Source organism: Klebsiella sp. K5-45, assembly GCF_030128605.1.
Classification (GTDB): domain Bacteria; phylum Pseudomonadota; class Gammaproteobacteria; order Enterobacterales; family Enterobacteriaceae; genus Klebsiella; species Klebsiella quasipneumoniae.
Genome location: NZ_JAKUZW010000015.1, coordinates 1 through 57,671, shown reverse-complemented (window position 1 = coordinate 57,671; position 57,671 = coordinate 1). Strand labels below are relative to the sequence as shown.

53 protein-coding genes and 6 tRNA genes are annotated in these 57,671 nt (G+C 57.5%); 16 read left to right on the top strand and 43 right to left on the bottom strand.

The genetic code is table 11. The features are described 5' to 3' along the window. Positions 1-45: 45 nt before the first annotated feature. Positions 46-666, top strand: a complete 621-nt coding sequence (rhtB, locus tag MKS11_RS24070) for a homoserine/homoserine lactone efflux protein (protein ID WP_002883411.1) — start codon at positions 46-48, stop codon at positions 664-666. A gap of 162 nt (positions 667-828) precedes the next feature. Continuing rightward, positions 829-1,761: an Rpn family recombination-promoting nuclease/putative transposase gene (locus MKS11_RS24065; protein WP_087771342.1), complete on the top strand. Its 933-nt coding sequence runs from the start codon at positions 829-831 to the stop codon at positions 1,759-1,761. Between the two features lie 44 nt (positions 1,762-1,805). Here MKS11_RS24065 and rhtC read toward each other — a convergent pair whose 3' ends face one another. The 3 genes from rhtC to pldA all read right to left on the bottom strand — a co-directional run bounded on the left by rhtC (position 1,806) and on the right by pldA (position 5,242). Continuing rightward, positions 1,806-2,426 (bottom strand): threonine export protein RhtC, encoded by a 621-nt coding sequence (rhtC, locus tag MKS11_RS24060; protein WP_004886772.1) that lies wholly within the window; start codon positions 2,424-2,426, stop codon positions 1,806-1,808. Positions 2,427-2,487: 61 nt separating this feature from the next. Then, positions 2,488-4,314, bottom strand: coding sequence for an ATP-dependent DNA helicase RecQ (recQ, locus tag MKS11_RS24055; protein ID WP_004886773.1), 1,827 nt, complete (start codon positions 4,312-4,314; stop codon positions 2,488-2,490). A 67-nt stretch (positions 4,315-4,381) separates the two neighbouring features. After that, the gene (gene pldA / locus MKS11_RS24050; protein ID WP_004886777.1) at positions 4,382-5,242 is read right to left on the bottom strand and encodes a phospholipase A; all 861 of its coding nucleotides are present in this window, start codon (positions 5,240-5,242) and stop codon (positions 4,382-4,384) included. 152 nt (positions 5,243-5,394) lie between these two features. On the opposite strand from pldA, the gene yigI reads away from it, so the two are divergent. After that, positions 5,395-5,859, top strand: coding sequence for an acyl-CoA thioesterase YigI (yigI, locus tag MKS11_RS24045; protein ID WP_002883404.1), 465 nt, complete (start codon positions 5,395-5,397; stop codon positions 5,857-5,859). A gap of 48 nt (positions 5,860-5,907) precedes the next feature. Next, positions 5,908-6,801 (top strand): EamA family transporter RarD, encoded by an 894-nt coding sequence (rarD, locus tag MKS11_RS24040; protein ID WP_017899396.1) that lies wholly within the window; start codon positions 5,908-5,910, stop codon positions 6,799-6,801. Positions 6,802-6,888: 87 nt separating this feature from the next. Here rarD and corA read toward each other — a convergent pair whose 3' ends face one another. The 8 genes from corA to lptM all read right to left on the bottom strand — a co-directional run bounded on the left by corA (position 6,889) and on the right by lptM (position 13,803). Then, on the bottom strand, positions 6,889-7,839 hold the full coding sequence (gene corA, locus MKS11_RS24035; RefSeq protein ID WP_002883400.1) for a magnesium/cobalt transporter CorA: 951 nt from the start codon (positions 7,837-7,839) through the stop codon (positions 6,889-6,891). Between the two features lie 150 nt (positions 7,840-7,989). Continuing rightward, positions 7,990-8,046, bottom strand: coding sequence for a YsgD/CorL family protein (gene ysgD / locus MKS11_RS27725; RefSeq protein ID WP_349815745.1), 57 nt, complete (start codon positions 8,044-8,046; stop codon positions 7,990-7,992). Positions 8,047-8,194: 148 nt separating this feature from the next. Beyond that, positions 8,195-10,357 (bottom strand): DNA helicase II, encoded by a 2,163-nt coding sequence (gene uvrD, locus MKS11_RS24030; RefSeq protein ID WP_004886784.1) that lies wholly within the window; start codon positions 10,355-10,357, stop codon positions 8,195-8,197. A 63-nt stretch (positions 10,358-10,420) separates the two neighbouring features. After that, positions 10,421-11,137: a 5-amino-6-(5-phospho-D-ribitylamino)uracil phosphatase YigB gene (yigB, locus tag MKS11_RS24025; RefSeq protein WP_004886786.1), complete on the bottom strand. Its 717-nt coding sequence runs from the start codon at positions 11,135-11,137 to the stop codon at positions 10,421-10,423. Further along, on the bottom strand, positions 11,137-12,039 hold the full coding sequence (gene xerC, locus MKS11_RS24020; RefSeq protein ID WP_087771341.1) for a tyrosine recombinase XerC: 903 nt from the start codon (positions 12,037-12,039) through the stop codon (positions 11,137-11,139). The genes yigB and xerC overlap by 1 nt, the downstream gene beginning before the upstream one ends. Beyond that, the gene (locus MKS11_RS24015; protein WP_004886790.1) at positions 12,036-12,743 is read right to left on the bottom strand and encodes a DUF484 domain-containing protein; all 708 of its coding nucleotides are present in this window, start codon (positions 12,741-12,743) and stop codon (positions 12,036-12,038) included. The genes xerC and MKS11_RS24015 overlap by 4 nt, the downstream gene beginning before the upstream one ends. After that, on the bottom strand, positions 12,740-13,564 hold the full coding sequence (dapF, locus tag MKS11_RS24010) for a diaminopimelate epimerase (RefSeq protein WP_002883394.1): 825 nt from the start codon (positions 13,562-13,564) through the stop codon (positions 12,740-12,742). Before dapF ends, MKS11_RS24015 begins: the two co-directional genes overlap by 4 nt. A gap of 35 nt (positions 13,565-13,599) precedes the next feature. Then, on the bottom strand, positions 13,600-13,803 hold the full coding sequence (gene lptM / locus MKS11_RS24005; protein ID WP_004886794.1) for an LPS translocon maturation chaperone LptM: 204 nt from the start codon (positions 13,801-13,803) through the stop codon (positions 13,600-13,602). A 146-nt stretch (positions 13,804-13,949) separates the two neighbouring features. On the opposite strand from lptM, the gene cyaY reads away from it, so the two are divergent. Then, the gene (gene cyaY, locus MKS11_RS24000; protein ID WP_004886799.1) at positions 13,950-14,270 is read left to right on the top strand and encodes an iron donor protein CyaY; all 321 of its coding nucleotides are present in this window, start codon (positions 13,950-13,952) and stop codon (positions 14,268-14,270) included. A 48-nt stretch (positions 14,271-14,318) separates the two neighbouring features. Here the strand turns inward: cyaY and cyaA are convergent, their stop codons facing one another. Then, the gene (gene cyaA, locus MKS11_RS23995; protein WP_025999157.1) at positions 14,319-16,871 is read right to left on the bottom strand and encodes a class I adenylate cyclase; all 2,553 of its coding nucleotides are present in this window, start codon (positions 16,869-16,871) and stop codon (positions 14,319-14,321) included. A 357-nt stretch (positions 16,872-17,228) separates the two neighbouring features. On the opposite strand from cyaA, the gene hemC reads away from it, so the two are divergent. The 4 genes from hemC to hemY are packed head-to-tail and all read left to right on the top strand — an operon-like array spanning position 17,229 to position 21,319. Further along, positions 17,229-18,170, top strand: a complete 942-nt coding sequence (hemC, locus tag MKS11_RS23990; RefSeq protein WP_004886804.1) for a hydroxymethylbilane synthase — start codon at positions 17,229-17,231, stop codon at positions 18,168-18,170. Continuing rightward, positions 18,167-18,907, top strand: a complete 741-nt coding sequence (gene hemD / locus MKS11_RS23985; RefSeq protein WP_004886806.1) for a uroporphyrinogen-III synthase — start codon at positions 18,167-18,169, stop codon at positions 18,905-18,907. Before hemC ends, hemD begins: the two co-directional genes overlap by 4 nt. A 21-nt stretch (positions 18,908-18,928) precedes the next feature. Beyond that, complete coding sequence (hemX, locus tag MKS11_RS23980) at positions 18,929-20,119, top strand: uroporphyrinogen-III C-methyltransferase (protein ID WP_087771340.1); 1,191 nt, start codon at positions 18,929-18,931, stop codon at positions 20,117-20,119. 3 nt (positions 20,120-20,122) lie between these two features. Further along, positions 20,123-21,319 (top strand): protoheme IX biogenesis protein HemY, encoded by a 1,197-nt coding sequence (gene hemY / locus MKS11_RS23975; RefSeq protein WP_004886811.1) that lies wholly within the window; start codon positions 20,123-20,125, stop codon positions 21,317-21,319. Positions 21,320-21,780: 461 nt separating this feature from the next. Here the strand turns inward: hemY and MKS11_RS23970 are convergent. The 19 genes from MKS11_RS23970 to trxA all read right to left on the bottom strand — a co-directional run bounded on the left by MKS11_RS23970 (position 21,781) and on the right by trxA (position 38,853). Continuing rightward, a tRNA-Pro gene (locus tag MKS11_RS23970) sits at positions 21,781-21,857 on the bottom strand. Between the two features lie 42 nt (positions 21,858-21,899). Next, a tRNA-Leu gene (locus MKS11_RS23965) sits at positions 21,900-21,986 on the bottom strand. A 23-nt stretch (positions 21,987-22,009) separates the two neighbouring features. After that, positions 22,010-22,085 (bottom strand) — tRNA-His (locus MKS11_RS23960). Between the two features lie 55 nt (positions 22,086-22,140). Beyond that, a tRNA-Arg gene (locus MKS11_RS23955) sits at positions 22,141-22,217 on the bottom strand. Between the two features lie 102 nt (positions 22,218-22,319). Further along, complete coding sequence (thrP, locus tag MKS11_RS23950; protein ID WP_004886813.1) at positions 22,320-23,705, bottom strand: bifunctional threonine/serine APC transporter ThrP; 1,386 nt, start codon at positions 23,703-23,705, stop codon at positions 22,320-22,322. 205 nt (positions 23,706-23,910) lie between these two features. Then, a complete protein-coding gene (gene wecG, locus MKS11_RS23945) occupies positions 23,911-24,651 on the bottom strand; it encodes a lipopolysaccharide N-acetylmannosaminouronosyltransferase (RefSeq protein ID WP_004886818.1) in 741 nt (246 codons plus the stop codon). Positions 24,652-24,662: 11 nt separating this feature from the next. Beyond that, entirely contained in the window at positions 24,663-26,009 is a 1,347-nt protein-coding gene (gene wzyE, locus MKS11_RS23940) for an ECA oligosaccharide polymerase (protein ID WP_017899404.1), read from the bottom strand. Then, entirely contained in the window at positions 26,006-27,082 is a 1,077-nt protein-coding gene (locus MKS11_RS23935; RefSeq protein WP_087771339.1) for a TDP-N-acetylfucosamine:lipid II N-acetylfucosaminyltransferase, read from the bottom strand. Before MKS11_RS23935 ends, wzyE begins: the two co-directional genes overlap by 4 nt. Further along, positions 27,079-28,329, bottom strand: coding sequence for a lipid III flippase WzxE (gene wzxE / locus MKS11_RS23930; RefSeq protein ID WP_004886828.1), 1,251 nt, complete (start codon positions 28,327-28,329; stop codon positions 27,079-27,081). The genes MKS11_RS23935 and wzxE overlap by 4 nt, the downstream gene beginning before the upstream one ends. Position 28,330: 1 nt before the next feature. After that, on the bottom strand, positions 28,331-29,461 hold the full coding sequence (rffA, locus tag MKS11_RS23925; RefSeq protein ID WP_284109725.1) for a dTDP-4-amino-4,6-dideoxygalactose transaminase: 1,131 nt from the start codon (positions 29,459-29,461) through the stop codon (positions 28,331-28,333). A gap of 4 nt (positions 29,462-29,465) precedes the next feature. Beyond that, positions 29,466-30,140 (bottom strand): dTDP-4-amino-4,6-dideoxy-D-galactose acyltransferase, encoded by a 675-nt coding sequence (rffC, locus tag MKS11_RS23920; protein WP_043521019.1) that lies wholly within the window; start codon positions 30,138-30,140, stop codon positions 29,466-29,468. Continuing rightward, entirely contained in the window at positions 30,118-30,999 is an 882-nt protein-coding gene (gene rfbA, locus MKS11_RS23915; protein WP_004886836.1) for a glucose-1-phosphate thymidylyltransferase RfbA, read from the bottom strand. The genes rffC and rfbA overlap by 23 nt, the downstream gene beginning before the upstream one ends. Before the next feature lie 18 nt (positions 31,000-31,017). Beyond that, positions 31,018-32,085: a dTDP-glucose 4,6-dehydratase gene (gene rffG, locus MKS11_RS23910; protein WP_087771338.1), complete on the bottom strand. Its 1,068-nt coding sequence runs from the start codon at positions 32,083-32,085 to the stop codon at positions 31,018-31,020. Continuing rightward, complete coding sequence (wecC, locus tag MKS11_RS23905) at positions 32,082-33,344, bottom strand: UDP-N-acetyl-D-mannosamine dehydrogenase (protein ID WP_048293967.1); 1,263 nt, start codon at positions 33,342-33,344, stop codon at positions 32,082-32,084. The genes rffG and wecC overlap by 4 nt, the downstream gene beginning before the upstream one ends. After that, a complete protein-coding gene (gene wecB / locus MKS11_RS23900; protein WP_072061006.1) occupies positions 33,341-34,471 on the bottom strand; it encodes a non-hydrolyzing UDP-N-acetylglucosamine 2-epimerase in 1,131 nt (376 codons plus the stop codon). Before wecB ends, wecC begins: the two co-directional genes overlap by 4 nt. 56 nt (positions 34,472-34,527) lie before the next feature. Beyond that, positions 34,528-35,574, bottom strand: a complete 1,047-nt coding sequence (wzzE, locus tag MKS11_RS23895; protein ID WP_004886846.1) for an ECA polysaccharide chain length modulation protein — start codon at positions 35,572-35,574, stop codon at positions 34,528-34,530. Positions 35,575-35,587: 13 nt separating this feature from the next. Next, positions 35,588-36,691 carry a UDP-N-acetylglucosamine--undecaprenyl-phosphate N-acetylglucosaminephosphotransferase gene (wecA, locus tag MKS11_RS23890; RefSeq protein WP_004886849.1) on the bottom strand — a complete coding sequence of 368 codons (1,104 nt, stop codon included), beginning with the start codon at positions 36,689-36,691 and terminating at the stop codon, positions 35,588-35,590. 240 nt (positions 36,692-36,931) lie between these two features. Further along, a complete protein-coding gene (rho, locus tag MKS11_RS23885; protein WP_002883293.1) occupies positions 36,932-38,191 on the bottom strand; it encodes a transcription termination factor Rho in 1,260 nt (419 codons plus the stop codon). 332 nt (positions 38,192-38,523) lie between these two features. Next, positions 38,524-38,853, bottom strand: a complete 330-nt coding sequence (gene trxA / locus MKS11_RS23880) for a thioredoxin TrxA (protein ID WP_002883224.1) — start codon at positions 38,851-38,853, stop codon at positions 38,524-38,526. A 342-nt stretch (positions 38,854-39,195) separates the two neighbouring features. Here trxA and rhlB point away from each other — a divergent pair, with 342 nt between their 5' ends. Together rhlB and gppA are read left to right on the top strand one after the other, a co-directional pair. Continuing rightward, positions 39,196-40,461 (top strand): ATP-dependent RNA helicase RhlB, encoded by a 1,266-nt coding sequence (gene rhlB, locus MKS11_RS23875; RefSeq protein WP_002883222.1) that lies wholly within the window; start codon positions 39,196-39,198, stop codon positions 40,459-40,461. 117 nt (positions 40,462-40,578) lie between these two features. Further along, the gene (gppA, locus tag MKS11_RS23870; RefSeq protein ID WP_023319439.1) at positions 40,579-42,069 is read left to right on the top strand and encodes a guanosine-5'-triphosphate,3'-diphosphate diphosphatase; all 1,491 of its coding nucleotides are present in this window, start codon (positions 40,579-40,581) and stop codon (positions 42,067-42,069) included. Positions 42,070-42,120: 51 nt separating this feature from the next. Here the strand turns inward: gppA and rep are convergent, their stop codons facing one another. Then, entirely contained in the window at positions 42,121-44,145 is a 2,025-nt protein-coding gene (gene rep / locus MKS11_RS23865; RefSeq protein ID WP_004886858.1) for a DNA helicase Rep, read from the bottom strand. A 112-nt stretch (positions 44,146-44,257) separates the two neighbouring features. Between rep and ppiC (MKS11_RS23860) the strand changes: the two genes are divergently transcribed. Both ppiC (MKS11_RS23860) and ppiC (MKS11_RS23855) read left to right on the top strand, forming a co-directional pair. Continuing rightward, positions 44,258-44,539 (top strand): peptidylprolyl isomerase PpiC, encoded by a 282-nt coding sequence (gene ppiC, locus MKS11_RS23860; RefSeq protein ID WP_004886860.1) that lies wholly within the window; start codon positions 44,258-44,260, stop codon positions 44,537-44,539. A 50-nt stretch (positions 44,540-44,589) separates the two neighbouring features. Next, positions 44,590-44,871: a peptidylprolyl isomerase PpiC gene (gene ppiC, locus MKS11_RS23855; protein WP_004886861.1), complete on the top strand. Its 282-nt coding sequence runs from the start codon at positions 44,590-44,592 to the stop codon at positions 44,869-44,871. Between the two features lie 202 nt (positions 44,872-45,073). On the opposite strand, the gene ilvC is transcribed toward ppiC (MKS11_RS23855), so the two are convergent. Next, entirely contained in the window at positions 45,074-46,549 is a 1,476-nt protein-coding gene (gene ilvC / locus MKS11_RS23850; RefSeq protein WP_002883178.1) for a ketol-acid reductoisomerase, read from the bottom strand. A 152-nt stretch (positions 46,550-46,701) separates the two neighbouring features. Between ilvC and ilvY the strand changes: the two genes are divergently transcribed. Beyond that, positions 46,702-47,592: an HTH-type transcriptional activator IlvY gene (gene ilvY, locus MKS11_RS23845; RefSeq protein ID WP_002883176.1), complete on the top strand. Its 891-nt coding sequence runs from the start codon at positions 46,702-46,704 to the stop codon at positions 47,590-47,592. On the opposite strand, the gene ilvA is transcribed toward ilvY, so the two are convergent. The 7 genes from ilvA to ilvL all read right to left on the bottom strand — a co-directional run bounded on the left by ilvA (position 47,589) and on the right by ilvL (position 54,132). Further along, the gene (ilvA, locus tag MKS11_RS23840; RefSeq protein ID WP_017899412.1) at positions 47,589-49,133 is read right to left on the bottom strand and encodes a threonine ammonia-lyase, biosynthetic; all 1,545 of its coding nucleotides are present in this window, start codon (positions 49,131-49,133) and stop codon (positions 47,589-47,591) included. The genes ilvY and ilvA overlap by 4 nt on opposite strands. A gap of 2 nt (positions 49,134-49,135) precedes the next feature. Next, a complete protein-coding gene (gene ilvD / locus MKS11_RS23835; protein ID WP_002883173.1) occupies positions 49,136-50,986 on the bottom strand; it encodes a dihydroxy-acid dehydratase in 1,851 nt (616 codons plus the stop codon). A 60-nt stretch (positions 50,987-51,046) separates the two neighbouring features. Beyond that, a complete protein-coding gene (ilvE, locus tag MKS11_RS23830; RefSeq protein WP_002883171.1) occupies positions 51,047-51,976 on the bottom strand; it encodes a branched-chain-amino-acid transaminase in 930 nt (309 codons plus the stop codon). A 16-nt stretch (positions 51,977-51,992) separates the two neighbouring features. Further along, positions 51,993-52,250, bottom strand: coding sequence for an acetolactate synthase 2 small subunit (ilvM, locus tag MKS11_RS23825; RefSeq protein WP_004886870.1), 258 nt, complete (start codon positions 52,248-52,250; stop codon positions 51,993-51,995). Further along, positions 52,247-53,893 carry an acetolactate synthase 2 catalytic subunit gene (gene ilvG / locus MKS11_RS23820; protein WP_284109724.1) on the bottom strand — a complete coding sequence of 549 codons (1,647 nt, stop codon included), beginning with the start codon at positions 53,891-53,893 and terminating at the stop codon, positions 52,247-52,249. Before ilvG ends, ilvM begins: the two co-directional genes overlap by 4 nt. A 2-nt stretch (positions 53,894-53,895) precedes the next feature. Beyond that, positions 53,896-53,946: a peptide IlvX gene (ilvX, locus tag MKS11_RS27720; RefSeq protein WP_175426296.1), complete on the bottom strand. Its 51-nt coding sequence runs from the start codon at positions 53,944-53,946 to the stop codon at positions 53,896-53,898. 87 nt (positions 53,947-54,033) lie between these two features. Beyond that, entirely contained in the window at positions 54,034-54,132 is a 99-nt protein-coding gene (gene ilvL, locus MKS11_RS23815) for an ilv operon leader peptide (RefSeq protein ID WP_001311244.1), read from the bottom strand. Between the two features lie 354 nt (positions 54,133-54,486). On the opposite strand from ilvL, the gene MKS11_RS23810 reads away from it, so the two are divergent. Beyond that, entirely contained in the window at positions 54,487-56,007 is a 1,521-nt protein-coding gene (locus tag MKS11_RS23810; protein ID WP_017899414.1) for a YifB family Mg chelatase-like AAA ATPase, read from the top strand. Positions 56,008-56,031: 24 nt separating this feature from the next. Here MKS11_RS23810 and MKS11_RS23805 read toward each other — a convergent pair whose 3' ends face one another. After that, the gene (locus MKS11_RS23805; RefSeq protein WP_004886877.1) at positions 56,032-56,370 is read right to left on the bottom strand and encodes a DUF413 domain-containing protein; all 339 of its coding nucleotides are present in this window, start codon (positions 56,368-56,370) and stop codon (positions 56,032-56,034) included. Between the two features lie 118 nt (positions 56,371-56,488). Here MKS11_RS23805 and hdfR point away from each other — a divergent pair, with 118 nt between their 5' ends. Continuing rightward, positions 56,489-57,310 (top strand): HTH-type transcriptional regulator HdfR, encoded by an 822-nt coding sequence (gene hdfR / locus MKS11_RS23800; RefSeq protein WP_032454492.1) that lies wholly within the window; start codon positions 56,489-56,491, stop codon positions 57,308-57,310. A gap of 109 nt (positions 57,311-57,419) precedes the next feature. On the opposite strand, the gene MKS11_RS23795 is transcribed toward hdfR, so the two are convergent. Together MKS11_RS23795 and MKS11_RS23790 are read right to left on the bottom strand one after the other, a co-directional pair. Continuing rightward, positions 57,420-57,495: transfer RNA gene (locus tag MKS11_RS23795), tRNA-Trp, on the bottom strand. 53 nt (positions 57,496-57,548) lie between these two features. After that, positions 57,549-57,625: transfer RNA gene (locus MKS11_RS23790), tRNA-Asp, on the bottom strand. Positions 57,626-57,671 lie beyond the last annotated feature (46 nt).

Here is a 57,671-nt window from a genome sequence, read left to right as displayed (position 1 = left end):
CAATAGCGTATTGTGGCATAAAAACAGACAATCAGGGAGTTTCTCATGACCATTGAGTGGTGGTTCGCCTACCTGCTGACATCAATCATTCTCAGCCTGTCCCCGGGTTCCGGAGCGATTAATACCATGACCACCTCCATTAACCACGGATACCGCGGCGCGGCGGCGTCAATTGCCGGTTTGCAGACCGGGCTGGCCATTCATATCGTGCTGGTCGGCGTCGGTCTCGGCACCCTGTTCTCCCGCTCGGTGCTGGCCTTTGAGGTGCTGAAATGGGCCGGCGCAGCCTATCTTATCTGGCTGGGTATCCAGCAATGGCGCGCGGCAGGGGCCATCGACCTGAATACGCTGGCGAAGGCGCAGACGCGCGGCAAACTGTTCCAGCGTGCGGTGTTCGTGAATCTCACCAATCCCAAAAGCATTGTTTTTCTGGCCGCCCTGTTTCCGCAGTTTATCCTGCCCCACCAGCCCCAGGTGATGCAGTATCTCGTTCTGGGCGTCACCACCATCGTCGTCGATATCATTGTAATGATTGGCTATGCGACCCTGGCGCAGCGCATTTCAGCCTGGATTAAAGGGCCAAAGCAGATGAAGGCGCTGAATAAAGTCTTTGGTTCACTGTTTATGCTGGTTGGGGCGCTCCTCGCCTCCGCCCGTCACGCCTGAATGATGAAATCTCGCTCGCAAAGAGAGGTTCGCCTGGCGGGCGAAGCTATCTCTCTGCGCGAGCCGGCGCGCAAAGCGGGAAATTAATTTTTTTGCCCGCTGTCGACGCTGAGCCCACCGTGCCAGGATGCCGCCAGATAGGTGATTCACGGATGAACGGCGATGGCAGAAACGGCGACCCCTCATGATGCGGTATTTAAAACTTTTCTCTCACGGATAGAGACGGCGCGCGATTTCATCGAGATCCACCTGCCTCCGGCGTTAACAGCGATCTGCAAACTGAATACCCTACGTCTGGAATCCGGCAGCTTTCTTGAAGACGACCTCAGGCCCTACTACAGCGATATTCTCTACTCGCTGGAAACCACCCGCGGTAAGGGGTATGTCCATGTTCTGATCGAGCACCAGAGCGCCCCCGATAAACTGATGGCCTTTCGCTTAATGCGCTATGCCGTCGCCGCCATGCAGCGCCATCTGGAGAACGGCCATAAAACGCTGCCTCTGGTTATCCCGGTCCTCTTCTATCAGGGACGACGCAGCCCCTATCCCTGGTCTATGAGCTGGCTGGATAATTTCGCCGATCCCGAGACCGCCCGCCAGCTCTATAGCGGAGCGTTTCCGCTGGTCGATATCACGGTGATCCCCGACGACGACATTATGCAGCACCGCAGCATGGCGGCCCTGACGCTGGTGCAAAAACACATCCGTCAGCGCGATATGGCGCAATTGCTGGATAAGTTGACCCAACTCTTAATGCTGGAGCAGATGAGCGGACAACAAATCACCGTATTGGTAAACTATATGGCTCAGGCAGGGGATGCCGAGGATACTCGGACACTCTTATACGGGCTGGCACAGCGCGTGCCGCAGCATGGAGGATTACTGATGACGCTGGCGGAAACATGGCTCGCAGAAGGTATGGAAAAAGGCATCAGGAAAGGCGTACAGCAAGGTATAAAGGAAGGTATAAAGGAAGGCAAACATCAGGCCCTGCTGCAGGTTGCCGAAGCGATGCGCAAACGCGGTATTGATGACGAAGCGATTATGGAAATGACCGGTCTGTCTGAAGACGAGCTGCAGCGGCTTCGCCACTGACACTTTCTCCACCCGGATATAGCCGGGTGGAGCATCACGCCAGGTTAACGCGAGATAATCAGGTGGATGCCGAAGCCCGCAAACAGCGTGCCGGCGATACCGTCGATCCACTTCGCCATCCGCTGATAGCCGCGGCGCATCCCCGGCAGGGCGAACAGGCTGGCAACCACCATAAACCAGGCCAGCGTTTCCATGATAATCAGCAGAAAAATACCCCAGCGCGCGCCGGCGCCAACGCTGTCACCGACGAACAGCGAGAACACCGAGCCGAAATAGATAATCGCTTTCGGGTTCGCCAGATTGGTCAGCAATCCCTTCAAGAAGCTGCGTCCGCTGCGAGCCAGCTCAACCTGCGGCTCTGGCGGGGACACCGCCTCTTTTTTCAACGCGCCGCGCAGCATCTGGTAGCCCATCCAGCACAGGTACAAGCCCCCGCCGACCATAATGATGTTATGCAGCCACGCCATTCTGGCGAGGATCAGGTTCAGGCCGAGCAGCGCTACCCCCGCCCAGATCATTACGCCGCAGGTGATCCCCAGCACTCCCATCATCGCCTCTCTGCGCGAGCGGCTGATGGCCGTTTGTGAGACAAAGAAAAAATCCGGCCCCGGACTCATCAGCGCAATGATATGCACCAGCGCCACGGTAAGGAAAAGCATCAGCATAGTTAACTCGCAGGAAAATAATGAAGAGGATAACTATTCTGGCACTTTTATAGCCAGCTGACTACTCGTCGTCGCCATCGACATGCGACCGGATCAGCGCCATAAACGGCTTGCCGAAACGCTCGAGTTTACGTGTCCCCACGCCGTTGACGCTGAGCATTTCGCCGGCGGTTAGCGGCGACTGCTCCGCCATCTCAATAAGCGTCGCGTCGTTGAAGACCACGTACGGGGGAATGTTTTCTTCATCGGCAATCGCTTTACGTAATTTGCGCAGCTTGGCAAACAGCTTACGATCGTAATTACCGCCGAAGGATTTCTGCATCGCCTTCGGCTTCAGCGCCACGATACGCGGTACGGCAAGCTGCAGCGGGACGTCGCCGCGCAGCACCGGGCGTGCGGCTTCGGTCAGCTGCAGCGCGGAGTGCTGGGCGATATTCTGCGTCACCAGCCCAAGGTGAATCAGTTGGCGGATCACGCTCACCCAGTGCTCGTGACTCTGTTCCCGGCCGATGCCGTATACCGGGAGCTTATCGTGGCCCATCTCACGGATGCGCTGATTGTTAGCGCCACGCAGGACTTCCACCACGTAACCCATCCCGAAGCGCTGGTTGACCCGATAAATAGTGGAGAGCGCCTTACGGGCGTCCATTAAGCCATCGTACTGCTTCGGCGGATCAAGACAGATATCGCAGTTGCCGCACGGCTCCTGGCGTCCTTCGCCAAAGTAGTTCAGCAGCACCAGACGACGACAGGTCTGGGCTTCAGCAAACGCCCCCATCGCGTTCAGCTTATGCCGTTCGATATCCTGCAGCGGCCCGGCGGGCTTCTCTTCCAGACAGCGGCGCAGCCACGCCATGTCCGCCGGATCGTAAAACAGCATCGCTTCCGCCGGCAGGCCGTCACGCCCGGCGCGGCCGGTCTCCTGATAGTAGGATTCAATATTGCGCGGGATATCAAAATGCACCACAAAGCGGACGTTCGGCTTGTTGATGCCCATCCCAAAGGCCACTGTCGCCACCACAATCTGCAGATCGTCGCGCTGGAATTTCTCCTGCACGTCGGCGCGCACGTCGTTTTCCAGGCCGGCATGGTAAGCCGCCGCGCTGATGCCGCGGCTCTGCAGACGCGCGGCGGTATCTTCCACTTTCGAACGGCTGTTGCAGTAGATAATGCCCGATTTGCCGCGCTGATCCTGGACGTAGCGCATCAGCTGGTCGAGCGGCTTGAATTTCTCCATCAGCATATAGCGGATGTTCGGCCGGTCGAAGCTGCTGACCTGTATGAGCGGATCGTTAAGTCCCAGCAGACGGACGATATCGCGGCGGGTGGTGTCATCGGCGGTGGCGGTCAACGCCATAAACGGGATCTGCGGCATCCGCTGACGAAGCTGGCCCAGCGCGGCATATTCCGGGCGGAAGTCATGGCCCCACTGGGAGATGCAGTGCGCTTCGTCCACCGCCAGCATCGCCAGATTCCAGTTCGCCAGATGCTCAAGGAAGTTGTCGAGCATCAACCGTTCCGGAGCGATATACAGCAGACGAACCTGCCCGCTGCGGCAGCCGGCCATCACGTCCTGCTGCTGTTCGCGGCTCTGGGTCGAGTTCAGACAGGCCGCCGCCACGCCGTTGGCCAGCAGCTGATCGACCTGATCTTTCATCAGCGAGATCAGCGGCGAGACCACTACCGTCAGGCCGCCCATGACCAGCGCCGGTACCTGATAACACAGTGACTTGCCGCCACCGGTCGGCATGACCACCAGGCAGTCACGGCCCTCGAGCACCGTCTCGATAATCGTCTCCTGGCCAGGGCGGAACTGCTGGTAGCCGAAGGTCTCTTGTAAAACCTGCTTAGCCAGCGATTCCTGATTTAATACTTCCGCCTGTGCCACGTTGACCCCATTTGCCTGAAAAGAAAACAGGCGCTATTTTCAGCGCCTGCGAGCCAGAGTGCAACGATTAAAACAGATCGTTGAGCATTAGCCCGACGCCGACGCGCGTTTGATTAAAGTTATAGTCGATAAGCGATTCGCCGTAGCCGCTGTAGATCTGGGTGTAAGCGCGAACATGTTTGGTGATGGGATAGCTCACCCCCAACTCCGCCCCGCCGTAGCCAGTGTTCCAGTTATATTGCCCCTGCGCGCTGAGGATCGCCTCGCCAAGCTGGTAACCCACCTTCAGGCGGTAATAGCCCATATATTTGGTGATATCCGGGTTATCATCGGTGCTGCCCACCACATACCAGGGTTTCACTTCCACCAGCCAGTTGCCATTTTGCGCCATCAGGCGGGCATAGAGCCGGTTCCAGCTACGCGAGGTGGGATCGGAGCGGCCATTCGAGTCGTGGTTATATCCCATTTCGATATCGCGCAACGTCCAGCCGGCAAACTGATAGTCGGTGGCAAAGCCAAGAAACAGCTGGGGTTCGTAGTTGGTTTCGCGAAACGGCGCCGACTCTTTGCTGTTGGAGAGCTGCCACCAGGACTTCTGGGTATAGGACGCGCCGAGCAGCGAATTATCCCCCAGGATGCCGCGCCACAGCGGGAAGGCGAGGCTCAGTTGAAACTTCACTTCATCTTTACGGGCATTTTCGGCCCAGTCATAGCTGCGAATCGCCTCTTTATTGAGATCGCTGGTCCACGTGTAGAGCAGATAGTTGCTTTCATAAGGGTAGAGCAGAAAAGGATTATCATGATCCTGTAGCAGGTTGGCGATAATACTGCCGCGCACTGCTGGTTTGTCGTGTACCGACGCATCCTGCGCCATAACACCAGCCGGTAGCGCGCACAGCGCCGCCAGGCAGGCCAAAGAGATACGCATGCTGGTCTCCTGATAAATAGTTTTTATTTTTGTTTCACCTGAAGACATTCTACCTGTTTATTAATCCCCTGCCCCCAAATCCACTCCGAAAGTGGAAATCAATATTTTAGAAGCATAAAATCAACATTTTATTAACGAATGGAACCGGTGTTATGTCTGAACTTACTGCCGAAGCAGCTCTGAAACTGGTGGGGGAGATTTTCGTCTATCACATGCCGTTTAACCGCGCCCTCGGCCTCGAACTGGAGCGCTATGAAAAAGCGTTTGCCCAGCTCAGCTTTAATAATCAGCCGATGATGGTCGGCAACTGGGCGCAAAGCATTCTGCATGGCGGTGTAATCGCCTCCGCGCTGGACGTCGCCGCAGGTCTGGTCTGCGTTGGCAGCACCCTTACCCGCCATGACACCATCAATGAAGAAGAGCTGCGCCAGCGGCTTTCCCGCATGGGAACCATCGACCTGCGCGTGGACTACCTGCGTCCGGGTCGCGGCGAACGTTTTACCGCGACCAGCACCCTGCTGCGCGCCGGCAATAAAGTGGCGGTAGCCCGTGTGGAACTGCATAACGAAGCTCAGGTATATATTGCCAGCGCAACAGCGACCTATATGGTGGGTTGATTGCCCAAAATCGAGTAACATCACTCTCTTTGGCAATGGATTTTACCGATGGATGCGAAACAGACGCGGTTGGGGATTATTCTGGCCCTCGCCGCCTACTTTATCTGGGGTATCGCGCCGGCGTACTTCAAACTTATCTACTATGTTCCCGCCGATGAAATTCTGACCCATCGCGTGATCTGGTCTTTCTTCTTCATGGTGGCGCTCATCAGCGTTAGCCGTCAGTGGCCGCAGGTGAAAAAGCTGCTGAAGACGCCGCGCAAGATCTTCCTGCTGGCGCTCTCTGCGGTGCTGGTCGGCGGCAACTGGCTGCTGTTCATCTGGGCGGTGAATAACCACCATATGCTGGAAGCCAGCCTCGGCTACTTTATCAACCCGCTGGTGAATATTCTGTTAGGGATGATTTTCCTTGGCGAACGTTTCCGTCGCCTGCAGTGGCTGGCGATGATCCTCGCCTTTTGCGGCGTGCTGGTGCAGCTCTGGACCTTTGGTTCGCTACCGATAATCGGCCTTGGTTTGGCCTTCAGCTTTGCCTTTTATGGTCTGGTGCGGAAGAAAATCGCTGTTGATGCGCAGACCGGCATGCTGGTGGAAACGCTGTGGCTGTTGCCGGTGGCGGCGATTTGGCTGTTCGGCATCACCGACAGCCCCACCAGCCATATGGGGCAGAACCCCTGGTCGCTCAATCTGCTGCTGATGGCGGCGGGCGTGGTGACCACCATCCCTCTGCTGTGCTTCACCGGGGCGGCAACGCGTCTGCGGCTCTCCACGCTGGGCTTTTTCCAGTACATCGGCCCGACGCTAATGTTCCTGCTGGCGGTGACGTTCTACGGCGAAGTGCCGGGCAAGGATAAAATGGTCACCTTTGGCTTTATCTGGGTGGCGCTGGCGATATTCGTGATGGATGCGGTGTATACGCAAAGGCGGGGGCGTCGGAGCTAGGACATTGCCGGATGGCGGCTCCGCCCTATCCGGCTTACAAAAGTACAGCACTCAGGCCGGATAAGCGCAGCGCATCCGGCACAACAACTACAGCCAGTTTTTACGCTTGAAGTAGAGATACGGCGCCAGGCCAGCCAGCATCATAAAGACGATCGCCCCCGGGTAGCCGAAGCTCCAGTGCAGCTCAGGCATAAATTCAAAGTTCATCCCGTAGCTGGAGGCCACCAGAGTTGGCGGCAGGAACACCACCGACACCACCGAGAAGATCTTGATGATGCGGTTCTGCTCGATGTTGATAAAGCCCATCGCCGCCTGCATCAGGAAGTTCACCTTCTGGAACAGCGATTCGTTGTGCGGCAACAGGGATTCGATATCGCGCAGGATCTCCCGCGCCTGCTCCAGCTGGCCCGCCGGCAGGCGCGCTTTGCGCACGAGAAAGTTCAGCGCGCGCTGGGTATCCATCAAACACAGGCGGACCTTCCAGCCGATATCTTCCAGCTCCGCCAACGTCGACAGCGCTTCGTCGTACTCATCGCCCTGGTGGCCTTCCATAATCACGCGGCTCAGCTTTTCCAGGTCGCTGTAGATGTTTTCTATCTCATCCGCCAGCTGTTCGATTTTGGTCTCGAACAGATCTAACAGCAGCTCGTAGGCGTTGCCGTCCACCAGGGTCTGGTTACGCACGCGCATGCGGTAGAGGCGAAAAGCGGGCAGTTCACGCTCACGCAGCGTAAACAGGCGCCCTTCGCGGATGGTAAACGCCACGGTAGAGTTACCCGCGTGATCGTCGGCATCTTCGAAAAAGAAGAAGGAGTGGATATGTAACCCGTCTTCATCTTCAAAGAAACGCGCGGAGGCTTCGATATCTTCCAGCTCCGGGCGCGTCGCCAGGTTCTGACCCAGTTCCGTCTGCACGCGGCTTCGCTCATCGTCGTCAGGCTCGACCAGATCGACCCACACCGAGCTGGCGAGGTGCTTGATCTCATCGGCTTCCAGGCGCGTTAAACGATTGTTTTCCAGTTGAAATGCGCTCAGCATGACCGGGACTCCCAATGCAAAAAAATTATCGGACAGTTCGGTGGGCACACAGAAACAAATTGGGTTTCAGACCATTAAGCCTGACTCAGCGCGACGGGAATGGGGCAGGTCGCTGACAACCGCTAAGGCTATCAGCATAAGAGGATAGCCTTAGGAGTTGTTCCTGAATGACAGGAAGTTGAGCCAGCATCTACTGGGTGTGTCCAAGGCGAATGTCCTCTTAGCGTAATCGTGCGCGCATGTTACGCCAGCGCAAAATCGGCGTCAACACGCAACGGAACGCGAAAGCGCAAATCAGGCGCCTTAACGTATAAAGGTAGCAGAATATTACAAAATAATGATATTTTTCTTAAAGTTACACTTCCTCGAGCCGGGCGTAAGCCGCGACCAGCCATTTGATCCCCTGACCCTGAAAAGCCACCTGCAGCCGGCTGTGCTCGCCGCTGCCTTCGAGATTGACGATGGTGCCTTCGCCAAACTTCGGATGCCGTACGCGCTGGCCTAATTTGTAGCCGGTATCGCTCTCGGCAATCGGCGCGCCCAGTCGCTGATGGTTTACCGGGCGGCTCACCGTAGCCCGCAGACGCACTTCTTCTACGCACTCCTGCGGCAGTTCTCCAATAAAGCGCGACGGCCGATGGTAAACCTCTTTGCCGTACAGACGGCGGGTTTCCGCGTAGGTCAGCGTCAGCTTCTGCATGGCGCGCGTCACGCCAACGTAGGCCAGACGACGCTCTTCTTCCAGGCGGCCGCCTTCATCAAGGGCCATCTGGCTCGGGAACATCCCCTCCTCGACGCCGACGATGAACACCTGCGGGAACTCCAGCCCTTTCGCCGAGTGCAGGGTCATTAGCTGAACCGCGTCCTGCCAGGTATCCGCCTGTCCCTCGCCCGCTTCCAGCGCGGCGTGGGAGAGGAACGCCTGCAGCGGCATCAGATCTTCATCTTCTTCGTTGTAGCTAAACTGGCGCGTCGCCGTCACCAGCTCCTCTAAGTTTTCAATACGGGTCTGACCCTTCTCGCCTTTCTCCTGCTCGTACATCGCGCGCAGCCCGGAGTCTTTAATCACCCGATCGGTCTGGACGTGCAGCGGCATATCGGTGGTCTCCTGCGCCAGCGCGTCAATCAGCTCCATAAAGCGCTGCAGGGCGCTGGCGGCGCGACCGGCCAGCGCTTTATCTTTCAGCAGCTCACGGCTGGCCTGCCACAGCGTCAGCTGACGATCGCGTGACGTCTGGCGCACCACGTCCAGCGTGCGGTCGCCGATGCCGCGGGTCGGCGTATTGACTACGCGCTCAAACGCCGCATCGTCGTTACGGTTGGCGATCAGACGCAGGTACGAGAGCGCGTCTTTGATTTCCTGGCGTTCGAAGAAGCGCATGCCGCCATAGATGCGGTACGGCATACTGGCCTGCAGAAGCGCCTCTTCCAGCACGCGCGACTGGGCGTTGCTGCGATAGAGGATGGCGCACTGCTCCAGCGCCCCGCCGTTCTCCTGCCAGGTTTTTATCCGGTTCACTACGAAGCGTGCTTCGTCGAGATCGTTGAAAGCGCAGTACAGCGAGATCGGCTCGCCGTCGGCGCCGTCGGTCCATAGCTTCTTGCCCAGGCGACCGTTGTTGTTTTCAATCAGGGCGTTGGCGGCGCTGAGGATGTTGCTGGTCGAGCGATAGTTCTGCTCAAGGCGGATGGTTTCCGCACCGGGAAAATCGTTAAGGAAACGCTGAATGTTCTCGACCTGCGCGCCGCGCCAGCCGTAAATCGACTGATCGTCATCGCCGACGATCATCACCTTGCCGGTATCGCCCGCCAACAGGCGGATCCACGCGTACTGAATGTTGTTGGTATCCTGGAATTCGTCGACGAGGATATTGGTGAACCGCTCACGGTAGTGCTGGAGGATATGCGGCTTATTCAGCCACAGCTCGTGGGCGCGCAGCAGCAGTTCGGCGAAGTCCACCAGCCCGGCACGATCGCAGGCTTCCTGATAGGCCTGATAGACCTTCTGCCAGGTCTGCTCGACCGGGTTGCCGTAGCTCTGAATATGATGCGGGCGCAGCCCTTCATCTTTCTGGCTGTTGATGTACCACATCGCCTGACGCGGCGGCCACTGCTTCTCATCGAGGTTCATCGCCTTAATCAGACGCTTCAGCAGGCGCAGCTGGTCTTCGCTATCGAGGATTTGGAAATCCTGCGGCAGGTTGGCGTCCAGATGGTGCGCGCGCAGCAGGCGGTGGGCCAGGCCGTGGAAGGTGCCCACCCACATGCCGCCCTGGGTGGTGCCCATCAGCTGGCCGATACGGTGGCGCATCTCTGCCGCCGCTTTGTTGGTAAAGGTCACCGCCATAATAGAATACGGCGAGCAGTTCTCCACGCTCAGCAGCCAGGCGATACGGTGCACCAGAACGCGCGTCTTACCACTGCCCGCCCCTGCCAGAACCAGCATGTTGGTGCGCGAGGCCGCTACTGCTTCACGCTGTTTGTCATTAAGGCTGTCGAGCAGGTAAGAAACGTCCATTGGCACCGCCGGAAGAGAAGGGGTTCCACGAACCCCTGTTAATATATACAGAGTAACTGGTGATTATATCAGCGAGGTCAGAGATGCCAACCGTGAAATTTCAATATGCGGCAGCAGGCGGCTGTCCGCGGTGTGCATCAGGTCCGCGCCTTGCGGTTTGATCCAGCAGGCCTGCATGCCACAGCGCAGCGATCCGGCGACGTCAGTGGTCAGGTCATCGCCGACGTGCAGAATATGCCCGAGCGGTAAGTTCAGGCGCTCCGCCGCCAGATGGTACATGTCGGCAAACGGCTTGGAGCGGCCATCCGGCCCGGCGCGCAGCACAAAGCGGAAATAGTCGCTCAGGCCGAACAACTCTGGTCGGGCGTTGCCGTTGGTAATCGCCACCAGCGGCCACTTCTCCGCCAGCTTCGCCAGCGTATCGTGGGTCTCCTGCGGGACATCGACGCGGCTGCGCCACTGGGCGAAGTGTTCCATCGCCGCATCGGCCCCCGCTTTCGCCTCGTCGGCGGAGAGTCCGGCGTTACGCATGCCTAACTCCAGCGCACGGTGGCGCCAGACGGTCACGTCGTGATAGATCTCAGGCTCGGATGCCAACAGCGTCTGGCGCAGCTGATTAAGCTCATGGGCGTCGAACTGGCTGAGCGACGGATGGTAGCTGCGTACAAAAGCCAGCGACTCGTGCATCGTCCGGTCAATGACCGGGCGGTTATCATAAAGGGTATCGTCCAGGTCAAACGTCAGCGCGGAAATCTGGCCCAGAGGTCGGTAAAAACGCATTATTTCCCCCGTTTTGCGCGCGGATGCGCGGCATCGTACACCGAGGCAAGGTGTTGAAAGTCGAGATGGGTATAGATTTGGGTGGTGGAGAGGTTAGCATGACCCAACAGCTCCTGCACACCGCGCAGATCGCCGCTGGACTCCAGCATATGGGTGGCAAAGGAGTGGCGAAGCTTGTGCGGATGCACATGGCTGTTCAGTCCCTGCTTAATGCCCCACTCGGCGAACCGCTTCTGTACGTTGCGCGCCGAAATTCGCTTGCCCAGTTTCGACAAAAACAGCGCGTCGTCGTCAGTACCGAACAGGCCGCGTAAATCCAGCCAGTGCTCAATCCACATCACGGCGTTGCGACCGATCGGCAAGCGGCGCTCTTTGCTGCCTTTGCCCATCACCCAGACCTCGCCGCTTTCGAGATCGAGATGTTTGATATCAAGGTTGACCAGCTCGGACAAACGCAGCCCCGCGCCGTACATCACCTCCAGCATCGCCCGGTCGCGCACCGCCAGCGGATCGTTGAGATCAATATCCAGCAGCCGATTGATGTCATCGACATCGATATTTTTTGGCAGGTGACGGGGAATTTTCGGCGCGGCAATCCCTTTCGCCGGATTGGCGCTGAGCTCGCCCTGGCCGACCAGCCAGTCGAAGAAACTGCGCAGCGCCGACAGGCGAAGCGCCAGGCTTGCCGGGCCTAATCCCGCGCGGCGACTGCGCACCGCAAAACTTCGCACCTGAGCGGCATCGCACTGCGACCAGCTTTTCAGACCCGCCTCATCCGCCAGGGCAATCAGCGCGTCCAGCTGTCGCTGGTAATTCAGTAACGTGATCGGGCTGAGCTGGCGTTCAACGCCAAGGTGGCGCAGAAAGCGGGCGACGGCGGAGAAGAGAGGAGAATCGGTCATGCGCGTTCAATCCAGCGCTCCAGCAGGCCGGGCAGCATCTGGGCGATCTCCTGCAGCAGCTGCGTCCCCTGTCCTGGCTGATAATGCTGCGCATCGCGGCTGCTAAAGAGCATCACGCCAGGGGCATTATCGCCGCCCAGCAGCGACATCGCCACTGACCCAATGGCTTTCGCCTCCGGCAATACCACCAGCAGCTCCGGACCGTTCAGCGGCCCAAGGTAGTGGCGCGCCTGGCCCAGACGCTGAATACGGATCGGCTCAAACGCCTGCCGGCTTAACGCCAGGTGGGTAAACTTCGAAGGCGCGCCCAGGCGCCAGCTGTCAGGGAACAGGCGCACCGTGGCGCCCGCCAGCCCCAGCTCGCGCGCCCAGCGGTGAAGGCGGTTAAGCATATCGTCGAGGCTCTCCGCCGCCGCCAGCCGCGTTTGCAGCTGCAGCAGGCGCTGGAACAGGCTTTCATTGGCTACCGCCTGCTCCATCAGCAGCGACATATTCTCTTCCAGCACATGGATATGGTTACGCGCCCGCATCATGTGCCACTCCACCAGCGAAATCGTACCGCGCACCGGATGCGGGACGCGGAGATGTTCGACCTGGGCGGCATTACGAATAAAAAATTCAGGATTTTGCAACAGATAGTCCACCACTGCACGATCGTTCAATGCGCTGGCGACCTCCTGCTGTTCTTCCCCGATTGGTTTCATAAATGAATAAATCCATCATAGACATGGGCCGCCGGGCCGGTCATAAACAGCGGCTGGCCCGGGCCTTTCCAGGCGATATCAAGACGACCGCCGGGTAATTCCACACGTACCGTTTCAGCGAGCAACCCCTGCTGGATCCCCACCGCCACCGCGGCGCAAGCGCCGCTGCCACAGGCCTGGGTTTCCCCCGCGCCGCGTTCGTAGACGCGCAGACGAATATGGGACCGGCCGACCACCTGCATAAAACCGATATTCGCGCGCTCCGGAAAACGCTCATGGCTTTCCATCACCGGGCCGAGGGTTTCCACCGCCGCCGTATCCACATCATCCACCTGGATAACGCAGTGCGGGTTCCCCATGGACACCACGCCGCACAATACTGTCTGCTCGGCGGCACGCATGATATAGGTCTTTTCCGCTTTGTTGGCGCGGAACGGCACCTGGGAGGGCTCGAAGTTGGGCTCGCCCATATTCACCCGCACCAGATCGTCTTCCGTTACGCTTAATACCATACGGCCGTTGGCCGTACTCACGCGGATATCACGTTTATTGGTCAGGCCTTTCAGCCGGACGAAACGCGCGAAACAGCGCGCGCCGTTGCCGCACTGCGACACTTCGCTACCGTCGGCATTAAAGATCCGGTAATGGAAATCCAGATCCGGATCGTAGGGCGGCTCCACCACCAACAGCTGATCGAACCCGACGCCAAGGTGGCGATCCGCCAGGCGGCGAATCAGCTCCGGCGAGAAAAAAACATTCTGCGTTACCGCGTCAACGACCATAAAATCGTTGCCAAGGCCATGCATTTTAGAGAACTGCATTATCTACTCCAGTTGCGCGGAACAGAACGTTATCGTTAGTAATTGACCTGGCTCGGACCACCAGTATCGCCACGATCGTTACGATCCGGCGTTGAGCTCTGAATGCCCGGGTTAACCGGTTTGGTCGGCGGCGGCGCAGTTTTATCAGCCGGCGGGAAATAGAGAGGCCCTTTCAGACCGCAGCCGGTCAGGCTGAAGATCGCAAACAAAACGGCAAGCGTAGGAAAAACGTTTTTCATTGATAGTTGCCCGTGATTCATTCTTTCTGCTTTCTATCATCGCAGGAGAAGACGTAAAAGCAAGCCTTTAGCATCCGACTGCGCGCGCTTTTGTTTCGCGCTATACTGCGACCCATCTTCAAAAATCAAAAAAGCAGAATAAAATTATGAACGACAGTGAATTCCATCGCCTGGCCGATAGCCTGTGGATGACCATCGAAGAACGCCTGGATGACTGGGACGGCGATAGCGACATCGACTGCGAAATCAACGGCGGCGTGCTGACCATTAGCTTTGAAAACGGCAGCAAAATCATTATTAACCGTCAGGAGCCGCTGCACCAGGTGTGGCTGGCCACCAAACAGGGCGGCTACCATTTCGATCTCAAAGGCGACGAGTGGATCTGCGATCGCAGCGGTGAAACCTTCTGGGATCTGCTGGAGCAGGCGGCGAGCCAGCAGGCCGGTGAGACGGTGAGATTCCGTTAATGACATGTTTCCCGGATGACGGCGCATTGCGCCTTTTCCGGGCCAAATCTACGAGTAGCGCTGCTGCAGCACCGGCGAGGCGGTAACGTCCTGGCTGGTGGGTATCGCGGCGGCAATCGCCTGGGTGCGGAAAGGGATCACCTGGGTGCGCCCGTCCACCTCGACAATCTGATAGAACTGCGGCAGGTTGAAGTTGATAAAACTGGAGCCGTAGGTAAAACGATCGTGCGATGACGAATAGAAGCGGCTGACGTCGCGCACCAGCTCCTCTTTGCTGCCCTCGCAGTGGTGATAGACCTCAGCGCGGTTGCTCTCATCGAGAATATAGATGTTAAAGCCGCTGTCGTTGTTATCCGCGTCTTCAAAGAAGAACTGGATAATCCCTTCGCTGGCGAATCCGTCCACTACCGCCGGCAGCTTAACGTGATTGGTTTCCACCTGCACCGACAGGCCATGGAGCTTGTTGTGCGAGATAGCGCCGTAGAACTCAATGGCGTTTTCCAGCTTCTGCACCGAAACATTGAGACGCTCGAAGAACAGTCCCCAGGTCTGGCCGGAGACGCGCAGCGCTTTAAAGCGCCCGGTATCCTGACGGGTACTGGAGAGACGCAGTTCGATGCACTCGGAGATCATCTGCTGTACGCGGGTGCGGATCAGGCCGCGCAGATGCTGGCTATAGCAGAAGACCTCCACGCTGTCCGGCGGCGCGGCATCCTGATGCATTTTACCAAGGATCGTTTTCAGCGCTTCAATCATCGCCTGCTCGCCGTTGAAATGCAGCGTACGCACTTCATTCCACGAGTTGCGATACAGCAGGTCGACGCTGCCGATCAGACATTTTTGCTCTTCGCCGAAGCTGAAGACATCGAGCTTACGGAAATCGAAGTGCACCACCTGATTGCGGAAGGCCGCCGTCGGGTCATATTCGAGGTTGACGATAATCGCCAGGTGGCGAATTTCGCACGGGCTGTATAGCGCTTTTGGCGTGGGCGCCGGCAGGCGCAGCGGGAAGTGGTGCGACACATCGGCCACCATCTCCTGCAGCTTCGCCAGATCGACGATGCCGTTGCCCTTAATAAACAGGCGGGTGCGTGAGGTCAGCAGGCCGTTAAACCAGGCCCAGGCCACCAGCTTATTAAGATAACGGTTATATTCCAGCGGCTGATGGCTGATGATCGATTCCATATCCGGCGCGCGGTTATACAGATACCAACCGGTACGGTTGGCGCGACCCGGCGGCACGTGGATAAAGGTCAGATTCGGTTCCGACAGATCCGGCGAAATTTGCGGGTTCACCAGCGTCACTTTGCCCGGCAGCGCTTCAAAGGCCGCATACAGCTTACGCGTCAGCACGCCGATATCCTGCGGACTGGCGGAGACGCTGAGGTTATTGCGCCGTGCGAAACGGATCAGATTACGATAGCTCTGCATCATCGCATCGAGCAGTTCGTTGTGCGCCTTGCGCACTTCATCAATTTTCCAGTTCGCCCGGTTGTCGAGCATCATCAGACGCTTTTCATCCCAGCCCCACGCGTTGACCAGCTGGCTGACGACTTCGCGACGCCAGCCGACGCAGGCGCGCTCGCGGCTGAGTTTTTCGCACACTTTCAGGTAGAAGCAGCGGCGCACCAGGTCGAGACGAGTTTCATCGTCAATGGCCTGGAGGTAGGTGGTCACGCGCTCCAGCATCATGCAGTAGGGGTCGAGTCCGAAGGAGACGATCTCGCCGTCGTGCAGGCGCTGTTTGATATCTTTCGCCAGCAGGCGGTTGTTGGGGTATTCCCAGGAGTAGGCTTCCAGCAGCAGCGTTTTCAGCACCGCTTTATAGGGCGAGTCGATACTCTTATACAGCTGCCACAGGCTGGCGCCGAAGTACTCTTCCGCCGACAGTGAACTGAGGCCGCCGAGATCGAGCCACTCGTTTGGCGTCAGCACGCCCTGGGCATACAGCCCCATGACGTAATCGTCGTAATGCTCTTCTTCATCGCACGGCACCATATTCCACAGAATACGCTTGCCGGCGAGACGCACCGCGGTGCGGTAGAACTCATCGAGCAGTAAAATATGCTGGGTCGAACCGCAGTCTTCGCCGCCGAGACTGCCGCTTTCGTTATGGCGGAAGCGGTTTTCGTCGATCAGGAAGAAGCTGACTTCCACGCCGAGCGAGGCCGCCCAGCTCTCAAGCAGGCTGCATTTTCGCTGCAGCAGCTGGCGCTCTTCGCTATCCAGCCAGGCCTGGTGACATACCCAGATATCAAGATCGGAAGAACAGCTCTGGCCGACGGAGGAGGTACTGCCCATCGAGTAGACGCCGGTGATCGGCAGCTCGCCTTTTGGCGGCTCCTGGGTCTGCATGCCGCGATGCAGTTCCAGTTCTTCAAGATAGTGGCGTTGGGTTTCATCAGGCGTGTAGAGGCAAATGCCACGGGGAACGTTACCGTCAAGGTAACCCGGCATCAGCGGGTGATGATAATGTAATAACGTTGGCAGTAGACTGTAAACCTGCTGGAAAGCGGGTCCCATGGCAGCAAGCGCGCGATCCACGCGCAATTGGTTGATGGCATCCAGTCTCTGTTTCAGTGTCTCAATATAGAGGTACAAGACATATCGCCTGATGTTCAAAAACCCGAGGTACAATAGTACGGAGGATTTCAGTATTTCAACAAAAACCGTCACCATTCGTCGTCGGTGTGGTTGTGATGAGCAGCGGACGGACAAATGGTTTAAAACGTGATCAATTTAACACCTTGCTCATTGACCGTAAAGAAAGATGCGCTACATACAAGTGTAGCACCGTTTATTACCTGTAAATTCCTCACTACGCCTCCGGCAACCGCCACGCGCATGAAAGGTTAAAAAAGAGTGGGCCGGAGCTATCTCCCACATAAACCGTGAAAACTAACATCCGTAAGACAACAATGTTAGGATGGTTAGTGGTCGACAATGACGGTAACAAGCATGTTAGACAAAGTTTTGAAAATTGCCACACGGCAAAGCCCACTTGCGCTATGGCAGGCGCAATATGTTAAAGCGCGCCTGGAACACGCGCATCCCGGACTGAAGGTCGAGCTGGTGCCGATGGTCACTCGCGGGGATGTCATCCTTGATACTCCGCTGGCAAAGGTGGGTGGCAAGGGCTTATTTGTGAAAGAGTTAGAGCTTGCCATGCTCGAAGGGCGCGCCGATATCGCCGTTCATTCGATGAAAGATGTGCCGGTGGAATTCCCGGAGGGTCTGGGGCTGGTGACTATCTGCGAGCGCGACGATCCGCGCGACGCGTTTGTCTCCAATCACTATGCCTCGATTGATGAACTCCCGGCCGGCAGCGTCGTTGGCACATCAAGTTTACGCCGTCAGTGCCAGCTGGCCGCCACTCGTCCGGACCTGGTGATCCGCTCTCTGCGCGGTAACGTCGGTACCCGGCTGAGTAAGCTGGATAACGGCGAGTATGACGCCATCATCCTCGCCGCCGCCGGCCTGAAGCGCCTGCAGCTCGAGGCGAGAATTCGCCAGCCGCTGTCGCCGGAGCAATCCCTGCCGGCGGTCGGCCAGGGTGCGGTCGGCATCGAATGCCGTCTCGACGATGCATGGACCCAGGGGCTGCTAGCGCCTCTCAACCATACGGAAACGGCAGTGCGCGTGCGCGCCGAGCGAGCGATGAACACTCGTCTCGAAGGCGGCTGCCAGGTGCCGATTGGCAGCTATGCGGAACTCGTCAACGGCGAACTGTGGCTGCGGGCGCTGGTTGGCGCCCCGGATGGTTCGCAGATGGTACGCGGCGAACGGCGCGGGCCAGCAGAGCAGGCCGAAGCGCTCGGCATCTCGCTGGCGGAAGAGCTCCTGGATAACGGCGCGCGCGACATTCTCGCGGCAGTTTATGATGGAGAAGCCCCACGATGAGCATCCTGGTCACTCGTCCATTACCGCAAGGAGAAGCGCTGGTCAGCCGTCTGCGGGCCATGGGACGCGTGGCCTGGGGCTTTCCGCTGATAGAATTTACGCCTGGCCGGGAGCTTCCCGCGCTGGGCGACGCGCTTGCCCGCCTCGGGCCTGACGATCTGCTGTTTGCGCTGTCCCAGCATGCGGTGGAGTTCGCCCATGCCCGCCTGCAGCAACAGGGGCTGCCCTGGCCCACTTCCCCACGCTATTTTGCCATTGGCCGCACGACGGCGCTGGCCCTGCATACGGTCAGCGGGCAGCATATCCATTACCCGTTAGATCGGGAAATCAGCGAAGTCTTGCTACAATTACCTGAATTACAAAACATTGCCGGTAAAAATGCGCTGATCTTACGCGGCAATGGCGGGCGGGAACTCTTAGGCGCGACGCTGACCGAGCGCGGCGCCAGGGTCACATTTTGTGAATGTTATCAACGTAGTGCAAAGCATTACGATGGCGCAGAAGAAGCGATGCGCTGGCAATCTCGCGGGGTCACCACGCTGGTGGTCACCAGCGGCGAGATGCTGCAGCAGCTATGGTCGTTAATACCGCAATGGTATCGCGAACGGTGGCTCCTGCACTGCCGCGTTGTCGTTGTCAGCGAACGTCTGGCCCTTCAGGCCCGGGAGCTGGGCTGGCAGAAGATTCAGGTTGCCGATAGCGCCGACAACGATGCGCTGCTACGCGCATTACAATAACTCTCAACATTGGAAGCCATAATGACGGAACAACAAAATCAATCCGCCGTGGTTGAAGAGACCAGGGAGGCCGTGGAGACCACACCACAGCCAGAGAACACTGATAAGAAGAAGGCTGGCAACAAAACCAGCCTGGCGCTCAGCGCGATCGCTATCGCCATTGCGATAGCCGCCGGTATCGGTCTGTATGGCCTGAACAAACAGCAGGCCTCGCGTCAAAACGAAACCACCTCTGAATTATCAAGCCAGGTCGCGGCGCTGCAAAAAGCGCAGGAGAGCCAAAAAAGCGAACTGGAAGGCATTATCAAACAGCAGGTTGACCAGCTAAACGAAGCCAAACGCCAGCAGGAGACGCTGGCCAAACAGCTGGACGAAGTCCAGCAAAAAGTGGCGGTCATTTCCGGTAGCGACGCCAAAACCTGGCTGCTGGCCCAGGCCGACTTCCTCGTCAAGCTGGCGGGACGTAAGCTGTGGAGCGATCAGGATGTCACCACCGCCGCCGCGCTGCTGAAAAGCGCCGACGCCAGTCTCGCCGACATGAATGACCCGAGCCTGATCGGCGCCCGCCGGGCGATTACCGACGACATCGCCACTCTCTCCGCGGTGAACCAGGTGGACTACGACGGCATGATCCTCAAGGTTAATCAGCTGGCGAACCAAATCGATAACCTGCGGCTGGCGGATAATAACGATGACGATTCGCCGATGGATTCTGATAGCGATGAGCTCTCCAGCTCCATCAGCGAATGGCGCATCAATCTGCAGAAAAGCTGGCAGAATTTTATGGACAGCTTTATCACCGTGCGCCGCCGCGATGAAACGGCGGTCCCGCTGCTGGCGCCGAATCAGGATATCTATCTGCGGGAAAATATTCGCTCTCGCCTGCTGGTCGCCGCGCAGGCGGTGCCGCGCCATCAGGAAGAGACCTGGAAACAATCGCTGGATAACGTCTCGACCTGGGTACGCGCCTATTACGATACCGATGACGCCACCACTAAAGCCTTTCTTGAAGAGGTGGATAAACTCAGTCAGCAAAGCATTACCATGACGGTGCCGGAGACGCTGCAGAGCCAGGCGTTGCTGGAAAAACTGATGCAGACCCGGGTGCGTAATCTGATGGCGCAGCCTGCCGTTTCCGCGGGCGGCGCGCCCGCACCTGCACCGTCTGCACCTGCTGCACCGGCCGCCCCCGCTGCGCCGCAAGGAGAGTAACGCATGCTGAAAATTCTTTTACTCTTCGCACTGTTGATCGCCGGGATCGTGCTTGGCCCGATGATCGCCGGCCATCAGGGCTACGTCCTGATCCAGACTGATAACTACAATATCGAGACCAGCGTGACCGGGCTGGTGATTATCCTGATCCTCGCCATGGTGGTGCTGTTCGCAATTGAATGGCTGCTGCGCCGCATTTTCCGCACCGGGGCGCATACGCGCGGCTGGTTTGTCGGCCGTAAACGCCGTCGCGCGCGTAAGCAAACCGAGCAGGCGCTGCTTAAGCTGGCGGAAGGTGATTACCAGCAGGTTGAGAAGCTGATGGCGAAAAACGCCGATCACGCCGAACAGCCGGTGGTGAACTATCTGCTGGCGGCGGAAGCGGCCCAGCAGCGCGGCGATGAAGCGCGGGCTAACCAGCATCTGGAGCGCGCCACAGAACTGGCGGGCGATGATCTGATCCCGGTGGAAATCACCCGCGTTCGCCTGCAGCTGGCGCGCAATGAAAATCACGCCGCGCGCCATGGCATCGATAAGCTGCTGGAGATCACCCCGCGTCATCCGGAAGTGCTGCGCCTCGCCGAACAGGCTTATACCCGCACCGGCGCCTGGCAGTCGCTGCTGGATATCATTCCGTCGATGGCGAAAGCTAACGTCGGCGATGAAGAGCACCGCGCCGCGCTGGAACAGCTGGCGTGGGTTGGCCTGATGGACAAAGCGCTGGCCGATGGCGGCAGCGAGGGGCTGCGTGAATGGTGGCGCAACCAGAGCCGTAAAACGCGGGCGCTGGTGCCGCTGCAGGTGGCGATGGCCGAGCGCCTCATCGAGAGCGACGATCACGATACCGCGCAGCAAATTATCATTGATGGTCTGAAGAAACAGTATGACGATCGTCTGGTGATGCCGATCCCGCGCCTGAAGACCAATAACCCGGAACAGCTGGAGAAAGTACTGCGCCAACAGATCAAAGCCGTTGGCGACCGTCCGCTGCTGTGGAGCACCCTGGGCCAGTCGCTGATGCGGCACGGTGAATGGCAGGAGGCCAGCATCGCCTTCCGCGCCGCGCTTAAGCAGCGTCCGGATGCCTTTGATTACGCCTGGCTGGCCGATGCCCTGGATCGCCTGCATCAGCCGGAGGAAGCGGCCACCATGCGCCGCGATGGCCTGCTGCTGACGCTGCAGAATAACCCTCAGCAATAACCTGGTCTGGCTATCGCCTCCTGCGGGGCGATAGCGCTTCTCCCCCGCCTTCGCGTTGACGATCCCCTGAAAGAAAAAAACGCCTGCGCTGAAATCAGGGCAGGCGTTAAAACAGGTCTGTTTGACAACAAATTGGGTGCTTCACTCAACGTAATGTCCATGGTGTTTGATGAGGCATAAATGCGACATCTGTCAGTGGACGATAAGCACCGTAAGAACGGCTCTGCATCATTCCGGAGTTTATGAGGCACGAAGGCGAACATAAGAGATGGAATGAGCATCTACCCGGTTATTATCGCACAGGATCCGGGGAAATTGCATCTACCACAGTGATGAATTGAGAGTTTTCCTGACGCGTATTCTTAAGCAAAGAGAAGATTTTTTATCAGCAAGATCAGGGGAATAAGTCATGGCAGGAAGTAACAGAAAACAAAAAACCCCGCCGAAGCGGGGTTCAAAATTGGTCGGCGAGAGAGGATTCGAACCTCCGACCCACTGGTCCCAAACCAGTTGCGCTACCAAGCTGCGCTACTCGCCGAAATACTGCTTTTTGAATTTTTAGTTCAATTCGTTAAAGTCGTGGTGCGAGGGGGGGGACTTGAACCCCCACGTCCGTAAGAACACTAACACCTGAAGCTAGCGCGTCTACCAATTCCGCCACCTTCGCAAATTCACAACTCTATCAAATAATGGGGTGGCTAATGGGATTCGAACCCACGACAACTGGAATCACAATCCAGGGCTCTACCAACTGAGCTATAGCCACCACTGCAAACCTCTTACGCGGTATTAAAACCACCGCAGCTCCAGCACCGGGTTAATGGTGCGCCCGACAGGATTCGAACCTGAGACCTCTGCCTCCGGAGGGCAGCGCTCTATCCAGCTGAGCTACGGGCGCTTAGCGCCGTTGCGGGGTCGGATAATACGGACTTCCTCCCCCGCTGTCTAGTGCCTTTTTAAAGAAAATTATCGTTTGCTCATGCTTTGTTCGTTTTGACGCTTATTCAGCCGGATTATTGATTTGTCCCTGTCTTCCGAGGCCAAACACCTTATAAATCAGGGTAACGGCAGCAAGGAAAATAATACCGACAAAGAGCGACATCCGGGTTTCATCATTCAGCCCCATCCCGACCAGCACGCAGATCAGGAAAGCCATGGTGAAATAGTTGGCCCACGGAAACAGCAGCGAACGGAACGGATGGCTGGCTATCGCTGCCTGATGTACGCGACGGAAACGCAGCTGACTAATCAGGATCACAAACCACGGCACCATCCCCGGCAGGACGCTGGCGCTATAGACATAGACAAATACCCGCTGGGGATTAGGAATGATGTAATTCAGGCAGGAGCCTACCAGCAAGATCAGAATCGACAGCGCCACGCCGACGGCAGGAACGCCGTTGCGCGATACCTTACCGATCGCCGCCGGCAGCTGACGGTTCTTCGCCAGGGCGTACAGCATACGTCCGCAGCTGTACATCCCGCTGTTGCAGCCGGAAAGCGCCGCCGTCAGCACCACGAAGTTGATAATCCCCGCCGCGGCGGTAATACCGATTTTGGCAAACGTCAGTACGAACGGGCTGCCGTTGGAGCCGATTTGATCCCATGGGAAAATGGTGACGATAACGAAAATCGCGCCGACGTAGAAAATCAGGATCCGCCACAGCACTTTGCCCACCGCGCTGCGTAACGTGACCTGCGGATTTTTCGCTTCACCTGCGGTAATGCCGATGAGCTCCACGCCCTGATATGACGCGACCACGATACACAGCGCCGTCAGGAAGCCCTTCCAGCCGCCGGCAAAGAAACCGCCATGTTCGGTCAGGTTGCCAAAACCGATGGAGTGGCCGCCATTGCCAAAGCCGAAGAAAATGACGCCCAGGCCCACGACGATCATCACAATAATGGTGGTCACTTTAATCATGGCGAACCAGAACTCGATTTCACCGTACAGCCGGACCGCCGCGAGGTTTGCCAGCGCCACCAGCCCCACGGCAATTAATGCCGGTATCCACTGCGCCATCTCCGGGAACCAGAACTGCACATAGACGCCGATGGCGGTAATCTCCGAGATGCCCACCGCCATCCACATAAACCAGTACGACCACGCGGTCAGGTAGCCGAAGAAGGGGCTCATATAGCGATGCGCATACACCGCGAAAGAGCCGGTGACGGGCTCAAGGAACAGCATTTCGCCCATTGAGCGCATAATGAAAAAGACGAACAGGCCAGCGATAATGTACGCCAGCAGCACGGAAGGTCCAGCCCACTTCAGCGTACTGGCCGCCCCCATAAACAACCCCACGCCAATCGTCCCACCAAGGGCGATCAGTTCAATATGCCGGGCCTCCAGTCCACGCTGGAGCTCCGCTTTTTTCTCAGTCATATATCCTCTTGTGTTTGCCGTATTCCGGGTACTCCCGGTTATTGTTATTAACTGAACTCATAGCCTTGCCGACGCGCAGGTCTCCCCCGCGCGTATAAAGCCTGCGAATGGTTAATTAATTTTGCGGAAATGGCAAATAAAGTATCAGGCGAGTGAAGAGATTACACAGAATATGTATGCAAACTCGCCTGGTTGCAGTGGAATATCAGAGCTTACCGGAATAATGCCAACGTAAATAGCGCAGTAGGCGGAACTGTCTCTTGATGCGGCTCGGCTGTAAAAGCAGACGATAAAACCATTCCAGCCCCAGATCCTGCCAGAACTTCGGCGCCCGATGCACGTGCCCGGTGAAAACATCGTAAGTGCCGCCGACGCCCATATACAGCGCGTGCGGGTACAGACGCCGACAGTCGCGCATAAAGATCTCCTGACGCGGGGACCCCATGGCGACGGTGACGATTTTCGCCCCGCTGTCGCGAATGCGTTCGAATAATGCCTGGCGCTGTTCAGGAGCAAAATAGCCGTCCTGGGTGCCGACGATATTCACCTGCCAGCGCTGGCGCAGGCTGGACGCCGTCTGCGCCAGGACTTCAGGTTTACCGCCGACCAAAAACACCGGTGTGCCTTCAGCGCCGGCGCGCTGCATTAACGCTTCCCAGAGATCGGCCCCTGCCACGCGGGACACCTGGGCTTGCGGATATTTTTTACGCAGCGAACGCACCACGCTGATGCCATCCGCATATTTAAACTCCGCCGCCTCAATCAGCGCCCGCACCTCCGGGTTATCCTCTACGGCCAGCATTTTCTCGGCATTAATCGCCACCAGCGTCCCCTCGCGGAGAACGCCGTCGGCATACAAATAATCCAGAGCGTGCTGCATATCGCGCCAGCCTATGAGCTGCAGCCCTCTTAACAGGTACAACGGCGCGGAAATGGTCCCAGTCATGTCCATCCTTCTCAGACTTGCGGTTGCGAAAGCGGTTTTACGCGCTTATGAATCAGTCCCACGCTATCCAGGAACCAGTACAGCAGTTTCGCCGCCAGCAAGCAGATACCAAAGATCACGAGGAAAAACACCACGCGGGAGCCGAACGAATCCAAGCCCTCGCGCGCCAGCACTATCATGTTGAAGATAGCGCCGAAACAGAAACTGTGCAGGATAGCCGCTTTATAGCGATTGCTCTCCCGGTTGCCCAGCTCATACAGCCAGTCGAACCATTTAATAATCAACCCGACCGCCACGGCGCCCAGCGGCACAAACCAGACGCCGCCCATCACCACCAGCGAGCCAATCAGCGTCGGCGAAATCGCCAGCCCCGAATGGTTGTTTAATACTTCCCAGGTAAAGTAGTTGGCGGTATTGAGCACCATCGTCGGGCGACCGTGCCACATCCAGCTGGGGATAAAGACGTAGAAATCGCGGATCATCGGCGCCAGACCCTGAAAATCGATCTTGTCGTAGTTTTGCAGCAGCAGCGCCAGGTTCTCCCACGGCGAGAAGGTATCGCGTGTGAGATAGAGGAAGGTATAAAACGCTTCGTCGCCGCTGACGTTCATCCCGTAGCGCTTCAGCGCCAGCCAGAACATGCCGACGATGCCCAGCACGCCCGCCGCCGCCAGCATCCACAGGCTGATCCAACCGCGAATAATGCCGATAAACAGGAAGATGGCGAAGGCGATGATGATATTGGCGCGCGTCCCGCCGACGATAGCGTAGGTCAGCAAACCAAAGGCCACCGTGCTGACGAGGAAGAAGATCCACGCCTTATAATCCTGGCGCAGGAAATAGACCACCAGCATCGCCGGAATAAAGAAGTAGAAGAAGCGCTTCAACGCCACGCCGGAGACTTCAGCAGAGAAAATCTGGCTGTAGGAGTTGAGCTTAAACAGCAGGAAACCGTTGTGGGCGAAGAAGATGCCAACGCACAGCAGCGCCAGCCCCATCAAAATGCCCCACGCCAGATGGGTTTCTACCCGGTTCATGGTGAACAGCGGCCGACGCGCAACCTCACGCGATGCCGGACGCAGCCGCGTTTTATAGGTCACGTAGTAAATCGCGTAGAAGCACACCGCGATCAGCAGCGTCTGCAGCAAAATCTCCGGCGGCGCCACGCTGACGTCAAAGCGGAACACCAGAATACTGGTCAGCGGGAAACCGAAGAAGAAAGTCAGCAGAAACAGCAACGAGAAAAAGACGTTGAAGTTGAAGCGTACCCGGCGGAACTCAAACCAGGTGGCGGTAGCGATAAACAGCGTCGACAGCAGCCAGACTACCAGCAGCCCGCTAAATTGCATTAACGTCATGCCTGCCCCTCCGCCGCTAACCGTAGCGCCCGCTGCCAGCCCGTCAGATAGTTCGGCCGGAAGAAAGCGATACCCGACTTATCCACGCTCGCCAGTTGGCGCTGCGCTTCGCACACCACGCTGACGTCCAGCGCATCGCTGGTGAACAGCACCGGCACATGCTGCTCGGTCATATCCTGCCAGAACGGGTTTTCGCGGTTGAGCACGCAGGGAATGCCCGCCTGAATCAGCAGGCACAGGGTGCCGATCCCCTGCTGACGCGCGAACAGGAAATAGCCCAGATCGCAGCGGCGCAGCAGCGCCAGATAATCATGAAACTCCAGTTTCTCGCTGAGGATCTGCAGATGCTCACCGCTAAACAGCGCCGCCCCCGCCTCACGAACCTCATTGATATAGGCCTCGTTATTCGCCGGATAGCCCATCGGCACGATGACGTTTACCGTATCGCCAAACTGCTGATGAATAGCCTTCAGCGCGGCAATATGTTCATTGCTGCGATCCCCTGAGTTACCCACCAGAATGGTCAGCGTGTCGCCGCGCGGCGCGTTTTCGGCCAGGGTATTCAGCGCCGGATCCATACGGGTCGGGAAATAGAGCAGTTCGCCCGGGACGCGCGGATGACGGTTTGCGAACCAGCTCAGATCGCCGCGGGTGGCGAAAACGCGCCCTACCCGCCCCTGCGCCAGGCGGCGCAGCGGATAGAACAGGCGGAACTTCAGGCTGGTGGCGTTTTCGTACAGATCCGCCCCCCAGATATGCCAGTTAAACTGCGACGGGCGGATACCACCGCCCAACAGCGCCAGCCACAGGCCGGTATTGAACTGGCCGTGGAAGAAAAAGCGCTGCTGGCGGTTGGCTTTGGCTTGCGCAATCACCGCCTGCGCCAGCGACTTCTTCCCCGGATAGCAGGTGATGTCCAGCGCCGGATACCCATCACGCACGCTGGCCTCATCACCGACGATCATAAATCTCCTGGCCTGCGGATCGGCGGCCAGTTCGTCGTTAAAGAACCGCAGTACGGTCTGGTTATGATGCGGGATATCTGATCCCAGTACATGTATCAGTGCTGTCATGCCCGTTTACGCCAGAGTAAAAACACGCCACTACAAAGGGCGAAATAAACAATATAAGTGGCCATATACGCCTGCGCCGCGCCAACCGCGCCGTGCGCCGGTATAAGCCAGTGTGAGAATGCGGTCAGCAGTGTGAACTGGCTGATTTCCGTCAGAATATAAAAACGCAGCGACGCTTTGGCGATCACCAGATAGCCATAGACGTAGGCGCCTACTTTTAAAACGTCGCCCACCAGCTGCCAGGCGAACAGGTCACGCATCGCGGTAAAGCGATCGGAAAACAGCAGCCAGATGGCAAAATCGCGCAGCAGCCAGACCGTCAGGCTCGCCGCCGCCACTGCCGGCAGGACGAATTTCAGCGACTTGACTATCTCGCGGGTGATATCCGTTTTGGCGCTCAGCCGCGACAGCGTCGGCAGGAGATAGACGCTGAACGAGGCGGTAATAAACTGCAGATAGGCATCAGAGATGCTGCTCACCCCCTGCCAGATACCGACCGCCTCCCAGCCATAATGCGCCGCCAGCAGATTACGCATCATCACATAAGCCACCGGCAGGGTCACTGAGGTTATCAGCGCCATCAGGGTAAATTTCGATAGCTGTCCCGCCAGACCGTTATCCCAGCGCGGACGCAGGGCGCTCAGCGGGATATTACCCCGCCGCCAGAGCATAATACCCGCCGGAACCACCACCAGCGCCGGAACTAACGCCAGCCCCAGCAGCGCGCCCTGATAGCCGCCCAACACGTAGCAAGCATAGTAAGCCGCCACGCCGATCAGGCTCCCGGCAATCAGCGAGAAGGCGTTACCCGCCGCATCGCGAAAGCCTTTCATCAGCGCCAGCAGGAAGTTCGCCCAGGCGATCCCCATCTGTACCAGCGCCACCAGCCGTACCAGATTCTGATAATGAGTATGGCCGAACAGCCCCTGGCTTATCGGCGCCGCGGCCAGTAAAAACACCAGCGCCAGCAGTGTGGAAAAGCCAAGCACCATCGCCGACGAGGTGCCCACCACCTGCTTCAGGCGCGGGGGATCGTCGTGATGCTGCGCCACCAGCTTCGTGACGCCATTAAATATCCCGGCCCCGGCCAGCACGCCGAGTACGGTGACCAGTTGCCGGAAGTTACCGGCCTGGCCAACGCCCGCGGGCCCAAACGAGACGGCCAGCAGCTTGACGACCAACAGCCCGGCGCCGATTTTGACCAGCGTCGATGCCGCCGTCCACAATGAAGCTTTTGCTAACGACATATCAGGAGAAGTAGCTCAGCAGCGAGTTAATCACCGTCCGCTGGTTCACCACAGACAGATTGTAAAACAGCGGCAGGCGTACCAGGCGCTCGCTCTCCTGGGTGGTATAGCGGTCTTCACCGTGGAATTCGCCGAAGTGTTCGCCTGCCGGACAGCTGTGCAGAGGAATGTAATGGAATACCGCGAGGATCTCCGCCTCTTTCAGCCAGGCGATCAACCTGCTGCGATCCTCGATATCGCGCAGCTTAATGTAGAACATGTGCGCGTTTTGCCCGCAGTCGGCCGGGATCGTCGGCAGTTCGATACGTCCCCCGCGGGCCAGCGGCAGCAGGGCGTCATAGTAGTTCTGCCACAGCGCCAGGCGCTGTTGGTTGATGCGCTCCGCCGCTTCCAGCTGCGCCCACAGGTAGGCGGCCTGCAGGTCGGACATCAGATAGCTGGAGCCAATGTCCCGCCAGGTATATTTATCCACCAGGCCACGAAAGAACTGGCTGCGGTTGGTGCCTTTTTCGCGAATGATCTCCGCGCGCTCCACCAGCGTGCGATCGTTGATGAGCGTCGCCCCGCCCTCACCGCCAGCGGTGTAGTTTTTGGTTTCATGGAAGCTGAAGCAGCCGATATGGCCGATGGTGCCCAGCGCACGCCCCTTGTAGGTGGACATCACCCCCTGCGCGGCATCTTCCACCACGAACAGGTTGTACTTGTCGGCGATGGCCATGATGATATCCATCTCGCAAGCTACGCCGGCATAATGCACCGGGACGATCGCCCGGGTTTTATCGGTGATAGCGGCTTCGATTAACGTTTCATCGATATTCATCGTATCGCGACGGATATCAACGAAGACGATTTTCGCCCCGCGCAGCACAAAAGCATTGGCGGTGGAGACAAAGGTATAGCTGGGCATAATCACTTCGTCGCCCGGCTGGATATCCAGCAGCAGCGCGGCCATCTCCAGCGAAGCCGTGCAGGAAGGGGTTAGCAGGGCCTTTGCCGTGCCAAAACGCTGCTCCATCCACTGCTGGCAGCGGCGCGTAAAGCCGCCGTCGCCGCACAGCTTGCCGCTGTTCATCGCAGACTGCATGTAATCAAGCTCGGTTCCAACCACCGGCGGCGCGTTAAATGGGATCATGAGGTCACCTGTATAGCCAGTAGGCGGTGCTTTCCACATTAGCACCGCTGAGAATATAACGTTTAAGCGCGGCGGTGTTGCCCATCTGGGTCGCCACCCGCAGTGTAGAAAGTCCGCGCGAAGCGGCCCAGTACCGCGCCGCCTGCATCAGCTGCGCCCCGGCGCCGCGTCCGGCCAGCAGGCCGATACGCGCCTCGGTGGCATTGAGCTGGCGCAGGGAGACAAAGGCGCGAATATCGCCCTCAGGATGGCGGTAAATCAGGCACTGATGATCGAAGGTGCCGCGCACCGCATTTTCAATCCACTGGGCATAGAAGCGGCCGCTGGCATCGGCAGCGTACCAGGGCGCACGAAAGCGGCTCAGGGCAAAGGCCTGCGCCGCCAGCTCGCGCAGTGGCGCAATATCCGCCTCCACGGCGACGTCGGCGCCCGCATCCGCAGGGTTGCCCACCGGTAGCGCCAGATCGACCTCGCCTTCCACCAGCTGAAAACCCAGCTGCTGCAGCGCGTCGAGCCGGACGGTGTCGCTGGCGGCTACCTTCGCCTGCACCCGCGACCACCCCGCCAGCGCCTCAGGCGTCAGCAGCGGCGCACGCTCGTCAAAGTGAACGACGGCGCTGTTAACGGCAAAGAAGCGGTTCTCCCACTCCAGGGGATCAATACTGGCGCGGGCGGGCACGGAGCAGATCCAGCAGATATTGGCCGTAGCCGGTTTTTTCCAGCCGCTTCGCCGCGCGTTTGACGCCGTCGTCGTCCAGCCAGCCGTTGCGCCAGCCGATCTCTTCCAGACAGGCGATTTTAAAGCCCTGACGCTTCTCGACGGTCTGCACAAACATGCTGGCCTCGATCAAGCTATCGTGGGTGCCGGTATCCAGCCACGCAAAGCCGCGTCCAAGCAGTTCGACGGTTAATGCGCCATCTTCAAGGTACATCTGGTTGATGGAGGTGATTTCCAGTTCGCCGCGCTCGGATGGCTTGACCCGTTTGGCGTACTCCGCCACCTTGCCATCGTAGAAATAGAGACCGGTGACCGCCCAGTTCGACTTCGGCTGCTTCGGCTTCTCTTCCAGCGACAGCGCGCGGAAGTTGTCATCAAACTCCACCACGCCAAAGCGTTCAGGATCCATCACCTGATAGCCAAAAATCGTCGCCCCTTCCGTGCGGGCAGCCACGCTGCGCAGCTTGGGGCTGAAGCTCTGGCCGAAGAAGATGTTGTCACCTAACACCAGGCACGCCGGTTCACCGTTAAGAAAGGCTTCGCCGATGATAAACGCCTGGGCTAAACCATCCGGCGACGGCTGTACGGCATAGTGCAGCGCAATGCCAAACTCTGAACCATCGCCGAGCAGGCGCTGGAAATCGCGCAGATCGTCCGGCGTGGTGATGATCAGGATCTCACGGATCCCGGCCAGCATTAATACCGACAGCGGGTAGTAGATCATCGGCTTATCGTAGATCGGCAACAGCTGCTTCGACACGCCGCGGGTGATAGGATGCAGTCGCGTTCCGGACCCCCCCGCCAGAATAATACCTTTCATCATTCCCCCCAGAGATGATTAGCCTTGCAGCCCAAGACGCTCGCCCTGATAGCTACCGTCCTGAACCTGGCGCCACCATGTCTCGTTCGCCAGATACCACGCCACGGTCTTACGCATGCCGGAAGTGAAGGTCTCAGCCGGCGTCCAGCCCAGCTCACGGGCAATCTTCGAGGCATCAATGGCATAGCGCAGATCGTGGCCCGGGCGGTCGGCAACAAAGGCGATCAGGTCGCGATAGTGCGCCACGCCCTGCGGCTTATTCGGCGCCAGCGCTTCGAGCAATTCGCAAATGGTTTCCACCACCTCGATGTTTTTACGTTCGTTATGACCGCCGATATTGTAAGTCTCGCCCGGTTCGCCGCGGGTCGCCACCAGATATAGCGCCTTGGCGTGATCTTCCACGTACAGCCAGTCGCGGATCTGCTGTCCATTGCCATACACCGGCAGCGGCTTGCCCGCCAGCGCGTTGAGGATCGTCAGCGGGATCAGCTTCTCGGGGAAGTGATACGGGCCGTAGTTGTTCGAACAGTTGGTAATAAGCGTCGGCAGGCCATAGGTTCGCAGCCAGGCGCGCACCAGGTGGTCGCTGCTGGCTTTCGAGGCCGAATAGGGACTGCTTGGCGCATAGGGCGTAGTCTCGGTAAAGAAATCATCGCTGCCGTGCAGATCGCCATACACTTCATCGGTGGAGATGTGATGGAAGCGAAACGCCGATTTTTGCACCGTAGCCAGCGTATTCCACCAGCTACGGGCCGCCTCCAGCAGCGTATAGGTGCCCACGATATTGGTTTCAATAAACGCCGCCGGGCCGTCAATCGAACGATCGACATGGCTTTCCGCAGCCAGGTGCATCACTGTATCCGGTTGATACTGAACGAAAATACGATCAAGCTCGCCGCGGTCGCAAATATCCACCTGTTCAAAGGCGAAACGCGCATCCTGCGCCACCGTCGCCAGCGACATTAAATTGCCGGCGTAGGTCAGTTTATCCACCACCACCACGCGATCGGCGGTGTGCTGGATAATCTCCCGCACTACCGCCGAACCAATGAAGCCCGCGCCGCCGGTGACCAGAATGGTTCTCACCGCCACACTCCTTTGGTGTCGATGATATACGCCTGGGTGACGCTATCGCCGCTAACGGCTTTAAATTCATGGTGATCGACCAGCATCACCAGCACATCGGCGCTGGCCAGCGCCGCATCGAGGGTCGCCAGCGTACACAGACCGTCGAGCTTCTTCGGCAGCGCGTGAATGTTGGGCTCAACCACCTGCGTCGTGCCGCTGTGCCAGCGGGCAATCTGCGCGGCAATTTCCATTGCCGGGCTTTCGCGCAGGTCGTCAATATTCGGCTTAAAGGCGAGGCCAAAACAGGCAATGGTCAGTTCGCTGGCCCGTTTGTTGGTGGTATTCAGGCAGTCCGCTACCTGCGCTTTCACCTGTTCGATAACCCATTCCGGCTTGTGGTCGTTAACCTCACGGGCCGTGCGGATCAGACGCGCCTGCTGCGGGTTCTGCGCCACGATAAACCACGGGTCGACGGCGATACAGTGGCCGCCGACGCCCGGACCCGGCTGCAGGATATTCACCCGAGGATGACGGTTCGCCAGGCGGATCAGCTCCCAGACGTTAATGCCCTGGTCAGCGCAAATCAGCGACAGCTCGTTGGCAAAAGCGATGTTGACGTCGCGGAAGCTGTTTTCCGTCAGCTTGCACATCTCAGCGGTGCGCGAGTTGGTCACCACACATTCGCCTTCAAGGAAGATTTTATACAGCTCGCTGGCGCGAGCGGAGCAGACTGGCGACATGCCCCCGATAACGCGGTCGTTTTTAATCAGCTCGACCATCACCTGACCGGGCAATACCCGCTCCGGGCAGTAGGCGATATTCACGTCCGCCGCTTCACCCACCTGCTGGGGGAAGCTAAGATCCGGGCGCATCTCCGCCAGCCACTCAGCCATCTGTTCGGTCGACCCGACCGGCGAGGTGGACTCGAGGATCACCAGCGAACCTTTCTTTAACGTTGGCGCAATGGATTTTGCCGCCGACTCGACAAACACCATATCCGGCTCGTGGCGATCTTTAAACGGCGTCGGCACGGCAATCAGGTAGGCATCCGCTGCCACCGGGGTGGTGGTGGCGCTTAAATACCCCTGCTCGACCGCGGTCTTCACCACGCTCGCCAGATCCGGCTCCACGATATGAATCTCTCCACGGTTAATGGTCTCCACGGCATGTTGATTGACATCAACGCCGACCACCCGCTTCTGCCGGGAGGCGAACGCGGCAGCGGTTGGCAGCCCGATATAGCCAAGGCCAATCACTGAAATGGTAGAAAAACTCATAGCGTTACCTGATTATTTTTAAGTGCAGACAAAATTCGACGACATGCTTCGCCATCGCCATAAGGATTATGCGCGCGGCTCATCGCCTGGTATGCGGCATCATCCTCCAGCAGACGCGTCACTTCCGCGACGATGCGCTGGCTGTCAGTGCCCACCAGACACACGGTGCCGGCGGCCACCGCTTCCGGACGTTCGGTCATATCGCGCATGACCAGCACCGGTTTCCCCAGGGAAGGCGCCTCTTCCTGAATGCCACCGGAATCGGTCAGGATGAGCCAGGCCCGATCCATCAACCAGACGAACGGCAGGTAGTCCTGCGGTTCAATCAACATCACGTTGTCGATATGGCCGAGAATACGGTTCACCGGTTCGCTGACATTAGGATTCAGGTGAACCGGATAGACAATCTGCACCTCAGGGTGGGTATGGGCTATCTCCGCCAGCGCCTGGCAGATCTGCTCAAAACCGCGGCCGAAGCTTTCCCGCCGATGGCCGGTAACCAGAATCATTTTTTTACCGTGGCTAATGAAAGGGTAGCGCTGCAGCAAGGTCTCCCGTAGCGCTTCATCACCCAGAACCCGATCGCGCACCCAGAACAGAGCATCGATGACGGTATTACCGGTCACCGTGATGCGACTGTCGGCAATGTTCTCCCGCAGGAGATTCTGCCGCGAGGTTTCCGTAGGGGCGAAGTGGTACGTCGCCAGATGCCCGGTCAACGTACGGTTGCCCTCTTCCGGCCACGGCGAACTTAAATCGCCGGTCCGCAGACCCGCCTCTACATGGCCCACCGGTATGCGCTGGTAAAACGCCGCCAGGCTCGCCGCCATCGTAGTGGTGGTATCGCCATGCACCAGCACCACGTCGGGTTTAAACGACTCCAGGACCGGCTTCAGCCCCTCAAGAATACGGCAGGTGATCTCGGTGAGCCCCTGCCCCGGCTTCATGATGTTGAGATCGTAGTCCGGGGTGATGGAGAATAGTTTCAACACCTGATCGAGCATCTCCCGATGCTGCGCGGTCACGCATACTTTCGCCTCAAAATGAGGATCCTTTGCCAGCGCATGGACCAGAGGAGCCATCTTGATGGCTTCCGGCCTCGTGCCAAATACAGTTAGTACTTTCACATCGATTCTCTTCGATTAGGCGATGAAGGTCATCTGCCCTTCACCACAGGCCGCAATCACAGGACACGACGACGCGATAACGCCACGCCTGCGCCGATGAGCGCACCCACAATCCCCCACATCACCATCAGAAATACACGGCGCGGGCTATCGCGTTTTACAGGTTCTTCCGGCGTTCGCAAATACCGGTAAGTCTGAAAACGCGGGTCCAACGTTGGACCGACGTTCAACGTGCTCAGCATGGCGCGATTCTGGTCGTAATCGAGGTCATATTCCGGTCCGACGGCCTGCAGGTTTTCCAGTCTGGCCTGCAGCATCGGCCTGCCCAATAAAAATAGCTCTGAATCCGGCAACTGATCGGCAGGAACATCCGTTTCGCTGCGTGAGATGTTATGCTGCTGAGCGACCTTCAGCGCTTGCTCCACGCTGTGGGTCCGGCGGTTGAAAATAGCCTCGGCCACCTCCTCCTGGCGCTTCACCTGCGCCTTCATTTGCACCGTCCGCGCCGCCCAGGCGCCTTTGAGTTCGTCGTTAAGATGGCCGGCCGCCCGCTGGCTGGCGAAAGCCACATACTGGCGCAGCAAATTATTGGCATCCTGCCCGGTCTCGGCAGTCAGTTTGACGCTGTCATTGACGCTCTTGGCCGCATCGCCGGGCATAAACTGGATATTGTTAATCAAATCATCCAGCATCGCCGCATCGGCGCGAGCATTACCCGACTGGCGCTGCTTGTAGTAGTCCGTTTGCAGCCAGAAATCACGCCGGGTGTCCCAGGAGGCCAGCTGCATGATGAACTCTTTATACGCTTCATCCATGGCGGAAGGCTGATCCACCGAGGCCAGGTCGGCTTTGATATCCAGATTGCGTAAGAACTGCTGCTGGGAATAGTACCCCCCCAACATGTTGACAGTAGGCCGATCGGTGATCGCCGTGGCGCTCCACTCCTGGCGAGCAAAGAAGGTGTACACCAACACGATAGCGGCGAAGAGAACAGCGCCGCCGACTATCCAGCCTTTTCCTGCCCATAAAGCGCGAAACAGCCCGCGAATATCCAGCTCGTTCTCAACGTTCACTGCTTGTGCTCCCGGTAATGGTTGAGTCATCACATCCCCAGCTTTACTTGGTTAGTTTCGGATTATTGCCGCTGTGTCGCCGAATTCTGCGTCTGATGCGCTTAACCAGACGCGCCACTTTCCAGGCGCGCTTAATACAGTAGCCATAAAGGAAGAAGGCCACCAAAAAGAGAATTAACATCACCCATTCCGGCACAATGCGGGTATATTCCGCCGCGACGCCAACCAGCGCCAGCAGGGCAGCGGCCAGGGTAATCAGGACGAACGCCTGGCGGGAAGTAAACCCGGCGCGCATGATCAAATGATGAATATGCTGCCGGTCCGGTGAGAAAGGACTCATGCCTTTACGCAGGCGGCGATACATAATCGCCACCATATCCATCAACGGGATAGCGATAATCCACAGCGCAGTGACCGGGCTGATGGGATGCGTTTTACCTTGGGTGGTTTCCAGCAGGATCCAGATGATGGTGAAGCCAATCATGGTGCTGCCGGCGTCACCCATAAAAACTTTATAGCGGCGGCCGAGGGCGCCAAGATTAAGAAGAATATAGGGCAGAATGGCGGCGATCATCGCAAAACACCACATCGCCAGGCTGTACTGGCCATCAAACCAAAGGATGATCCCGGTCGCCGCAAAGGAGACCGATGACAGGCCGCCGAGCAGACCGTCAATCCCATCGACCATATTAAACGCATTGATGGCGGCCCAGACGGCAAACAGAGTAAGGAAGAAGCCGAAGGGCCCCAGCACCAGCTCCCACGAGCCAAAAATAAAGCCCAGACTACTCAGATGCAGATTCCCTGCCATCATCATAATCACGGCGATCGCGGCCTGAATGACCGCGCGAATTTTCACGCTGATGTCAAAGCGATCGTCCAGCGCACCAACCAGCACCAATACCCCCGCACAGGCCAGATACAGCGAGGCGTGAGGAATATAATAATCGGCGATAGCGAAGGTAAAACAGATGCCTGCATAAACTGAGATACCACCGACCAACGGAATCAACCCCTGATGCCGTTTGCGATAGTTTGGTTTATCCACTAACCCAATCTTTTTTGCCACTTTCCGCGCGACAAAAATAAAGAGGGTCGTGAATAAGAAAATACTGATTAATTCAGTAATAGCAGTGAGTAAATTCACAACGCATGTGCTCTCAGCATAGTTAATCCGGGAAGTATAGCGATGATGCCCCAACTCCAGAAGGGGAAAAGCAGAACATTACAAATTTATTGTATAGATTTTAGTCTGTTAAAGCTGTCTCCGCCTGCTGTCCGGCGCCATTATACGACAACTTTCGTCCCGCTTTCTCTGTCTCTGGATCATACAAATCCCAAAATGAAAACGCCACGCAAAGGCGTGGCGTTTCTGGCTTTTTTTACCTTACGAGCGCTTCATCATATCGAAGAAGTCATCATTCGTCTTAGTCATTGCCAGTTTATTAATGAGGAATTCCATCGCGTCGATCTCACCCATCGGATGGATAATTTTGCGCAGGATCCACATTTTCTGCAGCTCTTCCTGAGTGGTGAGCAGCTCTTCTTTACGCGTACCGGAACGGTTGTAATCGATAGCCGGGAAGACGCGTTTTTCAGCAATCTTACGAGAGAGGTGCAGCTCCATGTTACCGGTGCCTTTAAACTCTTCGTAGATAACTTCATCCATTTTGGAGCCAGTGTCGATCAGCGCCGTGGCGATGATGGTCAGGCTACCGCCCTCTTCAACGTTACGCGCCGCGCCGAAGAAACGCTTCGGACGGTGCAGGGCGTTAGCGTCCACACCACCGGTCAGCACTTTACCGGAAGCCGGGACCACGGTGTTGTAGGCGCGCGCCAGACGGGTAATGGAGTCGAGCAGGATGATAACGTCTTTCTTGTGTTCAACCAGACGTTTCGCTTTCTCGATAACCATCTCAGCAACCTGAACGTGACGGGATGCCGGTTCGTCGAAGGTGGAAGCAACGACTTCACCTTTGACCAGACGCTGCATCTCGGTCACTTCTTCCGGACGTTCGTCGATCAGCAGCACCATCAGCACGCAGTCCGGATGGTTGTAAGCGATGCTCTGCGCGATGTTCTGCAGCAGCATGGTTTTACCGGCTTTCGGCGGCGCGACGATCAGACCACGCTGGCCGCGGCCAATCGGGGAAGCCAGATCCAGTACGCGAGCGGTTAAGTCTTCGGTAGAACCGTTACCACGCTCCATACGCAGACGAGAATTCGCGTGCAGCGGCGTTAAGTTCTCGAACAGGATCTTGTTACGGGCGTTTTCCGGCTTGTCGTAGTTAACTTCGTTAACTTTCAGCAGCGCAAAGTAACGCTCACCCTCTTTCGGAGGACGAATCTTACCGGAAATGGTGTCACCAGTGCGGAGGTTGAAACGGCGGATTTGGCTGGGGGATACGTAGATGTCGTCAGGGCCGGCGAGGTAGGAGCTGTCTGCGGAGCGGAGGAATCCAAATCCATCCTGCAGTATCTCCAGTACGCCGTCGCCAAAGATATCTTCGCCACTCTTCGAATGCTGCTTGAGGATGGCAAAAATAATATCCTGCTTACGCATACGAGCCAGATTTTCCAGCCCCATATTTTCGCCGAGAGTAATCAGCTCAGAAACCGGCGTATTCTTTAATTCGGTAAGATTCATAGTGGTGTGGGTTCTTAAACTCGGGGTAAATCTCGAACTTAATGTTGTGAATGGTATGGCAGGAACTTCCATGCCTGTTAACGGCCTTCATCTCGTGTCTGTACGTTGCCTGGTCACAGGAAAGAACGCAGAACTGAAACGACTAGACGGAATGAGTGAAAAGCCCGGAATTAATAGCTTCACGCGCATTTTTTTGCGGGATGCTTCGGGTAAAACAAGATTCAAACAAGGTATGTTTAAAACGAAGTCTGTGGATTAACTTAGCACGACTCCAGCCGGGCGTCCAGAGTTCCGCAAAAAATAGGAATCTGGACGCCGGAACAGCAATTCGCTTACGCCAGGTTGGCGTCGAGGAACTCTTTCAGCTGCCCCTTGGACAGGGCGCCAACTTTGGTGGCCGCCACTTCGCCGTTTTTGAACAGCAGCAGGGTTGGGATGCCGCGAATGCCGTACTTCGGCGCGGTACCCGGGTTCTGGTCGATGTTCAGCTTAGCTACGGTCAGTTTGCCCTGATACTCTTCAGCGATCTCATCCAGAATCGGGGCGATCATTTTGCACGGACCACACCACTCTGCCCAGAAATCGACGAGGGTCAGCCCGTCAGCCTTGAGTACGTCCGTGTCAAAACTGTCGTCAGTCAGGTGAATAATTTTATCGCTCATATTTAACTCCACAGGAATAAGCCTGGTGTGTTGGTGTCGTAGCCATCAACGACGCGCTGCAGCTACGTTATGCACGCTATTCTTCAGGATACCTCAATTCTCTGGTCTGCCAACTGGCGCGATCCATCATGGACCCACCTTTTGACGCCAGGGTTGCCCGAACGCGAACTGCATGCTGCAGATTTATCGCTCCCGACTCGCTTAGTGGTCTAAGCTATCCTGGATTCGTTCAGTTACCGTAGACGTACCTTGAATAATTTCGCACACCGCCAACGAAAGGTTGACGTTATTTCACCGGATACGCTTTCTTAATGCAATAGTTAGCTGATATTCTACCACACTATGAGCAAAACACATTTAACAGAACAGAAGTTTTCCGACTTCGCCCTGCACCCGGCAGTCATTGAAGCCCTTGAAAAGAAAGGGTTTCATAATTGCACACCTATTCAGGCCCTCGCCCTTCCACTGACGCTGGAAGGCCGCGATGTCGCCGGGCAGGCGCAAACCGGTACCGGTAAAACGATGGCGTTCCTGACGTCGACGTTTCATTATCTTCTCTCTCACCCGGCTATCGCCGATCGCCAGGTAAACCAGCCGCGCGCGCTGATTATGGCGCCGACGCGTGAACTGGCGGTACAGATCCACGCGGACGCTGAACCGCTGGCGCAGGCCACCGGTCTGAAGCTGGGTCTGGCTTACGGCGGCGACGGCTACGATAAGCAGCTGAAAGTGCTGGAAAGCGGCGTCGATATTCTGATCGGCACCACCGGTCGTCTGATCGATTACGCGAAGCAAAACCACATTAACCTCGGCGCCATTCAGGTCGTCGTGCTGGACGAAGCCGATCGCATGTACGATCTCGGCTTTATTAAAGATATCCGCTGGCTGTTCCGCCGCATGCCGCCGGCCACTCAGCGTCTGAACATGCTGTTCTCCGCGACCCTTTCCTATCGCGTACGCGAACTGGCGTTCGAACAAATGAACAACGCCGAGTACGTTGAAGTCGAGCCGGAACAGAAAACGGGCCACCGTATTAAAGAAGAGCTCTTCTACCCGTCCAACGAAGAAAAAATGCGCCTGCTGCAGACGCTGCTGGAAGAAGAGTGGCCCGATCGCGCCATCGTCTTCGCCAATACCAAGCATCGTTGTGAAGATATCTGGGGCCATCTCGCCGCCGACGGCCATCGCGTAGGTCTGCTGACCGGCGACGTGGCGCAGAAAAAACGTCTGCGTATTCTCGAAGAATTTACCCGCGGCGACCTCGATATCCTGGTCGCGACTGACGTTGCCGCTCGTGGCTTGCACATTCCGGCCGTGACCCACGTCTTTAACTACGATCTACCAGACGATTGCGAAGATTACGTTCACCGCATTGGCCGTACCGGTCGCGCTGGCGCCAGCGGTCACTCCATCAGCCTCGCCTGCGAAGAGTATGCGCTGAACCTGCCGGCTATCGAAACCTATATTGGTCACTCAATTCCGGTCAGCAAGTACAACCCGGACGCGCTGATGACCGATCTGCCGAAGCCGCTGCGCCTGACCCGTGCTCGCCCAGGCAACGGCCCGCGCCGCAACGGTCCACCGCGCAATCGTCGTCGTTCAGGTTAAGAAATCTATGCTATACGCTCAATCATTCAGAATGTGCCAGGGCGCGCTTCCCCGGCAACCCGCTCAGTTACACGGATTGGGCACAAGCGCCCCGTCGACCAGGGAGCCTTCTGAACGATGAAGAGCATGAGCTCCACCTCGCTGTATGCCGCCATTGATTTGGGCTCCAACAGTTTCCATATGTTGGTGGTGCGCGAGGTGGCTGGCAGTATCCAGACGCTGAGCCGCATTAAGCGCAAAGTCCGTCTTGCCGCCGGCCTGAATAGCGACAACACGCTCTCCGCAGAAGCGATGGAGCGCGGCTGGCAGTGCTTACGCCTGTTTGCCGAACGCCTGCAGGATATTCCGCCGGCGCAAATCCGCGTCGTGGCCACCGCCACGCTGCGTCTTGCCGTCAATGCCGGCGAATTTCTGGCGAAAGCGCAGGAGATCCTCGGCAGTCCGGTACAGGTCATTAGCGGCGAAGAAGAAGCGCGTCTGATTTATCAGGGGGTCGCCCACACCACCGGCGGCGCCGATCAGCGACTGGTGGTCGATATTGGCGGCGCCAGCACCGAACTGGTGACCGGAACCGGCGCGCAAACGACCTCGCTATTTAGCCTGTCGATGGGCTGTGTGACCTGGCTTGAACGCTATTTCGCCGATCGCAGCCTGACGAAAGAAAATTTCGATCTTGCCGAGGCGGCCGCGCGTGAGGTGCTGTTGCCCGTCGCCGATGTGCTGCGCTATCACGGATGGAAAGTGTGCGTTGGCGCCTCCGGCACCGTTCAGGCTCTGCAGGAAATTATGATGGCGCAGGGGATGGATGAGCGGATCACCCTGACCAAACTCCAGCAGCTTAAACAGCGCGCCATTCAGTGCGGACGCCTGGAAGAGCTGGAGATCGAAGGCTTAACCCTTGAGCGAGCGCTGGTGTTTCCAAGCGGGCTGGCGATCCTTATCGCTATCTTCAGCGAACTGAATATTCAGTGTATGACCCTCGCGGGCGGCGCGTTACGTGAAGGTCTGGTGTACGGCATGCTGCATCTCTCCGTTGAACAGGACATCCGCAGCCGCACTCTGCGTAATATTCAGCGTCGTTTTATGATCGACACCGAACAGGCCCAGCGCGTCGCTGGTCTCGCCAGCCACCTGCTCAGCCAGCTGGACGGCAGCTGGGAGCTGGATCCGCTAAGCCGCGACTTGCTCCTCAGCGCCTGTGCATTGCATGAAATTGGCCTGAGCGTGGATTTTAAGCGCGCGCCGCAGCACGCGGCCTATCTGGTCAATAATCTCGACCTGCCCGGCTTTACCCCGGCGCAGAAGAAGCTGATTGCGACGCTGCTGCTTAACCAGACTAACGCCATCGACCTCTCATCGCTTCATCAGCAGAATGCCGTTCCGCCGCGAGTTGCCGAACATCTTTGTCGCCTGCTGCGACTGGCGATACTCTTTGCCAGCCGGCGGCGTGACGATTTGCTGCCCGCCATCAATCTTGTGGCCGATGATGAAAAACTGTCCCTGACGCTGCCGGAAAACTGGCTGGATAATCACCCGCTTGGGGCTGAGCTGATCGAACAGGAATGCCAGTGGCAGAGCTATGTGCACTGGGTGCTTGAGGTGAAGTAATACGCTGAACATTGCCGGGCGGCGGCTTCGCCTTACCCGGCCAGCTTATCGCTATCCTTTCTCTTTAGCTTTTGCCAGCATGGCGCGAATGTTCGCCACGTTAGCCTGTCCTTTATGCATTCGCTCTTCAGCGGTAATCACTTTGCGCGCCTGCTCCCAAATCAGATCGTCCTGGGGTAGCTCCAGCAGAAAACGGCTCGGTTCCGGGCGCACCACCTCACCATACTGCCGGCGCTCCTTACAGAGCGTAAAGGTCAGCTCTTTCTGCGCGCGGGTGATGCCCACGTAGGCTAACCGGCGCTCTTCATCGACATTATCTTCATCAATGCTGCTCTGGTGCGGGAGCAATCCCTCTTCCATTCCCACCAGGTAAACATACGGGAATTCCAGCCCTTTTGAGGCATGAAGGGTCATCAGCTGCACCTGATCCAGCTCTTCATCCGATTCACCGCGCTCCATCATGTCGCGCAGCGTAAAGCGGGTGACCACCTGCGTCAGGGTCATTGGCTCATCGATTTCGCTGCCTTCCAGCATCTCGGTCATCCAGGTGAACAGCTGGTTGACGTTTTTCATACGCATTTCTGCGGCCTTCGGGCTGGGCGAAGTTTCATAAAGCCAGGATTCGTAGTCAATTCCGCGGATCAAGTCGCGCACGGCGTTGACCGGCTCGCGTTCGGCCAGCTGCTGGATCTCACGCAGCCAGTGGGTGAAGCGGGTGAGTGATTCATACCCGCGCCCGGTCAGCGTCTGGCTGAGACCCATATCAAAGCTGGCGGTGAACAATCCTTTGTTGCGGCCCATCGCCCACTCACCGAGCTTTTGCAGCGTCGCCGGGCCGATCTCGCGCTTCGGTGTATTCACGATACGCAGGAAGGCGCTGTCGTCGTCCGGGTTGGTCAGCACGCGCAGATAGGCCAGCAGATCTTTAATTTCCGGGCGCGAGAAGAACGACGTGCCGCCGGAGATTTTGTACGGGATGCGGTTCTGCATCAGCATCTTTTCAAAGACCCGCGACTGGTGATTGCCGCGATAAAGGATCGCGTAGTCTTTGTAATTGGTTTTATTAATGAAGTGGTGGGCGATCAGCTCCCCGGCCACGCGCTCCGCTTCATGATCTTCATTGTTGGCGGAGAGCACTTTCAGCTCAGCGCCATATCCCAGCTCAGAGAACAGCCGCTTTTCAAAAACGTGCGGGTTATTGGCGATCAGAATGTTAGCGGCTTTCAGAATACGCCCGGAGGAGCGATAGTTCTGCTCAAGCTTGATAACCTGCAGCGCCGGGAAGTCCTGGCTGAGCAGCACCAGGTTCTGCGGCCGCGCGCCGCGCCACGAGTAGATCGACTGGTCATCGTCGCCTACCACGGTAAAACGCGCCCGCTGGCCCACCAGCAGCTTCACCAGCTCATACTGGCTGGTGTTGGTATCCTGATACTCATCCACCAGCAGGTAGCGGATCTTATTCTGCCAGCGTTCGCGCACCTCCTCGTTGCGCTGCAGCAGCAGCGTCGGCAGCAGGATCAGATCGTCAAAATCGAGGACATTGCAGGCCTTCATATGCGCATCGTACAGCCCATAGCAGTGGGCGAAAATGCGATCCCGTTCGCCTTTCGCACCCGCGGCGGCCTGCGCCGGGGTTTTCAGATCGTTTTTCCAGTTGGAGATCGTCGAGATCAACTGCTGGAGCACCACTTTGTCATCTTCGATCAACCCTTCGGTCAGCTCTTTGAGCAGCGCCACCTGGTCAGTATCGTCGAATAAGGAGAAGTTAGACTTCATGCCCAGCGCGGCGTATTCCCGCTTGATGATATCCAGCCCCAGAGTGTGGAAGGTGGAAATCATCAGCCCGCGCGCCTCTTTGCGCCCCAGCGTTTGCCCAACGCGCTCTTTCATCTCGCGCGCGGCTTTGTTGGTAAAGGTCACGGCCGCGATATGGCGCGCCTGATAGCCGCAGCCGCGGATCAGGTGGGCGATTTTATTGGTGATCACGCGGGTCTTACCGGAGCCGGCGCCCGCCAGCACCAGGCACGGTCCGGTTACAAATTCGACGGCTTGTTGTTGGCCAGGGTTTAAACGCATGGGAGTCTTGCTCAATCTTCGAACGGGGTGGGGATTGTAGCAGAAAGCGGAGCCGAGATTTACCGACTGATGGTAAAGTGAAGAAATCGCGATTAACCCGTAGAGCAGAACCATGAAAAAGACCGCAGCAGCCCTGCATATCCTGGTCAAAGAAGAGAAACTGGCCCAGGAGATCCTTGCCAAACTGGAACGCGGCATCAGCTTCGATCATCTGGCGAAGCGCTATTCGAAATGCCCGTCCGGGCGTAACGGCGGCGATCTGGGGGAGTTTCAGCAAGGCGCGATGGTCGGCCCATTCGATCAGGCGGTCTTTAGCTGCCCACTTCTCAAGCCCTACGGTCCGGTAAAAACCAAATTTGGCTACCATATCATTAAGGTGCTTTATCGCCGCTGACGCGTGGTATATTGCGCCCCGATTTATCTCAACCTATTCAAGGCACGATCATGGCAAAAACAGCAGCAGCACTGCATATTCTTGTTAAAGAAGAGAAACTGGCTCTGGATCTTCTGGAGCAGATTAAAAACGGCGCCGACTTCGGTAAGCTGGCGAAGAAGCACTCCATTTGCCCATCAGGCAAACGCGGCGGTGATTTAGGTGAGTTCCGCCAGGGCCAGATGGTGCCGGCGTTCGATAAAGTGGTTTTCTCCTGCCCGGTGCTGGAGCCAACCGGCCCGCTGCATACCCAGTTCGGCTACCACATCATCAAAGTGCTGTACCGGAAATAATAAAAAACCCGGGGATCTTAATCTCCGGGTTTTTGCCTGATGGCGCTTCGCTTATCAGGCCTATTAAACAAATCCATTCCTCTATGGATTTCGGCTTGCCGGAAGGCGGCAAGGAAGTACATCCCCGTGAACATAGATTACTATGTGACTGGGGTGTACGTACCGTAGCCAACGCATCGGCAAGTCGAAAGACGACGAGGAATTAGCCGGCTACCGCGATACGCTTCATATCGGTCATATAACCGCGCAGTTTCTTACCAACCTGCTCAATAGCGTGGCTGCGAATGGCTTCGTTAACATCACGCAGCTGAGCGTTGTCTACCGCGCCTTCGGCAATCGCCGTACCCAGGTCGCCAGTCTGCAGGGTGGTCATGAACTCTTTCAGCAGCGGTACGCAAGCATAAGAGAACAGGTAGTTACCATATTCAGCGGTATCAGAGATAACCACGTTCATCTCGTACAGACGCTTACGGGCAATAGTATTGGCGATCAGCGGCAGCTCGTGCAGTGATTCGTAGTAAGCGGACTCTTCGATGATGCCGGAGGCCACCATGGTTTCGAAGGCCAGCTCAACGCCCGCTTTCACCATCGCGATCATCAGAACGCCTTTATCGAAGTACTCCTGCTCGCCGATTTTACCTTCATACTGCGGCGCGGTTTCGAACGCGGTTTTACCAGTCTCTTCACGCCAGGTCAGCAGTTTCTTATCGTCGTTCGCCCAGTCCGCCATCATACCGGAGGAGAATTCGCCGGAAATGATGTCGTCCATGTGTTTCTGGAACAGCGGCGCCATAATCTCTTTCAGCTGCTCGGAGAGCGCATAAGCGCGCAGTTTCGCCGGGTTAGAGAGGCGATCCATCATCAGGGTAATGCCGCCCTGCTTCAGCGCTTCGGTGATGGTTTCCCAGCCGAACTGAATCAGTTTTTCTGCATACGCCGGGTCGGTACCTTCCGCCACCAGCTTGTCGAAGCACAGCAGAGAACCCGCCTGCAGCATGCCGCAGAGGATGGTCTGCTCGCCCATCAGGTCAGATTTCACTTCGGCAACGAAGGAAGATTCCAGCACGCCCGCACGGTGGCCGCCGGTCGCCGCTGCCCATGCTTTCGCAATGGCCATGCCTTCGCCTTTCGGGTCGTTTTCCGGATGTACCGCGATAAGCGTCGGTACGCCGAAACCGCGTTTGTACTCTTCACGCACTTCGGTACCCGGGCACTTCGGCGCCACCATCACCACGGTGATGTCTTTACGGATCTGCTCGCCCACTTCCACGATGTTGAAACCGTGGGAGTAGCCCAGCGCCGCGCCGTCTTTCATCAGCGGCTGTACGGAGCGCACAACGTCAGAGTGCTGTTTGTCCGGAGTCAGGTTAACCACCAGGTCCGCCTGCGGGATCAGCTCTTCATAAGTGCCGACTTTGAAGCCGTTTTCGGTCGCTTTACGCCAGGAGGCGCGCTTCTCGGCGATCGCTTCTTTGCGCAGCGCATAGGAGATATCCAGGCCGGAGTCACGCATGTTCAGACCCTGGTTCAGGCCCTGCGCGCCGCAGCCGACGATGACCACTTTTTTACCCTGAAGGTAGCTTGCGCCATCGGCGAATTCGTCGCGCGCCATAAAGCGGCATTTGCCCAGCTGTGCCAGCTGCTGGCGCAGGTTCAGTGTATTAAAGTAGTTAGCCATGTCTGTAACTCCGTGATGTTGTGTCGTGCTTATTGTTCGATTCGCTTTTGCGAGAATGAACTTACTATATGACAGGAATTTTATTGCGGAAATTGATATATTCACAACGTCACGTTGCATTTTATGAAATACAAAACCGGGGAGTACGCGCCGTGGATTTACGCGATCTGAAAACCTTTCTGCATCTGGCGGAAAGCCGCCATTTTGGCCGCAGCGCGCGGGCCATGCATGTCAGCCCGTCGACGCTTTCGCGCCAGATCCAGCGTCTGGAAGAGGACCTCGGCCAGCCGCTGTTCGTGCGAGATAATCGCACGGTGACCCTTACCGAAGCCGGGGAAGAGTTACGTACCTTTGCCCAACAGACTTTACTGCAGTATCAGCAGCTTCGTCACGTCATCGATCAGCAGGGCCCTTCGCTCTCCGGCGAGTTGCACATCTTCTGCTCCGTCACCGCCGCCTATAGCCATCTGCCGCCGATCCTCGACCGCTTTCGCGCCGCGCACCCCTCGGTGGAGATCAAGCTGTCGACCGGCGACGCCGCCGACGCCATGGAGAAGGTGGTCACCGGCGAAGCCGACCTGGCGATTGCCGGTAAGCCGGAGACTCTGCCAGGGTCGGTGGCGTTTTCGATGCTGGAGAACCTCGCCGTGGTGTTAATTGCCCCGGCCCTTCCCTGCCCGGTGCGCAACCAGGTGACCGTCGAGCGCCCCGACTGGTCGACAGTGCCCTTTATCATGGCCGACCAGGGGCCGGTACGTCGGCGCATCGAGCTGTGGTTTCGGCGGCATAAAATCAGCAATCCGTCGATCTACGCCACCGTCGGCGGGCACGAAGCGATGGTGTCGATGGTCGCCCTGGGATGCGGCGTGGCGCTGCTGCCGGAAGTGGTGCTGGAGAACAGTCCGGAGCCGGTACGCAACAGGGTGATGATCCTGGAGCGCAGCGATGAGCAAACGCCGTTTGAGCTGGGCGTTTGCGCACAAAAAAAGCGGCTGCATGAGCCGCTTATTGATGCTTTCTGGAAAATTCTTCCCAACCACTAACCCGCGAGGAAAAAGCGGAATGCCGGGTTATGGGTCTCATCATGACACTCATAGCCCAGCTCATTGAGACGAGTTTCAAAGTCCGGCTCGTGCTCGCCCAGCTCGAAGGCCGCCAAAACCCGACCATAGTCGGTGCCGTGGCTACGGTAGTGGAATAGCGAAATATTCCAGTGGGTGCCGAGGGTGTGCAGGAACTTCAGCAGCGCCCCCGGCGATTCCGGAAACTCGAAGCTGAACAGCCGCTCCTGCAGCGCTTTGGACGGTCGGCCGCCGACCATATAGCGCACATGGAGCTTGGCCATTTCGTCATCGGAAAGGTCAACGACGCTGTAGCCACCATCGTTCAGTAACTGAAGGATCTCTTTCCGCTCCTCCAGCCCACGACTCAGACGTACCCCCACAAAGATGCAGGCGTCTTTGGCATCGGCAAAGCGGTAGTTGAACTCCGTCACCGAGCGGCCCCCCAGTAGCTGGCAAAACTTCAGAAAGCTGCCCTTCTCTTCCGGGATCGTCACCGCCAGCAGCGCTTCGCGCTGTTCCCCGAGCTCGCAGCGCTCAGACACGTAGCGCAGACCGTGGAAGTTGACGTTGGCCCCGGACAGGATGTGAGCCAGTCGCTCGCCGCGAATATTGTGCTGAGCGACATATTTCTTCATCCCCGCCAGCGCCAGCGCGCCGGAAGGCTCTGCCACCGCCCGCACATCTTCGAACAGATCCTTCATCGCCGCGCAAATAGCGTCGCTGTCGACGGTGATGATGTCGTCCAGATACTCCTGGCACAGACGGAAGGTTTCATCGCCGATGCGTTTGACCGCCACGCCTTCGGCAAACAAGCCGACGCGCGGCAGGTCCACCGGATGACCGGCGTCCAGCGCCGCCTTCAGGCAGGCCGAATCTTCCGCTTCCACCGCGATCACTTTGATCTGCGGCATCAGCTGCTTGATCAGCACCGCCACGCCTGCCGCCAGGCCGCCGCCGCCCACCGGGACGAACACGCGGTCGATGTGGGCATCCTGCTGCAGCAGCTCCAGCGCCAGGGTTCCCTGACCGGCGATGACCATCGGGTGATCGAACGGCGGCACCCAGGTAAAGCCCTGCTGCTGCGCCAGCTCAATCGCCCTCGCCTTCGCTTCGTCAAAGTTGGCGCCATGCAGCAGCACTTCGCCGCCAAAGCCGCGAACGGCATCCACTTTGATGTCGGCGGTCGCTACCGGCATCACGATCAGCGCCTTAACGCCCAGCCTCGATGCGGAGAACGCCACGCCCTGGGCATGATTGCCCGCCGAGGCGGTGATCACCCCGTGGGATTTCTGTTCCGCGGTCAGGCTGGACATCATCGCGTAGGCGCCGCGCAGCTTAAAGCTGTGTACCGGTTGGCGATCTTCGCGCTTCACCAGAATAACGTTATCCAGGCGAGAAGAGAGTTTGTCCATTTTTTGCAGCGGCGTTTTCTGCACCGCTTCATAAACCGGCGCGCGCAGCACTGCTCTCAGGTATTCGGCGCCCTCAGGGGCGCCGGACAGGGGTTGTGAATCCGCCATGATTAGCCACCCAGTTTCGATTTATCGCGAACCGCGCCTTTGTCGGCGCTGGTCGCCAGGCTGGCGTAGGCGCGAAGGGCAAAGGAGACCTGACGCTGGCGATTTTTCGGCGTCCACGCCTGGTCGCCACGCGCTTCCTGGGCTTCACGACGCGCCGCAATTTCCGCATCGCTCAGCTGCAGCTGAATGCTGCGGTTCGGAATATCAATCGCGATCATGTCGCCATCTTCAATGAGCGCGATGTTGCCGCCGCTCGCCGCTTCCGGTGAGACGTGACCGATAGAGAGCCCTGAGGTGCCGCCCGAGAAACGGCCATCGGTGATCAGCGCGCAGGCTTTGCCCAGCCCCATCGACTTCAGGAAGCTGGTGGGGTAAAGCATCTCCTGCATCCCCGGCCCGCCTTTCGGCCCTTCGTAGCGGATCACCACGACGTCGCCTTCAACGACTTTACCGCCGAGGATGGCCTCAACCGCATCGTCCTGGCTCTCATACACTTTCGCCGGACCGGTAAATTTCAGGATGCTGTCGTCCACGCCGGCGGTTTTCACGATACAGCCGTTTTCCGCGAAATTGCCGTACAGCACCGCCAGGCCGCCGTCCTTGCTGTAAGCGTGTTCCAGAGAACGGATACAGCCTTCGGCGCGATCGTCATCCAGCGTATCCCAGCGGCAGTCTTGCGAGAACGCCTGAGTGGTACGGATGCCCGCCGGGCCGGCGCGGAACATTTTTTTCACCGCGTCGTCCTGGGTCACCATCACATCGTACTGTTCCAGGGTCTGCGGCAGCGTCAGGCCGAGAACGTTTTTGACCTCGCGATTCAACAGCCCGGCGCGGTCCAGCTCGCCCAGAATGCCCAGCACGCCGCCGGCGCGATGCACATCTTCCATATGGTATTTCTGCGTGCTCGGCGCCACCTTACACAGCTGCGGCACTTTGCGGGAAAGCTTATCGATATCGCTCATGGTGAAGTCGATTTCAGCTTCCTGCGCCGCCGCCAGCAGGTGCAGAACGGTGTTGGTGGAACCGCCCATGGCGATATCCAGCGTCATGGCGTTCTCAAAGGCCGCCTTGCTGGCGATATTGCGCGGCAGCGCGGAAGCGTCATCCTGCTCGTAATAGCGTTTGGTCAGCTCAACGATACGTTTCCCGGCGTTAAGGAACAGCTCCTTACGATCGGCGTGGGTCGCCAGCAGAGAGCCGTTACCCGGCTGCGACAGACCCAGCGCTTCGGTCAGGCAGTTCATGGAGTTGGCGGTGAACATCCCGGAACAGGAGCCGCAGGTCGGACAGGCGGACCGTTCCACCTGATTACTCTGCTCGTCGGACACTTTCGGATCCGCCCCCTGGATCATCGCATCCACCAGGTCGAGCTTGATGATTTTATCTGACAGCTTGGTTTTCCCGGCTTCCATTGGGCCGCCGGACACAAAGATCACCGGAATGTTCAGGCGCAGGGAAGCCATCAGCATCCCCGGGGTGATTTTGTCGCAGTTGGAGATACAGACCATCGCATCCGCACAATGGGCGTTAACCATGTACTCCACCGAGTCGGCGATCAGCTCGCGGGATGGCAGTGAATAGAGCATACCCCCGTGGCCCATGGCGATCCCATCATCCACTGCGATGGTGTTGAATTCTTTGGCCACGCCACCGGCGGCTTCAATCTGCTCGGCAACCAGTTTGCCGAGGTCGCGCAGGTGCACGTGCCCAGGAACAAACTGGGTAAAGGAGTTAACGACGGCGATAATCGGTTTGCCGAAATCGGCATCGGTCATCCCGGTTGCGCGCCACAACGCGCGGGCGCCCGCCATATTGCGGCCATGTGTGGTGGTGGCGGAACGGTACTTAGGCATGCTCTTTTTACTCCCATCTGTGTTTATTAAATGGGACGGTGCGTGCCGTCCCATTTTTAATTACTTACTTACCGGATCCAACCAGCCCCATTTATCTTCTGTTTCACCGGTGAAGAGGCCAAAGAAGGCTTCCTGAATGCGTTTGGTGACCGGACCGCGACGACCTGCGCCGACCTGGATACCATCCACGCTGCGTACCGGGGTGATTTCCGCCGCGGTGCCGGACATGAAGACTTCATCCGCCAGGTACAGGGATTCACGGGACAATACCTGCTCGCGGACTTCAATACCGAGATCTTTCGCCAGCTTGATGATGGCGTCGCGGGTAATGCCCGGCAGCGCGGAAGAGGTAAACGGCGGGGTGAACAGCACGCCGTCCTTCACTTCAAACAGGTTTTCGCCAGCGCCTTCGGAGATATAGCCGTTAACGTCGAGGGCAATACCTTCCTGATAGCCATGGCGACGCGCTTCGCTGCCAACCAGCAGCGAGGAGAGATAGTTGCCGCCGGCTTTCGCCGCCGTCGGGATGGTGTTCGGCGCCGCGCGGTTCCAGGAAGAGACCATGGCATCGATCCCCTGCTCCAGCGCTTCTGCGCCGAGGTAGGCTCCCCACGGGAACGCCGCGATGATCACGTCAGTGTTGTAACCCGGAGGCGGGTTTACCCCCATGCCGACATCGCCAACAAACACCAGCGGGCGGATATAAGCGCTGGTCAGATTATTAGTGCGAATGACTTCGCGGCAGGCTTCCATCAGTTCGTCGACGCTCTGGGAGACCGGGAAACGATAAATTTTGGCTGAGTCATGCAGACGCTGCATATGTTCGCGATGACGGAACACCACCGGGCCTTTGTGCGAGTCGTAGCAACGGATGCCTTCGAATACCGAGGTGCCATAGTGCAGCGCATGGGACATCACATGAACTTTCGCTTCGCCCCACGGAACCATCTCGCCATTGAACCAGATGTAATCAGCTTTTTTCGTCGTCATTTTTCTTCCTTTGCGCTCAGGCGCGGATTTGTTGTGATGTGGGTTGCTGGATCTCGACGCAGGCAACGTCGACCAGTTTACTTAATTGACTAAACAGTAATTCGACGGGCCGCGGGCTGGCAACGGTCAATTCGATATTTATGTTCTGTGCGTCCGCTGCGGTTTCCATGTTCATTGCGCAGATTTGAAAACCACGGTGACGGACAACGCGCAGCACGCGCTCTAAGGTTTCCGGGTTGAAACGTGCCTGTAAAGCGACCTGATGTTGCATCATGATAATTTCTCCAGCATTTCAGAGTTACTGGCGCCGGGCGGCACCAACGGCCAGACATTCTCAAGTTCGTCGATTGAGACATGAAGCAGGTATGGCCCCTGGCTCGAAAGCATGGTGTCGAGTGCCGCTTCAACCTGGTCTTTACGGGTGATGTGTTGGCCAGGAATACCGAAGGCGCTGGCCAGCGTGAGGAAATCAGGGTTATCAGTCAGAGTGGTTTCGCTATAACGTTCCTGGAAAAACAGCTGCTGCCATTGTCGAACCATCCCTAACCGCTGGTTGTCGAGTAATACGATCTTCAGCGGTAACTGCTTGCGTTTTACGGTGCCCAGCTCCTGCACATTCATCATGAAGGAGCCGTCACCAGAGATACAGATCACCGTATCGTTAGGGCGCGCCACCTGGGCGCCAACGGCGGCCGGCAGGCCAAAGCCCATGGTGCCTAAGCCGCTGGAGGTGATGAAGTTTTCCGGGCGGGTATAGGTCATATGCTGAGCCGACCACATCTGATGCTGGCCTACGTCGGTTGTCACCACGCTGTCCGCCGGCTTGCGGTCGGAAAGCTGTTTCAGCAGCAGCGGCGCGTAGATAGCCTCACCGGGATGATTGTAACGCCAGGCGTGGTCGGCACGCAGTGCGGCACTCCGCTCGCGCCAGCCATCGATCGCTAACGGCTGCTGCAGCGCCGGCAGCAAGCGGTTCAGATCGCCGGTCAGACCAATGTGCGCCTGGCGCAGCTTGTTCAGCTCCGCCGGATCGATGTCCATATGGATCACTTTGGCATGCGGCGCGAAGGTGTTGAGCTTGCCGGTCACGCGATCGTCAAAGCGCGCGCCGACGGCAATCAGCAGATCGCACTCCTGTACCGCCAGATTGGCCGCCTTGGTGCCGTGCATTCCCAGCATGCCGAGATAATACGGGTAATCGGCGTCCACCACGCCCAGCCCTTTCAGGGTGCAGGTCGCCGGCATCCGGGTCACTGCGAGGAATTCGCGCAGCGCCGGTACCGCCTGCGCCATGCCGACCCCGCCGCCAACATACAGCATCGGTTGCTGCGATTGAGCCAGCATCTGCAGAGCCTGAGCCACTTCCGCCTGCGGGAATGCCATCTCATCGGCGACCATAGAGAAATGGGGATCGAGATCGCCCTGCGCCATCTGAATATCCTTAGGGATATCAACCAGCACCGGGCCTGGACGGCCTGAGTTTGCCACCTGGAAAGCTTCAGCAATGACCCGCGGCAGCTCGTCCAGAGACTGCACGAGGAAACTGTGCTTAGTACAGGCCAGTGACAAACCGAGAACGTCTACCTCCTGGAACGCATCCGTGCCGATGAAGGGTGCGGCCACCTGGCCGGTGATAGCGACAATGGGGATGGAGTCAAGCAAAGCGTCCGCCAGGCCGGTGATCAGGTTGGTTGCGCCCGGGCCGGAAGTCGCGATACATACCCCGGTTTTACCGGTTGCTCGCGCATAACCAATGGCCGCCATGGCTGCCCCTTGCTCATGCCGGCACAGCAGGTGCTCCACGCCGCCGTCATACAGTGCATCGTAAACCGGCATAATTGCGCCACCCGGATAGCCAAAAACGGTGTCGACCCCCTGTGTCCGCAAAGCATGTACCACCCACTGCGCGCCATTCATAGTTAGTTCCCCGTCATAAATCGGGAGAAACAGAATTTTATGCTAAAAGTCATCATCTGCTCCTCGCTTAGGTTATTTCAGTTATAAAAAAACCCCCGGACCTTTCGGTGCGGGGGTCTTAGTTCGTTAAGGCTTGATTATTAAGCCTTTCCTCGTCCAAGTGCAGCCCCGCACGGTGGGATAATAATCACCACCACGCTAATCACGACCAGGCTAATCACTCGTAGAAGGGCTGTCATTTTCTGTACTTTCTGGCTTCTTGTTCGAAGGAATACCTAAAGAGGTACCACAGACATCACATAAAACACAAGATTTTTTTATATCTCTGTTGCTGAGCAGCCTAACAGTTTCAGCAAAAATAATTGTTTTATATGAAAAAATTCGAAGATGAAAAAAACTCAGTTTTCTCTCGCCTGCCGCGCTCTTTTGCGCCCTCCTTCCCAACGCCGCTCTGTTTTGCGAGCGAACTTCCAGTTTCGGCTAAATGTAACAATATGGCGCGAAAAGTATGGATTTATGGTCCTAACTTCTGACTATTACCGATCCCGTTTTAACACAGGTCAGCCATAATCCTGCCTGGTCCAGGAGGTTTTATGTCGCTCGCCATCGTCTATACCCGCGCGGCGCTCGGTATCGAAGCGCCATTGATTACTGTCGAGGTTCATCTCAGCAACGGTCTGCCCGGCCTGACTATGGTCGGACTGCCGGAGACCACCGTGAAAGAGGCCCGTGACCGGGTTCGCAGCGCCCTGATCAACAGCGGCTACGCTTTCCCTGCGAAGAAAATAACCATTAACCTGGCGCCAGCGGATCTGCCTAAAGAGGGCGGGCGATACGATCTACCTATCGCTCTCGCGCTTCTCGTTGCCTCAGAGCAGCTCAACACGACGCGACTGAATCAATATGAGTTTGTGGGCGAACTCGCCCTCACAGGTGGGTTACGCGGCGTTCCAGGGGCGATCCCCAGCGCAATGGAAGCCATCAAAGCCGGCCGGCGCATCGTCGTCTCCTCTGATAATGCGGCTGAGGTCGGCCTGATCGGCGGCAGCGATTGCCTGGTCGCCGACCATCTGCAGGAGGTGTGTGCTTTTCTCGCGGGGCAGACATCGCTTTCGCCGCCTCTCGCCGAGGCACCCTCTGTTGATGAACGCGGCGAAGATCTGCGCGATGTTATCGGCCAGCAGCAGGGCAAGCGAGCGCTGGAGATTGTGGCCGCCGGGGGTCACAACCTGCTCCTGATCGGCCCGCCCGGCACCGGGAAAACCATGCTTGCCAGCCGGCTACCCGGTCTCCTGCCGCCATTAAGCAATCAGGAAGCACTGGAGAGCACGGCCATTCAGAGTCTGGTCAATCTGCATACCGCGAAGACCCGGTGGCGTCAGAGGCCGTTTCGCGCACCTCATCATAGCGCCTCGCTGGCAGCGATGGTGGGCGGCGGCTCGATACCGGTCCCCGGTGAGATTTCCCTGGCCCATAATGGCGTGCTGTTTCTTGATGAGCTGCCGGAGTTTGAGCGGCGTGTACTGGATGCGCTGCGCGAACCCATTGAGTCAGGCAAGATCCACATATCACGCTCGCGCGCCAAAATTGACTATCCGGCGCGCTTTCAGCTTATCGCGGCGATGAACCCAAGCCCGACAGGGCATTATCAGGGCAAACATAATCGTACATCGCCTGAGCAGACATTACGTTATCTGGGACGTCTGTCAGGCCCCTTCCTTGACCGCTTCGATCTCTCCTTAGAGATCCCGCTGCCGCCGCCAGGGATACTGAGCCAGGGCACGCAGGGCGAAGAGTCTAGCGCAACGGTCCGACAACGGGTGCTGGCGGCGCGCGAACGGCAAATGCTCAGACAAAATAAGCTCAATGCTCATCTTGAGAATCGTGAAATGAAGAGCTGCTGCCACTTACGGCGGGAGGACGCTGTCTGGCTGGAACAGACGCTAACGCAGCTGGGGCTCTCTATACGAGCCTGGCAGCGTCTGTTAAAGGTGGCGAGAACCATTGCCGATCTGGCAGAGGCTGAAGAGATTGAACGCCGTCATTTGCAGGAGGCGCTCAGCTATCGGGCGATAGACCGGATGCTAAACCATCTGCAGAAAATGATGGCGTAAAAAAAGGGCTTACGCCCTTTTTTCTTAGTCATCGCTTTCGGTGTAATCGTCAGCGCCTTCCATCTGCGGTTTGCCGCCGGAAAGAGTATGAAAACGCTTCGGCCGCTTGATGCGCGCCATATACTTAATCCATACGCGTTCTGCTTCCGTTACCGGCTCACGCTCACCACGGCACACCGAGACAAACTGTTTTTCATCATCGGTAACAGGTTCGCGTTTACCCAGTTCCAGTTCGTTAAAGGCATAACCATGACGTTCCAGCAGTTGCGCCTCTTTGATGGTGAAATCACCGTGACGGGAGAACCCGCGTGGATAATTTTTATTGTCGAAAAAACGATTAGTCGTCGTAAAGCTTTCCGCCATCCTACACGCTCCTGATTCTTTGGCCGAGCTATTTATGGCGCGGAGTATTAGTTACGCTTGACAGAGCGTCAAACAAAACATTTAAATCATCACGACAAATAATTTTGTGGAGAACGGTGTGGATACGGAATTGCTCAAGACTTTCCTGGAAGTGAGCAGAACTCGTCACTTTGGGCGAGCAGCAGAGGCGCTTTACCTGACGCAGTCAGCGGTCAGCTTTCGTATTCGTCAGCTGGAAAATCAACTTGGTGTGAACCTGTTCACCCGACATCGTAATAACATTCGCCTGACGACCGCCGGAGAAAAGCTCCTGCCCTACGCCGAAACGCTAATGAATACCTGGCAGGCTGCGCGCAAGGAGGTCGCACACTCTTCGCGACATAATGAATTCTCCATCGGAGCCAGCGCCTCGCTGTGGGAATGCATGCTTAACGGCTGGCTCGGCACCCTCTACAGCGCACCTTACAATCTCCAGTTTGAAGCGCGTATCGCACAGCGGCAGTCGCTGGTTAAACAGCTTCACGAACGCCAGTTGGATCTGCTGATCACCACCGAATCGCCGAAGATGGATGAATTAAGCAGCCAGCTGTTGGGTAATTTTACCCTTGCCTTGTATTGCGCATCGCCTGCAAAAAACAGAAATGAATTGAATTACTTGCGCCTTGAATGGGGGCCTGATTTTCAGCAAAACGAAGTGGGTCTGATAGGAAGTGATGATGTTCCGCTGCTCACTACCTCTTCAGCTGAATTGATCTACCAGCAATTATCACGCCTGAACGGCTGCTGTTGGCTACCTGTTCGCTGGGCCAAAGAGAAGCATGGGTTACATACGGTCATGGACAGCGCTACGCTTTCCCGCCCACTCTATGCGATCTGGTTACAAAATAGCGATAAGCAGGGGCAGATCCACGAGATCCTGAAAAGCCCTATCCTGGAATAAGCGGTACTCTCCATGGACGGAGAGAAGCAAGGTATTTTGAACAGGGATATTGCAGATAGAGAGCAGAGATAAAAAAAAATCCTTTGCCTGAGCAAAGGATTCTTATAAATGGCAGGGGCGGAGAGACTCGAACTCCCAACACCCGGTTTTGGAGACCGGTGCTCTACCAATTGAACTACGCCCCTAAAGCTTTCTTACCACTAAGCCTGCTATCTGAGCAGGCTTAATGTTAAATAAGTGGCGGAACGGACGGGACTCGAACCCGCGACCCCCTGCGTGACAGGCAGGTATTCTAACCGACTGAACTACCGCTCCACCGAATTTTTTCGCTTTATGACCACCGGTTGTCACCCCGGCTTAC

Coding starts and splice junctions, on each gene's coding strand:
- rarD (WP_017899396.1), top strand. CDS start 5,908: ATGGATGCGAAACAGACGCGGTTGGGGATTATTCTGGCCCTCGCCGCC.
- hemC (WP_004886804.1), top strand. CDS start 17,229: ATGTTAGACAAAGTTTTGAAAATTGCCACACGGCAAAGCCCACTTGCG.
- thrP (WP_004886813.1), bottom strand. CDS start 23,705: ATGACTGAGAAAAAAGCGGAGCTCCAGCGTGGACTGGAGGCCCGGCAT.
- wzxE (WP_004886828.1), bottom strand. CDS start 28,329: ATGTCGTTAGCAAAAGCTTCATTGTGGACGGCGGCATCGACGCTGGTC.
- pldA (WP_004886777.1), bottom strand. CDS start 5,242: ATGCGTATCTCTTTGGCCTGCCTGGCGGCGCTGTGCGCGCTACCGGCT.
- rfbA (WP_004886836.1), bottom strand. CDS start 30,999: ATGAAAGGTATTATTCTGGCGGGGGGGTCCGGAACGCGACTGCATCCT.
- MKS11_RS24065 (WP_087771342.1), top strand. CDS start 829: ATGGCAGAAACGGCGACCCCTCATGATGCGGTATTTAAAACTTTTCTC.
- rhlB (WP_002883222.1), top strand. CDS start 39,196: ATGAGCAAAACACATTTAACAGAACAGAAGTTTTCCGACTTCGCCCTG.
- uvrD (WP_004886784.1), bottom strand. CDS start 10,357: ATGGACGTTTCTTACCTGCTCGACAGCCTTAATGACAAACAGCGTGAA.
- ilvA (WP_017899412.1), bottom strand. CDS start 49,133: ATGGCGGATTCACAACCCCTGTCCGGCGCCCCTGAGGGCGCCGAATAC.
- rffA (WP_284109725.1), bottom strand. CDS start 29,461: ATGATCCCATTTAACGCGCCGCCGGTGGTTGGAACCGAGCTTGATTAC.
- xerC (WP_087771341.1), bottom strand. CDS start 12,039: ATGACCGATTCTCCTCTCTTCTCCGCCGTCGCCCGCTTTCTGCGCCAC.
- ilvD (WP_002883173.1), bottom strand. CDS start 50,986: ATGCCTAAGTACCGTTCCGCCACCACCACACATGGCCGCAATATGGCG.
- MKS11_RS23805 (WP_004886877.1), bottom strand. CDS start 56,370: ATGGCGGAAAGCTTTACGACGACTAATCGTTTTTTCGACAATAAAAAT.
- MKS11_RS23810 (WP_017899414.1), top strand. CDS start 54,487: ATGTCGCTCGCCATCGTCTATACCCGCGCGGCGCTCGGTATCGAAGCG.
- rep (WP_004886858.1), bottom strand. CDS start 44,145: ATGCGTTTAAACCCTGGCCAACAACAAGCCGTCGAATTTGTAACCGGA.
- rhtC (WP_004886772.1), bottom strand. CDS start 2,426: ATGCTGATGCTTTTCCTTACCGTGGCGCTGGTGCATATCATTGCGCTG.
- wzzE (WP_004886846.1), bottom strand. CDS start 35,574: ATGACTCAACCATTACCGGGAGCACAAGCAGTGAACGTTGAGAACGAG.
- ppiC (WP_004886860.1), top strand. CDS start 44,258: ATGAAAAAGACCGCAGCAGCCCTGCATATCCTGGTCAAAGAAGAGAAA.
- rhtB (WP_002883411.1), top strand. CDS start 46: ATGACCATTGAGTGGTGGTTCGCCTACCTGCTGACATCAATCATTCTC.
- ilvG (WP_284109724.1), bottom strand. CDS start 53,893: ATGAATGGCGCGCAGTGGGTGGTACATGCTTTGCGGACACAGGGGGTC.
- dapF (WP_002883394.1), bottom strand. CDS start 13,564: ATGCAGTTCTCTAAAATGCATGGCCTTGGCAACGATTTTATGGTCGTT.
- yigB (WP_004886786.1), bottom strand. CDS start 11,137: ATGCGTTTTTACCGACCTCTGGGCCAGATTTCCGCGCTGACGTTTGAC.
- wecG (WP_004886818.1), bottom strand. CDS start 24,651: ATGACTGGGACCATTTCCGCGCCGTTGTACCTGTTAAGAGGGCTGCAG.
- rho (WP_002883293.1), bottom strand. CDS start 38,191: ATGAATCTTACCGAATTAAAGAATACGCCGGTTTCTGAGCTGATTACT.
- wecC (WP_048293967.1), bottom strand. CDS start 33,344: ATGAGTTTTTCTACCATTTCAGTGATTGGCCTTGGCTATATCGGGCTG.
- trxA (WP_002883224.1), bottom strand. CDS start 38,853: ATGAGCGATAAAATTATTCACCTGACTGACGACAGTTTTGACACGGAC.
- ppiC (WP_004886861.1), top strand. CDS start 44,590: ATGGCAAAAACAGCAGCAGCACTGCATATTCTTGTTAAAGAAGAGAAA.
- gppA (WP_023319439.1), top strand. CDS start 40,579: ATGAAGAGCATGAGCTCCACCTCGCTGTATGCCGCCATTGATTTGGGC.
- ilvC (WP_002883178.1), bottom strand. CDS start 46,549: ATGGCTAACTACTTTAATACACTGAACCTGCGCCAGCAGCTGGCACAG.
- wzyE (WP_017899404.1), bottom strand. CDS start 26,009: ATGACGTTAATGCAATTTAGCGGGCTGCTGGTAGTCTGGCTGCTGTCG.
- cyaY (WP_004886799.1), top strand. CDS start 13,950: ATGAACGACAGTGAATTCCATCGCCTGGCCGATAGCCTGTGGATGACC.
- ilvM (WP_004886870.1), bottom strand. CDS start 52,250: ATGATGCAACATCAGGTCGCTTTACAGGCACGTTTCAACCCGGAAACC.
- MKS11_RS23935 (WP_087771339.1), bottom strand. CDS start 27,082: ATGACAGCACTGATACATGTACTGGGATCAGATATCCCGCATCATAAC.
- hemD (WP_004886806.1), top strand. CDS start 18,167: ATGAGCATCCTGGTCACTCGTCCATTACCGCAAGGAGAAGCGCTGGTC.
- hemX (WP_087771340.1), top strand. CDS start 18,929: ATGACGGAACAACAAAATCAATCCGCCGTGGTTGAAGAGACCAGGGAG.
- corA (WP_002883400.1), bottom strand. CDS start 7,839: ATGCTGAGCGCATTTCAACTGGAAAACAATCGTTTAACGCGCCTGGAA.
- MKS11_RS24015 (WP_004886790.1), bottom strand. CDS start 12,743: ATGAAACCAATCGGGGAAGAACAGCAGGAGGTCGCCAGCGCATTGAAC.
- hemY (WP_004886811.1), top strand. CDS start 20,123: ATGCTGAAAATTCTTTTACTCTTCGCACTGTTGATCGCCGGGATCGTG.
- ilvL (WP_001311244.1), bottom strand. CDS start 54,132: ATGACAGCCCTTCTACGAGTGATTAGCCTGGTCGTGATTAGCGTGGTG.
- yigI (WP_002883404.1), top strand. CDS start 5,395: ATGTCTGAACTTACTGCCGAAGCAGCTCTGAAACTGGTGGGGGAGATT.
- ilvE (WP_002883171.1), bottom strand. CDS start 51,976: ATGACGACGAAAAAAGCTGATTACATCTGGTTCAATGGCGAGATGGTT.
- lptM (WP_004886794.1), bottom strand. CDS start 13,803: ATGAAAAACGTTTTTCCTACGCTTGCCGTTTTGTTTGCGATCTTCAGC.